This is a genomic window from Pseudoalteromonas sp. SD03, from assembly GCF_040937955.1.
Classification (GTDB): Bacteria; Pseudomonadota; Gammaproteobacteria; order Enterobacterales; family Alteromonadaceae; genus Pseudoalteromonas; species Pseudoalteromonas tetraodonis.
Window position 1 is genome coordinate 3,458,117 of the sequence record NZ_CP162514.1, and the last position, 57,671, is coordinate 3,515,787.

A 57,671-nucleotide genomic window follows, 5' to 3' on the forward strand; every position below is an offset into this window, starting at 1 on the left:
AAGACAACTGGACACTTGATTTAGGCTTTTTCAAAAATGATGAACTGGGTGGAGTTGATGGCTCAGCATCAGACAAAAATCATCGTTACTCTTATGATATTGTTGGTAGTCGTCCTGCAGATGAAGGCATCTATGCTGAACCAGCAAAACAGCTTGGTGAATACAACACCTTTGCTGGTCGCGCTACTTATCAGCTTGAGCATAGTAAAAATATCACCACTGACATCGGGGTATCGTTACTCAGTGGCGGACTTCACGACGGTGAAGACCGCGCTGGTAATTACAGTGCTTGGGCTGTTCACTTAAACAGCAACATTAATAACTGGAATATTCAATTGCAACACGGTGAATATGACTACGACTTAGACGATGGTAATAACCGCTTTGCGGTGGGTGCTTTTGACTATTATGACAGTGTATCGAGCCAAGCCACAATGACCAACTTTAATATTGCCTATGACTACGCACTAGAATGGGGCCCAGTTACCAACCTGCAGTTTTATAACGACTATGGGATCATCTACAACAAGTCAGATAATAGCGCCAATACTTGGATGAATGTAACCGGTATGAGCATTACTGCTGGCGGATTCTTTAGTTATGTTGATTTCGTACAAGCCCGCAATCAACCCTTTATTGGCGGTACCATTATTGGTGATGGCGATACCGAGCGCCGTTTTAATATTAATTTAGGCTATTACTTTTAATAGGTAGTGCAATCAGGAAATTCTTTTCCTTTGCTAACCCTAAATGGCTTAGTTAATAACATGCAACTAAGCCATTTTCTCTTCATTTTACCTTTTAATTAGCTTACCCTTTTACCGTTTAATTAATTAAAAAAGAGCTAAAGTGAGCATAAAAAACGTTTTTATTTATTATAAAAATTTCGGCTTTAAATTGCTGGGGCTACTGTGTGTATTACTGGGCATTATTGGTGTTGCCCTACCGGTTATGCCAACCACGCCGTTTTTAATTTTAGCCTTAGCCTGTTTTGCTCGCTCATCCGCAGCGCTTGAGTCTTGGCTATTAAACCACCCTCGCTTTGGCACAACATTACAACATTGGCGCGCCCATCAAGTGGTTCCTGTAAAGGCAAAGTATGCTGCGGGTATAGGTATGCTAATAGGCTTTATATTTTTATTATACAACAGCCCTCCAGCTTGGATTATTGCCCTAGTAGCGGTTGTTGAAGTGCTGGTTATGGCTTACTTAATTTCTAAGCCCTCAGCTCCTCCTAAAAAATAAAGTGTAAAGTTTGGTAAATAAATTTGTAACAGCTAATGCAAATCATTATCATCCGTATAAATTAAATAACCCAGCTCCTTTTATGCCCTTTGTTAATAAACGCACTTTATATAGTACAAGTCGTACTCTACATATCTATATTTCCACCGCTTTGTTTTTTTTACTTATTCTATTTTGTGTAAGCGGTATAGTGCTAAACCATGTTGACTGGTTAAAAAACGATAAAAACAATGGCCAAATTACGGTCCAAATCCCCCAAGATCTGCTTACTCAAGCAAATACACAATTAAATAGCCTGCCTGCTATTTATCCCCAAATAGAAGCTTATTTAGCCAAACACTATGGGCTTAATAAAGTGAAAAGCATTGAATGGGAAAAGCAAGATTCACTGGTTATGCTCGACTACCCATTACCAGCAGGCTATGCCTATGCAGAGTTTGATTTTATCAGTGGCGAAATGTTGCTCGATTATCAAACCGGTGGTTTTTTAAGTGTTATCAGCGATTTACACAAAGGTCGTCACTCAGGAGAAGTATGGAGCTGGGTTATTGATATATCAGCGGTGCTGATGATTCTATTTGCCATCACCGGCATGATTATTTTATTTCAAAACAGAAAAAAACGCTTAGCAGGAATATGGATAACCGTATTAGGAATCGCAACACCATTGGTTATTTATTTATGCTGGGTTCCACAAATTAAAGGAGTGTTTTAATGTTCAAGTTTAAATCTTTAATTAGCACCGTATTGCTGTTAATTGCCGTGTGTTTTCACACTTCGGTGGCAGCGCAATCACCCCAATTAGAAATCGAATTAACTTTACCTGAGTTAGATGTGCAGCCCTATCATCGACCTTATGTTGCTGTTTGGCTCGAAACACCAGAGCGTAAACATGTCACAACTTTAGCGCTTTGGGTACAAAAAGCGGAATGGTTTAAAGACCTACGCCAATGGTGGCGTAAAGCAGGTAAAAGTGATGCAAACTTCGATGGGGTTAGTAGCGCAACCAAACGCGCAGGCACTTATACCATTAATTGGGACGGAAACGATCTTAATGGCAAATCAGTTATCGCAGGAAAATACCTGTTAAATGTTGAAGTTGTTCGTGAAGAAGGCGGGCGTGATTACAGCCGTATTGAGCTTGATTTAACCCAATCAGGAAAAATAACCATTGATGGCAAAAACGAATTTTCAACCAGCTTTGTCACTGTATCCGCTAGGTAGTCCCTACTTATCATTCAAATTTAAAGGAAAAATAATGAACGTTAATTTATTAAAAACAGCACTCATTGGCGCACTGAGTTTATCAGCGCTGGTATCAACAGCTGCAAGTGCACATGGCCGCTGGTTACTACCTTCGCATACCTCGCTATCAGGGGATAAAGCCCATTATGTAATGATTGATGCGAGTATTTCTAACGAAATTTTTGCACCTGATAAAGCATTTCGTCCAAGCACAAAAGGCGCTGAATACGACGATACTCTGCTTATGGCACTTGCCCCAAATGGCGAGCAAGTTACCGATACCATTCGTGCCTATTACCTACAACGCAAAAGCTCTGCTGCAGTAAAACTTCAGCAACAAGGCACCTATCATATTGCGATGACGCAAAAACCTATGTACATGACATTCTACAAAAATACAGCAGGTGAGCGAAACCGTGTATTCGCCAAAAAAGCAGATGCCAATCTACCTAAAGACGCCAGCGACATCACTACAATTAAAACCATCTCTACTGTTGATACCTTTGTTAGTCATAATGGTACCTCTAAACCGGCACTATTAGGTCAAGGCTTAGAGCTAAGCGGCCCAACCCATCCAAACGATCTATTTGTTGGTGAGCAAGCACGCTTTCAACTACTAAGCGATGGAAAGCCGGTTGGCGAAGGGATTGAAATAAGTATTTTAAAAGGTGATACACGTTACCGTAACGAACGTGGTGAAATAAAAGTAACGACCGACAAAAACGGCATGTTTAGCACAACGTGGAAAGAGCCAGGCCTATACCTAATCGAAACCTCTCAAAAAGTGACAGTAAACGAAAAAGGTGTAGACGCCAGCCGCTATGTATTATTTACCACCCTTGAAATAGCACCTGAATAACTTTTTAATTCCCTACAGGCCACATTAATCGTTTGGCCTGTAGCTTCTTTATAATTAAACCCCTTTAGCAAAGCTTTAAACCAAGTTAGTCATTTTCGCTGCCTAAATAAGCATAATCCTATATTTTAGCCTCCTTGTCTGTTCCTATTTCAATCTATTATTCCGATCACTTATTTTTATGAAAATAGTTGAATAACTTAGTCAATTTAGATCTTTGCGATGCATTAGCCGCTTATATATGATGCGCCCTTTTCAAAATCTTCAAGGCACGCTCAATGACTTTTCAGCATTTATTAGCTAATAAAAAATTAGCACTTAGCTTGGCTATTACCACCGCACTTAGCGCCTCTTTTTCAGCTGCTAATGCGGCTGAGCAAACTAACCAAGTCGAAGAAAATATCGAAGTAATTTCAGTAACAGGCACGCGCCGCAGTTTGCGTAGTATTGCGCAAAGTACTGTGCCTGTAGATATTATTAGCAGTGACAATATGGCAAGTACGGGGCAACTTGAAATTAGCCAAGTGCTCGCTAACCAAGTCCCGAGCTTTAACTACCCAAGTGCCACACTCTCTGATGGCACCGATCATGCTCGCCCAGCGGTTTTAAGAGGCCTTGCACCCGATCACACCTTAGTCCTTATTAACGGTAAGCGTCGCCACTCTGGTGCGTTATTAAACTTAGGGGGCACGGTTGGTCGCGGCTCTACCGCGGTTGATTTAAACATGATCCCAACCTCTGCAATTAAGCGTGTTGAAGTACTGCGCGATGGGGCTGCAGCACAATATGGCTCTGACGCCATTGCGGGAGTAATCAATATTGTTTTAAAAGATGCCACCGAAGGCGGCAGTGTTAGCGTAACTTATGGCCAATACGACAGCCAAATGGCCGGTGTACCGCAACTAAATAGCACTTATGCGGATGATAACGGCAACCTTGCATTTAATTTAGGCGACGATCGTCACGTTAACGACGGTAGTACCCGCACAATTAGCGCAAACTCAGGTTTTTCATTAACAGACAATGGTTTTGTAAATGTATCAATTGAATACCGTGATAACGACTCAACTCAACGCTCTGGTTTTGATCCACGCGAACAATACAACCGCCTAGATGATGGCAGCCTAGACCCACGCGAATTTACAATTGATCGCTACAATCACCGTTTTGGTAAAGCAGCGTTGGAAGACTACGCTTTGTTTTACAATATGGGATACGATTTAGAGAATGGCTTTAATGTTTATTCGTTTGGTAGCTATTCAGAGCGTGAAGGTAACTCGGGCGGATTTTACCGTCGTGCAAAAGACAGCCGCAATGTTTTAGAGCTATACCCTAATGGCTTTTTGCCACAAATTGCTACCAACGTAAAAGATTACTCGCTGGCACTTGGTTTACAAGGCGATAGTGGCGACTGGACTTGGGATGTAAGCACCAACTACGGCCGAAATGACTTTGGTTTAGGGGTTGTAAATAGCCTCAATACTTCGTTAGGTACTAATAGCCAAACTGAGTTTGATAACGGCGCCATGGTTTACGATCAATTTTTAGTTAATTTTGATGCCAATACCAGCGTTGATTTTGGTCTACCCGATGATGTGTTTTTCACTATTGGTGCTGAATACCGCCGTGAAAGCTATAAAATAGAGCAAGGCGAAGAAGCCTCTTATATTACTGCGCTTGATAACAACGGTAACCCAATTGCTGCTGGCGGTGCGCAAGTGCTTCCTGGGTTTGGGCCGCAAAGCGCAACCAATGAAAGTCGTCATAATGTTGCTGTATTTGCTGAACTTGATACTTACTTAACTGATAAATGGAATGTTGTTTTAGCCAGTCGCTATGAAGATTACAGCGATTTTGGTAACACATTTACTTCAAAATTAGCCACGCGTTACAGTATTAACGACAACCTATCGTTACGTGGTGCGGCAAGTACTGGCTTTCGTGCGCCGTCACTTGCACAAAGCTCGTACCGTCAAATATCGACTATTCTCGAAAATAACCAGCCTTTTGAAGTTGGCCTATTTCCAAGCTCTGCTCCTGCAGCGCAAGCGTTAGGTGCAAAACAGCTCGATGCAGAAGACTCAGTTAACGTTACCGCTGGATTTGTTTACACTCAAGGTGGCTTTAGCTTAACAGTTGATGCGTACCGCATTGATATTGATGACCGGATTGTACTCTCTGAAAACTTAAGCGGTGACGCTGTGCAGCAAATTCTAGCGAATGCTGGCGAGCTAAATACCGAAAGTGTTCGTTACTTTACCAACGCCATCAATTCGCGCACGCAAGGTGTTGATATTGTGGCAACGTACACACTTGATTTAAATACATTGGGTGATGTGCGCTTAAATGCGGCGGCAAACATTAACGATACCGAAGTGACTCATGTAGATGCAAACCCAAGTGAGCTAAATTCTTTAGACGATGACTACGTGGTATTTGCCCGTCGTGAAGTAGGCCGTTTTGAGCAAGGCACACCCGATAACAAACTAAACCTCTCGGCTGTTTGGAGCTTTAACCAATGGCAAACAACCTTGCGTGCAACTCGCTATGGGGAAGTGGCAGATATTTCAACCACCAGCGAGGGTGATGAATATTTAGATGCTAAATGGATTGCTGATTTAGAAGTCGCTTATCGTCCTAACGAAGCGTGGAAGTTTGCAGTGGGTGCAAATAACTTGTTCGATCAGTACCCTCAAGCAACGGTAGATAATATTGGCTACTCTAACTTTGGCCAAATATTTCCGTACACGCCTTACACACCCTACAGTTTAGATGGGCGCTTTTTATACGGTAACATTACTTACAATTTTTAAGTAAAATGCTCATTAACAATAGAGTAATTACAAAAGGATGCAGTGTGCATCCTTTTTATTAACATTTAGTATTTTTAACCATATTTTGGCATTTTAACTTTTTAATTACTGCTGCCACCTCATATAAAACAACAACTTACATTTCGGCCTCAATTTTGCTCTATACTTTGTATATTAACTAAAATAATCAATATCAAAGGACTAAACATGAGCGCATCAACTCTATTCAACTTCACTAAGCCCGTTTCATTAATTAGTGGCATTTTATTACTCAGCGGTTGTGTATTTCACATATCGCCCAGTGTCGCATCAGTTAAACAAACCCAGCAGCTTTCACTACCAAGCAATAACCTTGAGTACTTAACGATATTAAGTGGTGCCGGTTCGCTCGATATTCAGGGCTCTAATACTGCAACCAATATTAGCGTTGATGCCATCATTTACACCGCCGACATTGACGATGAATACGAACTCACCCTTGAGAAAAGCGGTACACAAGCAAAACTTGTTGCACAAAATAAAAGTAATAATGGGATTAGCTTTTACAGCGGGCAATCACCAAGTATCAATTTAGTTGTTACCGTACCTAACACCCTAAATTTAGATATTAACGACGGCTCAGGCGATATTGTTATTAACGAGATGCAAAGCAATATTGATGTAAAAGATGGTTCTGGCAGCTTATCTATCAATAGTGCTAAAAACCTAAATATTGATGATGGCTCGGGCAGTATTTACGTAAAAAATGTGGTCGGCGACTTAGTATTAAATGACGGCTCAGGCAGCATTGATATTGATAATGTCAGTGGTAATGTCGCTATTGAAGATGGCTCGGGCGAAATGCAAGTGACTAACGTAACAGGCGTATTAAATGTTGAAGATGGCTCGGGCGGCATAACTATTAAACATATTAAAGGCGCAGTCACCGTAGACGATAACTCAGGAGATATGTTGATTGAACATATTGGCTCAAGCGTGACGATTGAAGATGGCTCTGGCGATATTCGCGTTAATTACGCTAAAGGGCTAACAATTACAGAAGCAGGCTCTGGCGATGTTAGTATCGATAATATCTCTGGTTCAGTAAAGCTAGACTAATAATCTAATCTTACTTTTAAATCATATAAAACGGTCAATTAATTGACCGTTTTTGGTTTTGTATAATCAATGGTGTGGTCACAACTGCCATCGTTTTCACAATCATTTATTCCATCGCCATCGCTATCCCAGCTTGGGTGCATAGTTTTTACAGGCACGGCTACACCTGCATGTTTAATGATGGTTAACTTATAATCACTTGTTTCACCACGTCTCGCTGCATTACGCATTAAATAAACTCGCACAATATAATCTCCATCTGTGCTGAGTTGATATTTAGCTTCATGCCCTTCTATTGAGCCAATAAATACGGCTTCATTACTGTCTAAGGGCAAAATATTAAAGTAGTTACTTAAATTTGAAGGAGTCAGAGTCACATTCAGGATATCACCTGCTTTTGCACTAACTAAATAGTCATTAAATTCATCACCAGTAATTTGCTGTTCAAGCTCAGCTCGCTGTGGTTCAAACTCAACCTTGTACTGTTGAGCTTGCACCGTTTGTGTAAATACCGCAGCAAACACAGTGGTCAGCATAATTTTTAAAAGCAGCTTAATACTCATTTTAGTTCCTATAAAAAACATATTATTAAATTTAATGGTACACAATAAAGTAATACCAATTCGCTTAATTAAGTGAGCTATTTTGAGGGAAGGCAATCGTGTCGATAGCAAGGTAAAACTTTGTTATTTAGTTGTTCTAAAAGAGAAGTTTTTAACGCAACTAACATCTGGTTTACCCGTTCAAAATGATTAAATAGTATTGCGGATTAGTATGCGTTAATAATGTTTCTTTCACAATTAACTCAAACTTAATTTATAGTAGTATCAAAATATAAATAACTCCTAACCTCAAGAGAGCACCCCATGCTAGAAATTGCTTTAATTTATTTAGCCGCCGCCATTGTGGCTGTTCCTATTGCCAAACGACTTGGCTTAGGATCAGTACTGGGTTATTTAATTGCTGGCATTTTGATAGGCCCATATGCATTAGGAGTCGTAGGGGATCAAACCGATGTAATGCATTTTGCCGAATTTGGCGTAGTGATGATGCTATTTTTGGTCGGACTTGAACTACAACCCTCACGACTATGGAAGCTTCGGCACTCTATTTTAGGGCTTGGTGGCTTACAGGTGGTGCTAACTGCGGCGGTTATTTTTGCCTTTTGTTATTGGTTTTTTACCATGCATTGGCAAACCGCATTGGCCATTGGTTTAATGCTGGCACTTTCTTCTACCGCGATTGTATTGCAAAGCCTCGAAGAAAAAGGCTGGTTAAAGCAAGAAGCTGGGCAAAATGCATTTTCGGTTTTATTATTTCAAGATATTGCCATTATTCCTATTTTAGCGCTACTCCCCTTACTCGCGTTTGCTGCACCAAGTAGCTCAAAACAAATTAGCGATTCAATCATTGCAGGCTGGCCTGTTTGGCAACAAGTAGGCGTTTCTGTAGCTGTTATTGCCGCTATTATTGCCGGCGGTAAATATGTTTCTGCGCCACTGTTTAGATACATCGCACAAACTCACATGCGTGAAATATTCACTATTTTTGCATTGTTTTTAGTCGTGGCTATTTCGCTTGTAATGCACAGTATTGGCCTATCACCTGCTTTAGGTACTTTTTTAGCCGGTGTAGTATTGGCCGAAAGTGAATTTAGACACGAATTAGAAGCCGACATAGAGCCCTTTAAAGGCCTATTGCTAGGACTATTTTTTATCACTGTAGGGGCTTCAATTAATTTTGAGCTATTATTTAATCAATTTAGTACCGTGGTTGCTTTAGTTGCCTTATTAATTGTCATTAAAGCCTGCATTTTGTTTGCCCTTGCTGTCACATTTAAAATTAGCTCAAAGCAAAAACTATTGTTTACATTGGCACTAGCACAAGGTGGTGAATTTGCTTTTGTACTTTTAAGCGTGACCACCACATTAAGTATTTTAACCCCAGAACAAACCAGTCTAGTGACCTTAGTGGTTGCGGTATCTATGTTGATAGCTCCTTTATTACTGATGCTGTATGAGCAAATACAAAAACGCAGTAGTAGCACTAAGCCTGAGTTTGATAAACCAGAACAAATAAATACCGCTAAACATGTAATTATTGCGGGCTATGGCCGCTTTGGGCAAATTATGGGACGTTTATTACATGCACAAGGCTACGAAATTACCGTACTTGATCACAGCCCAAGCCAAATAGAACTGCTGCGCCGCTTTGGTAACACCGTATTTTACGGTGATGCTGCTCGCCAGGAACTGCTTGAAGCCGCAGGCGCGCATACAGCACAAATGCTGGTTGTTGCAATTGATAACCCAGATAAAACCATTGAAATTATTAAGCTGGCACATAAAAACTACCCACAATTAAAAATAGTGGCGCGCGCAATCGATCGTCGCCATGCGTATCAACTACTGAATCTAAAAGTGGATGCGTTTAACCGCGAAACCGTCGACTCAGCCATTAACTTAGCCATAGAATCACTGCAGCTACTTGGCAATAGCAAAGAAGACGCTGAGCGTGCTGGTAAATTATTTAGGGATCATGACCGTGCATCTGTGTTACAACTTTCTGAGCTTTGGGGAGATGATGCCAGCTACGGCGTTGCAGTACGCCAACGTATGGAAGATTTAAAACAGGTATTACAGCAAGATAAGCAAGCACAGCAAAATTTAAATACCTGTGATGCCAACGATTATGAAAATGGCTTAACAGAAGACTCTGCTAAGCCCAAAAAACGACCTAATGATGATGTCCACCTTGAATAGCCTCACCATGAGGATTATAAAAACCGGTGGCGCCGTGCTCTATAAAACCTAGGTTAATCATTTTTGCTAAAAATGGGTCGCTTTCGTTATCGCCAATGTCGGCATAGTCGGTGGTTTGAAAGTTATCCCATTTTGCAAACTGAGCCTTAATAGCTGGTGTGTCATTTTGCACCGCGTCTAAGCTGAGTGACGTGCTTGCTTTATTCGCTAGGTTACTAATACTAAATGTTTTTACCAGTTTTGAATGGGTAAAAAATGCCAAGTTATACTGAGAGTTATTTTCTTCTAAGCTGTAATTTTTTATTTCGTTGCAGCCTTCGCCTTCGGTGCTCACTAATGTCATTTTTTCAATAAGATGATTATCTACCAGCTGTACTTTTGCACTCCAGTTTTGCACTCCTTGCACCTCTGAGGGCTGATATTCAATACCGCGCTGCTGCGCATTAAAATAACGAATAGGCCGTATTTGATTGTTGCTCGTATGCTGCCAAAGCTCTGTTATAACTTGGCTTTGGTGCGCCACTTGTTGCTCATTTCGCCAAAGGGTGAGAGTTTGGCTGTTTGCCTTATTATTTTTAAGCGTTTGTGGAGTCTTATTAATAATAGTGTAAGTGGCTTTTAATACCTGTGGATTTATATCGCACTGCTCAGCAAAGCTGCTTGCGCTAAACAATGCGCTCATTATTAAAAATACTTTTTTCATTGGGCTATCTCTTTAGTTAATCGCTTTTAGCTTAATTGCCTTTAACATAACCAAAAATAATGGCAGTTTAATGACATAAAAAAACCCGCACAGTGTGCGGGTTGTTTTATATCGCAAGGTTTATTGCGCTACTTTTTCATCCGCGGCTTTTACAAAGTCAGCGGCAAAGTCCATAACATGGAATAAAAAGCTTTGCTCATTAGTACCTGTTACTAAATGCGCCCCAGGGCCTATTGCATACACACCTACATCTTCGCCTGCGTGAGTTTCTGATGATAGTGGCACAAGTGCCTCTTGGTGAAAACCTGGCGTTGTAGTATCAACATTACTTAAATCAACACGCCCTGTAACGGGTGCTGCTAAGTAAGATGCATCAGCATCGGTTTCTGCACCTAGGTCTCTGTAGCCTAAACCATTAGTGTAACCAACTGTAGTATAAGGCATATCGTCGGCAGCAAGGCTGGGCTCTGTTTGCCCTACACCAACCACTTTACCTAAAATTGGGTTACCGCGTTTAGGGTAGCCCGCAATGGTAAATACGTGACTGTGATCGGCTGTTACTACAATTAGCGTCTCTTCTGGGTTGGTGTTTTCCATCGCTACTTTTACTGCTTTAGCCAGCTCTACAGTATCGTTCAGTGCGTTGTATGCATTACCCGCATGATGCGCGTGGTCAATACGTCCCGACTCAACCGTTAAGAAAAAGCCTTTATCGTTGTTATCAAGCACATCAATCGCTTTTTCGGTCATTTGTGATAATGAAGGCTCGCCTGCAATATCATTGCCACGGTCGGCTTCGTACTGCATGTGAGATTCATTAAATAAACCAAATACACGCTCAGTTGTGGTTGCATCAATAGCAGCAAAACCCGCTTGATCCATCACATAAACACCATTTGGATATTGCGTTTTCCACTCTGCGGTTAAGTCGCGATTATCTGTACGATCGCCCTCTACAGCACTAACAGCATCAGCTGAGTTAAACGCGGCATCTTTTGGTAAAAAATGACGACGCCCGCCACCCATAACCACTTCAATTCCGTCTACATCAATACCACTAAAACGTGCTTCTAGGTTCTTTTCAAAGTTAACCAGCTGTGAGGCAATATCTTCACAATTAGCTGACTCAGAAGCAGGCATATCTGAAATATCTTCCCAGTTACGGTCTGCCGATTTAGCGTAGGTTGCCGCAGGTGTTGCATGGGTAATACGTGCAGTAGAAACAATACCCGTAGACTTACCGGCAATCTCAGCCAGTTCTAATGATGTAACAAGCTCATGTCCTTTGCCTGATGCACAACTACCACGTTCAACCGCTTCGTCTATACCAATTACACCCACATCGGTTTTTACACCTGAGGCCATTGCCGTCATTGTACCGGCAGAATCTGGCGTTTGTGCATCCACGTTATAGGTTTTTACAAACCCAGAGTACGGCATGGTTTCAAAGCTTAATTGGTGATCTTCACCCATTTCACCCTGTAATTGCCCCGCTAAAATACGGGCAGCTGTCACAGTAGAAATACCCATTCCATCGCCAACAAACAAGATCACATTTTTAGCTTTACCCGATTCAGTTACCACTTTACTTGCAGCATCTTGCGCGCCGGCGAGCTTAGTTTGTGCATCACTAAACCATACGTTATTGCTAAGAGACGCCAGCTGCTCACTCGTTAATGAGGTGGCTGGGTCGTTACAGACTAAGTTAGTGTGCGTTACTTCGTTGCTCTCTAATTGCCCGTTTGTATTGGTATCAACACCGCTTTGTGTTTCTACGCCGCCATTGATACATTGCGCAGATCCCACTGCAATTGGGAGATCGACCGCTAAAATATTATTGCTGTTTTTGTCGTCATCACTCGAACACCCCGTTAATGCGACCATTACTGCTAAAGAAAGTACTGTTAATTTATTCATGTGAGCCGCCATTATTGCTGAGTTAGTTCAAGAGCTTGATTAATTAAATGAAATACAACGTTTTGCTCAATAACACCTTGAGCTAGGTGAGCACCCGGTCCGGTTGCATGCAGTGAAATATCTTCACCTGCGTGTGTTTCAGAGCTCAGTGGTACCGTGGTTTCTTGGTGAAAACCTGGCGTTGTTGTATCAACACCATTTAGCTCAACACGTCCTGCAACCGCAGCTGTTTCATAGCTTGCGTCTGCATCCGTTTCATCGATTAAGTTTCTAAAACCGAGGCCATTTGCATAACCTACTGTGGTGTATGGCATGTTATCAGCAGCTAGCGTTGGTGTAGTTTGCCCTACAGCAACCACCTTACCTAAAATTGGGTTACCACGTTTAGGGTAACCTGCAATAGTAAATACATGGCTGTGATCAGCTGTAACTAAAATAAGGGTTTCTTCTGGATTGGTGTTATCAACGGCAGCTTGTACTGCTTTTGCAAATTCAATGGTGTCATTAAGTGCATTATATGCGTTACCCGCATGGTGAGCATGGTCAATACGCCCCGACTCAACCGTTAAGAAAAACCCTTTTTCGTTTTTACCCAGTACATCAATGGCTTTGGTGGTCATCTCGGTAAGTGAAGGCTCGCCTGCTATATCGTTGGCACGGTCAGCTTCGTATTGCATGTGCGATTCATTAAATAAACCAAATACTTTAGTGGCGTCATCGGCAATGCTATTAAAACCGGCTTCATCCATCACATAAGTGCCATTTGGATACTGTGTTTGCCACTCAGTAACAAGGTTACGCTCATCGGTACGATCGCCTTCTACGGCGCTCATAGCGTCAGTAGAATTAGCCGCGGCCTCTTTTGGTAAAAAGTGACGACGGCCGCCACCCATCACAAAATCTAAGCCATCAACATCGGTTCCGACAAAGCGTGCTTCTAGGTTTTTTTCAAAATTAACCAGCTGTGAGGCAATATCTTCACAGCCAGCATTAACAGCCTCTTCGGGCATGTCTGAGATATCTTCCCAGTTGCGATCAGCCGATTTAGCATAGGTTGCCGCAGGCGTTGCATGGGTAATGCGGGCAGTAGAGATAATTCCTGTTGCTAGGCCTTTAATTTCAGCAAGCTCAGTGGCTGTAAGTAACTCATTACCAGCCACCGTTGAGCACTCACCGCGCTCAATATCTTCATCAACACCAATAACACCCACATCGGTTTTTACACCTGAGATCATGGCCGTCATGGTGCCTGCAGAGTCTGGCGTTTGTGCATCCACATTATAGGTTTTAACTTGCGCAGAGTAAGGGAACTGCTCAAAGCTTAAATAGCCTTCTTCGCCAAGCTGATTATTGCGTTGACCTTGTAAAATACGCGCTGCCGTTAAGGTAGAAATACCCATGCCATCGCCTACAAATAAAATAACATTTTTAGCTTTAGTGTTTTTAATTGCCTGCGCTTGCGTTGTTTTTGTTGTTAGTTTTGCTTGGGCAGCGCTGTACCAGCTGCTGTCTTTTTGACTTTGCGGTAAAACATTGGCATGACTAACGGCACTAAACGCACAGGTTAGTGCGATTGCCGCAGCAACTTTTTTAATTTTCATCCGTAATTCCCATTATGTAGTGGTTATTTTTAAAAGTGTGAACACAAAAAACATCAACCGCTGTACTCTAAAAAAGAGATATGACTAATAAAGGTAATTTTGATGAAGAAAAAATGACGGTGGCAATAAAACGCAGAAAAAGTGAAAGGGGATGGGATTTAAAAAAGCTTAAATCCCATTAAAAAGTTAATGGGTAATATTTATAGCCTTTGCATACGTTGCAGGAGCAAATCGGATTGTCATAAACAGCATTGCAATTAGCGTTATCACCAACATAAACCAAGATGCTTGATAGCGTGCAGTAACATCGAGTAAAACACCTGCTATATAAGGCACGATAGCGGTAATAATAAAGCCAACACCTTGGACAAACGCAGTGAGTACACCTGCCAATTTTGGATTAGACAAGTGATCGAGCGCCACGGTGAGTGTTAGCGAAAAACAAGCACCTAAACCACACCCTATCATCCCCACCCAAACGTTCATCATAGAATCGGGCATCAATATTAATCCTATAAAACCTATTAGCTGAATCGCAACAGCAAAAAATAACCAAGGTCGCCTGTCTAAGCGGTGTGCTGAAAGTACCGGTGCACCCAATGCACCAATTACCTGAAAAACAGTCATAACGCCAATAAGCTCCCCACTATTTTGTGCACTCCATCCTAAATCCTGAGCGTAACTAGGTAACCAAGCAATCATGCACGCGTAACCGCCATTAGCGAGTCCAAAATAGGCAGCAAGTAACCATGCTCGCTGGTTAAAAAATAAATTAAGCTTAATACTGTTATGCTTTGCGTCCATCGGCTCCTGCGGCCTTAACCACCAAAGCAACAGAGCAATAACAGGAATAATAAGCCACACTCCAAGCCCTGCTTGCCAACTGCCATAGTGCACCGCCACCCGCGGCGTTAATATTGCAGCTATACCACCGCCTGCCATAAGTGAGGCAGAATATACCCCCATAGCTAAAGGAACTCGCTGTGGATACCAACGTTTAACCACTCCTGGAGCCATCGCTTGCACTATTGCAATGCCTGTACCGCCTAATAGCGCACTGATTATTAACGCCCAACCACTGCCAAGCCACAAACGCCAAAAACCAGCTAATGCAATTGCAAACAATCCACCAGCAATCCACGCATTTTCACTTAAATAACGCCCAAGCCAAGGAAGTAATAATGGAAACACACCCATACAAAACATAGGGAGTACAGTTAACAAAGACGCCCCTTGTAAACCAAGCCCAGTGCTTAAACGAATTTCTTCAAGTAATGGGCCGGTAGAGGTAAGCGTGGGTCGTAAGGTCATTGCGAGCACAGCAATAATTAACATTGGCCAAAAAAGCGAAAGTGCCGATGCATAAGAAGAAGTAGAAGTGCTGTGATTACTCATCAATAAAAACCATCCTTAATAACCAAAAAAAGCCGGCGCTTAGCGCCGACTGTTTATTTACAAAATATTATAAAGCGTTTAGAAAGGCTTGTAAGGTAAGAACTTACCATCAAGCGTAATTACAGCACGTGAGCCACCTTCAGGATCTTCAACTTTTTTCATATCTACTTTAAAGTTAATTGCACTAATAATACCGTCGCCAAACTGCTCATGAACTAATGCCTTAAACGTTGTACCGTATACTTGCATCATTTCATAAAAACGGTAAATAGTCGGATCGGTTGGCATATTGTTTTCGACACTACCGCGTAGTGGAATAGCTTTAAGTAACTCAACCGCACTTGCATCAAGGCCCAGCGTTTGTGCCACTTTTTCAGCGACCTCTGCAGGCAATGGGTGCTGGCCTAATAAAGCCGCCGTCACGTAAACGTCGCTTAAACCTGTGCCCTCTGCAATTTGTTCAAACGACAGATTTTTTTCTGCTTTTGCAGCAATAATTATATCGGTTAATGCTAGGCGCGCCGTGTTGCTCACTTGAGATTGGATCATAATAGTACCTCTTACAATGGTTGGTTAAACAGCTACAGGAAGCTGAATTGGATATGCACGAACATCGGTATGTTCGGCAAGGGAAACAAACGTATTCGTTGCGCCATTTAAAGCTTCAATGCCGCCAGATTCGATATCATAAACCCAGCCATGTAATGCCAAGCGACCTTCGCCAAGCGCAAGACGCACCGATGGGTGAGTTTTAATGTTTTCTAGTTGTGCAATCACATTTTCGCGTACCATAGCTTCAATGCGATCACGTTCATTTGCGTGATTGCGCGCTTCATTAACAATACGAGCTGAGTCTGCATAGCGCAGCCAACTGCCAACAGCAGGCATGTGATCCATGCACTTACAGGTTGCTATTGCCGTCATTGCTCCGCAATCAGAATGGCCGCAAATAACCACATCGGTTACTTGCAGTGCAGTAACTGCATATTCAACTGATGCAGAAACCCCGCCAGGCTCAGGCCCATAAGATGGGACGATGTTTCCGGCATTGCGAATAACAAATAATCCACCAGGTTCACGTTGTGTTACGAGCTCAGGCACTAAACGACTGTCAGAACATGAAATAAACAAAGTCCGTGGATTTTGCTTAGTAGCCAAATTTTTAAATAAATCGGCACGCTCTGGGTATGCATCACTTTGAAACTTTAAAAAACCTTCAATGATATCTTTCATAACGGGTGTCTCTATATTGTCGATGAGATGAATATTACGCCCGCTTTTTAATAAGGTAAAAGACTGGTATATTATGATACCGATAAGAAATACTTATAGTTAGCTATGATACTTCGCCACATCAATTACTTTTTGGCCGTTGCCAAACACAAAAACTTTACCAAAGCAGCAGCATCCTTATATGTGTCTCAACCTGCGTTGTCGCAACAAATTAAACAGCTTGAAGAAACCCTCGGTGCACCTTTATTTGACCGCTCAGGGCGCAGCGTAAAATTAACTGATGCAGGTGAGGTATATGCTCGTTATGCACACAGAGCCTTGCAGGATTTAGAAGAAGGTAAGCGGGCGATTCATGATGTACAAAACCTCAGCCGGGGGTCATTGCGAGTGACTATTACGCCGACGTTTACTACTTATTTTATTGGGCCATTAGTCAACGCATTTCATCAGCACTACCCCAACATCACCTTAAGCATGGAAGAAATGTCGCAAGAACGCATGGAAAATCGTTTGTTAGATGATGAGTTTGATGTAGGTATAGCCTTTGAAGGCAACCATAGTGCAGACATACACGCCCAAACTTTATTACAAGAGACACTCGCTTTAGTAGTAAATAAACACCATGCTTTAGCTAGCAAACACCGTATTGACCTGAGCACTTTAAATGAACAATCACTGGTGCTGCTCAGTAATGAGTTTGCAACTCGCGAACAAATTGAACGTCATTGTCGCCAACACAAGGTGCAGCCTAATGTACTTATGGAAGCCAATTCACTCAGTGCCGTTATTGAAATAGTGCGCCATACACAACTAGCTACTTTGCTTCCCTCTAACATAGCGAGTAAACACGAAGAGTTAGTTGCCATTACTCTTGCACCTTCATTATTAAAACGTACCGCTGTGTTATTACAGCGACAAGATGCTTACCAAAGTGCCGCAACAGCCGCTTTTATAGAGCTGGCTCACAGCACCGCTGAGGCAATAAGCTCAAACATATAACGATAAAACTAAAAGCCGCTCAGTTTATGAATGTCGTGCTTGAGCATAAGCCAGCTATTGCCTACAATAGCGCATAATTAATTCAACGCAGATCACCAATATGACTGATACAAACAAACCAGAATTACCAAATCAACTGTCTATCAACCCACGTAGCAAATTTTATGTAGAAGAAGTATTTGAGCATGAAATCGGTATTACACTTAACGGTAAAGAGCGTTTTGACGTTGAAGAATACTGCATCAGCGAAGGTTGGATTAAAGTAGCAGCGCCTAAAGCGCTAGACCGTCGTGGTCAGCCATTACTTATGAAAGTAAAAGGCACTGTAGAAGCCTTTTATAAGTAAGCTAAGCCTTATTAAAACAAAGCGACACCTTTGGGTAGTCGCTTTTTTTGTGCCTTTTAAAAACAGCTTTAACATGTTGAACTTTTTTCATACTCAACCTGATGAAGTTTCATTATGAATTTTCAAAAAGTATGTTTGAATAGCTTTAATTATTTAGACGTATAGAAGTCCATTATGAGCAAGTTAATAATATTAGATGGCGGTATGGGGCGTGAACTTAAACGCATGGGCGCGCCATTTTCACAGCCACTTTGGAGTGCACAAGCTTTAATAGAAGCACCACAATGCGTAACTCAAGCGCATCAAGCTTTTATAAATGCGGGGGCTGAAATAATTACCGTTAACAGCTATGCCTGTGTACCTTTTCACTTAGGTGAAACGCTTTACCAAGCACAAGGTGCTGCGCTTGCTGAGCAGGCAGCGGTTATTGCAAAAAAGGTGGCTCAAAACGCAAAGCAAACGGTACTCGTTGCCGGCTCACTGCCTCCTGCCTTTAGCTCGTATCGTGCTGATTTTTTCCAAAGTGATCGCGCATTTACTATTTTAAATACCCTGTATAAAGCACAAGACGAATATGTCGATGTTTGGATTGGTGAAACCATATCAAACATTGAAGAAGCGCGGGTTATGGCAAGGGTGCTTAAGAATTCAAACAAACCATGTTATTACGCATTTACCTTAAATGATGAAGTAAGCGAACAAGCGACATTGCGCTCTGGTGAATTAGTATCCGACGCTATCTTAGCATTACTCGAACATAATATAGCGGGCATATTCTTTAACTGCTCTATCCCTGAGGTTATTGAACAAGCGCTACGCGACACTAATCGCGTACTAAAACAGCAGAATAAAAATGTTGATTTAGGAGCCTTTGCGAATGGCTTTACCCCTATTGCCAGCGATTATAAAGCCAATGAAGGCTCGCAAGGTTACCGCGACTTATCACCCGCTGAGTATGTAGCGTTTGCAAAGCAATGGCATAGCCTAGGCGCAACAATTATTGGCGGCTGCTGTGGTATTGGCCCCGAATTCATAGCAGCGCTGGTAAAGTGGAAAAGCGATATTGAAGCGCTTTAATATCATTTATTTAATTACAAAAGTATCGAGAATCCCTTTCGAGCTTATTGACTGGTTCCCAATACCCAATCGAGCCCTTGTATTGCTGTGGTTGGGAATGCGGTTGCATGCTGCGCTCCCTCAATAACAACACTTTTTAATTTTATATTATCACTATTAAGCGCGTTAATTTTTTGCACAAGTTGCGCTGCGCCTTCAACCATATTTTGCCCTTCACCAAAGGCTCGAGTTTCCTTTGCCCCAACAGATACATAAACCTTTATTGGCATTTGGGGCTTATTCACTTTTAACGCTAGCAGTGCATTGTTATCAAACCAAACTGACGGGCTGCCAATAATATAATTGCTAAATAAATCAGGTGCTATAAATAAAATAGTCGCGCCAAATAAGCCGCCTAGCGAGTTACCTATATACGTTCTTTGCGTATTGCTTGCTCGGTAATTTTTTTCGATAAAAGTAAATACTGTGCTTTGCAAAAACGTAACGTGCCCTTTGGCATTACCCGTTTGCTTCTTCCAATTTTGAGCCTGAGTCGGTGTGTAATCCCTAATTCGACTATTAGATCCTCTCGAGTCTTTTTCATAGCCAATCGCCACAATAATAGCCTGTTGCATTTTGCCGCTATTCATAGGAAACCGTGTAGCCCCTGCCACTATAGGAAACGTGTACGGCGCATCGGTTAAGTAAATAACTGGATATGTTTTATTAGGCTCCTTTGCATATGACTTAGGTAGCTGAATAAAAGTAGGGTACACCCGCTTGGTAGCAGGATCGGTGAGTTCAATAACACTGCTTCTAGGGATTTCGTAAGGGGTATTTGCGCTTAATTTAAAACAGATGAAAACACAAAGTAACAGCAAAAGCTTTAAAGCAGTATTCACTAAATTAGTTTACCTAAAAAACGATATTTATAATTACAATGCCACATAGTCGCTATGTTTAACACTGGCAGTGTTAAACAAGTTGGTCTGATTTATCACCTGAACAGCGGCATTTTTCGTTATTTTTTTTAAAACACTGTTGGTAGTTAAACCAATGGGCTAATGCGATAAAAGCGGAGCCAATTAAAGTGAGTGCTTTTTCGGCCTCTTCTTGACCTAGCAATACTGCAATTATCAAAAAAGCTAAACCAACAACTCCACACGCCATATAACGTGTACGTTTGTGCTTTTTACAGCCTAAGCTCAAAGCTAATAAGCTTGTTGGTAATACTGCAGCAAGAACCCATAAGTGAAACTGTTCACCATTTATTTGTAGTACAGCAAAGCTTGGCAACAGCGCTAAAATAACCGGTGTTGCAAAACAATGCACCGTGCACATTAACGAAAGCCCAATGGCAAACTTGTCTGCTGTCGTTTGAGTCAGCTTCATTATTTATCCTTCTTTTTAATTGTGTTAGCGGTACTTTGCTGGCACCCAAAACAAACACCTGAGATTTCTAATTGCGAAGTTGCTGGCGTAAACCCTTTCATTTTCAGTTCCCTAAACAAAGATTTAACCGAATTGTTAAGGTCATTCACCTCACTTGCTTTATTACAAGAGCTACAAATTAAAAACATCGATAGTTGATGCTCTCTATCAGCATTAACGTGACTGCACGGTATAAACTTATTTTCTAACTTTAATCTATGTACCAGACCTACCGACTCTAAAAAACCTAATATCCGATAAACGGACATTGCCAAAATCGGTGTATTTATTTGCTTATTAAATTGATCTGTTAACTCATAAGCAGACAAAGGTTTATTTGCTTTCAATAGAATTTCAAATACCTGCTGACGTTTTGGCGTTAATTTTTTTTCAAAGGCTTCACATCTTTTTATCGCAAAACCCATCATCTCTTTAAATTGCTGCTTATTCATATTACCCACTCTAATGTAGTGGGCTGATGTTTTAACTTTGCCATCCTTGTTGCTCAATGCCTCCGCTGTGGTTTTACCTAAAAATTTATTAACTAGAGCTAAATAAATGTAACAACTAACTTTTGCTTTACAGCAAACAGATCCCCCACGAACAACACCTAAACAATGACAGAAACACTTAAAGCACTGAATTTAAATAAATTTAATTTAAATTATGTAGATGAAGCAGCCAAATTATATATCCTGAGTGATTTTTAGTTAATTAACTATTGATACAATATAACATTTCAAGCACAATTGATACAATATAACATTCGCAAAGGAATTCAAATGACACGAAAATCTCAATTAGCTTTGTTTATAGCAGCCCTACTACCAACAAATGCGCTTGCAAATACCATCGAAGGTGTTGTTCTAAACAACCAAGGTAAAGTTGTGACCAACGCAACTGTAGAAGTTGAAGGCTCAGATATAACAGCAGTAACAGATGCAAGCGGTAAGTTCGTAATAACTGATTTAAAAAGTGGTTTAAAAGAACTTCATATTACCGCCCCTGGTTATGCCCATCTGCATCGAGATATCACATTTAGTGATGATAAAAGCCAATCAATTACCTTTAACTTAGAACGTTCACCCATTGAAGTAATTGATATTGAAGCGACGCCTATTCACATGTCGGCAATGGAATCCGCGTCTCCCGTTAGCGTGTTATCTGGCGAACAATTAAGACGGCAGCAAGCTGCAACCCTTGGCGATAGCCTTGAAAAACTCCCGGGGGTTAATACTAACTTTCATGCAAAAGTAGCCAGTACACCTATTATTCGTGGCTTAAGTGGGCCGCGTGTTCTAATTACTCAAAATGGTCTTGATGTCAGTGATGTTTCGCGCGTTGGCCCTGATCACTCCGTTGCATCAGAGGCATCAACCGCAAAACAAATCGAAGTATTACGTGGCCCTGCCACATTATTTTATGGCAGCGGCGCCATTGGTGGTGTGGTTAATGTAGTTGATAATCGGGTGCCTACCGACAGCACAACTCGCGGCGAATGGAACCTTGAGCACAACTCTGTTGATAATCAAAAAGTAGCCTCGTTTAACGCCACTACAGGAACTGATTCTTTTGCATTTTATGCCGACGCCTTTTGGCGTGAAGCCGATGACTATGAAATACCCGTGGCCGCTGAATTAGCCCATGATGACCATAACCATGAAGAACATAGTGGCGATTACACCGTTGCAAATAGTAATGAAGAGTCTGACGGCTTTACCTTAGGTACTAGCTATCTATTTGACCAAGGTTTTGTAGGTATAGCTATTGAGCAATTTAATCGTCAATACGGCATTCCAGGCCACACCCATGGTGGCGAAGATGTTAATAGCGCTGAGGAAAGCGTATATGCCGACTTAGAGCAAACTAAAGTGCAGTTGCTAGGTGAATATAACCTTGATAACAAATGGCTTAATAGAGTAAACCTGCGCGCAGGTTTTACAGATTACAAACATGCTGAAATTGAACATGGCGCAGTGGGTACCACGTTTGAAAATGAAACCAATGAGTTACGCGTAGACTTAATGCATAACCCGTTTGCGCAGTGGAATGGTGGTTTGAGCTTTCATTACAAACACAGTGATGTTGAAGCGCAAGGCTCTGAGGCCTTCACACCACCGTCACAAACACAAAGCTTTGCTATAGCACTGATGGAAGAAAAACACTTTGGTGACTTTTTAGTGCAATTAGGTGGCCGAGTTGAACGGGTAACCATCGATGCTGATAACGTGTTACTACCTAACATTGATGCACACGCACACAATGACACAGGTGTTCATGACGATCATGCTCATGAAGAACATGCCGGCAATACTCGCGTATTTGACGTAGAACAAGAATTCACTCCTGTAAGTTTATCAACAGGTGTCGTGTGGGATTTTGCACCTAGTTACAACTTGGGTTTATCGGTATCTCGTTCTGAGCGCGCTCCTTCGGTGTCTGAGCTATTATCATTCGGCCCTCACATTGGAACTGGTACTTATGAAGTAGGCGCACTATTTGATATTCATGAAGACGGACATTTTGGTTTATCTGAGCAAGCGCTTGACCTAGAAACAGCAAACAATATTGATTTAACGTTTCGTAAAACCCAAGGTGATATCGGTTTCATTCTTAATGCTTTCTACAACCAAGTCGACAATTATTATTACCAAATCGACACAGGCCTATACGCCGAAAGCGGCCACGACCATGGTGATGAGCATAATCATGACCACGGTGACGAGCATGATCACTCATCTGAACTCCCAGTTTATTTATTTAAAACAGATGACGTAATTTTGCATGGCTTTGAAGCCCAATTTGCATGGCAGTTAACCGATGAGTTTAAAGTTGATTTATTCTCAGATTACGTTCGCGCCCGCCTTAAAGACGGTGGCGATTTACCACGCACACCACCGCTACGTTTTGGTACTGAGTTTAGCTACCAAACAAATAAGCTGAGTGCGCACCTTCACGTAACTCGTTATCAAGAACAAGACCGTACCGCGCCAGAAGAAACAACCACAAACGGCTACACAATACTTGATGCCAGCGTTTCATATGACTTATCAGTGCTAAATCAAGATGTGTCTGTGTACCTACGAGGCACTAACTTAACAGACACAGAAGCGCGCGTGCATAGCTCATTTTTAAAGAATATAGCGCCACGTCCAGGTCGTAGCTTTGCACTAGGTATTCGCGGTTACTTTTAAGCACTAAAAAATTATAAATAAAGGAAATTATCATGACTAAACTATTCAAATTAAAATTAATTGCACTGGCAATAAGCAGCACATTAATCACCGCTTGTGGTGATGCAGAAACAAACATTGTTGAAAAAGACCCAATAGAAGTACCTGATGACGGCCACGATCATGGCGATGGTGGCGACCACGGTGATGAATACACTATTGATTCATTAGGTAGGCTTGCGATACTTGCTGGCGATAGCAACGAAGCGAACTTTTTCGACTTAGACGACAATGAGCTTCTTGATACATTTACTCTTACTAATGATTCAAACACGCTATCGTCGTCGCCTGACTTTCGTTATGCCGTGATTGCTAGCCGCGCTCAAGATTACCTCGGCTTTATAGACGGTGGCTTATGGCGTGAAGATCACGGCGCACACCTTCATGATTACGAACAAAGCCCTGAGTTTAGCAGTTATGAGCTAACTAGCGGCAGTCGCCCTACTCACTTGGTAAAGCACGATGGTAAATTAGCGGTATTTTACGATGGTGATGCAGCATCAGGCACAACTGCGTCTGTTAAAGTATTAACAGATAACGACATAACAAACGCAACAGCGACCTTACCTGGTATTAGTTACGACATTAATATGCATGGTGTAGCAGAACCTCGTGGAGAGCATTTATTAGCGACCATTCGTCGCGATGATGCACAGAGCTCATCAATCGCTAAAGTTCTACCGGATCAAGTGGGGGTTTATCACTTTCATGATGGCGAATACGAACTTGAACAAACGTTAGAGTTAACATGCCCTGATTTGCACGGCGCAGCACAAAATTATGATTACGTAGCGTTCGGCTGTAGTGACGGTGTGCTATTAGCCCACCAGCATGATGACGAATACCACGCTGAAAAAGTAGCAAATATTGATGCCGTCGGCGACTTACGCATTGGTAGTATATACGGCCATGAGGGCAGCGAAACCTTTATTGGTGTTGCATCTGGTCACGGCGGCGGCCCTGCTGTGATTGTGAGTATAAATCCTGCGAAAGCTGAAATGGAAGAATTTGAATGGCAACTAGCCGATGGCGCAAGCGCTGTTTCTTACTCTTTCTCAGCGAATGGCGAGCACTTTTTAGTTTTAGACAGCCTAGGCTTTTTAAATGTGCTTGAGGCGCATGCGCACGACGATCACATACACTGGGAGCTAGCAGGTCAAGTTGATATCACGCAAGAAGACGTAACAACTATGCCTGAAGGCATGAAGTTTAGTATGACAGTAGCGCAAAATGGTCAGTTTGCTTACGTAGCCGACCCAATAGCCCAACACGTTGTGCAAGTACACTTAGAAGACTTAGAGATTGAAGGCGAGTTAGAACTTACATTCCCACCAGCGGCTATCACTTGGTTAGGTATTGCAGAAAAAGAACACGAACATTAATTTCATATCCGTATTTACTTAAAGGTTGGCGCTTTTTGCCAACCTTTTTTATTCACATTTTGTAACAGACCTTTTATCGTAAGTGCATCGCTATTTTGCACCTTATTGTTATGATGGGATAGCTATTAATATAGGACGTAATTCCATGAAAAAACTAACAACATTGGCTCTTGCCTTGGCTGCAGCAATCGCGCCGGGTGTATCGGCCTATGAGACTAAAGACACTCGTTTACTCCGATTTCCTGATATCCATAACCAAACCGTTACCTTTGTCTACAGTGGCGATATTTATATTGCGAATACGCAAACAGGCGAAAGCAAACGCTTAACCGACCATATTGGCTTTGAAACATTTCCTAAGTTTTCCCCTGACGGTAAGCGCATTGCATTTTCAGCCGAGTATAACGGTAGCCGACAAATTTATGTGATCAACAGTGACGGTTCAAACCTAAAGCAACTTACTTATTATAATGACGTTGGCCCAATGCCACCGCGTGGAGGTTTTGATTACCGCGTTTTAGATTGGACCGCCGATGGTAAAAATGTGGTATTTAGAGCTAACCGCACACCATGGGGGAAACGTATGGGCCGCCCTTACATGGTTCCTGCAGATGGCGGACTTGAACAGCCATTAGCGATTCCAGAAACTGGTGGCGGCATGCTATCTCCAGATGGCAGCAAGTATGTTTATACGCCAATTGACCGAGAGTTTCGTACGTGGAAACGTACTCGTGGTGGTCGTGCGCAAGATGTATGGATTTATGATTTAGAAAAAAACACCTCAGAACAACTAACTACAAACCGTGCAACCGACCAGCAACCAACTTGGGTCGGTGACGATATTTACTTTGTGTCTGACCGTGATTACACGCTAAACCTTTACCAGTACCGTAAAGGCAGCGAACCAAAAAAACTTACCAACTATAAAAACTTTGACGTACTTTGGCCTTCAGCTGGCCCAAATGCGATTGTTTATGAAAACGGCGGTTATTTATATCGCTTTGACGCAAAAACACAAAAAAGCGCTAAGCTAAGCATTAACATTGCTGGCGTGCGCCAATACGCAATGCCGTATAGCAAAAATGTTAGCGATTTTATTGATTCTATGTCGCTCTCTCACGATGGTAAACGCGCTGTATTTACTGCCCGTGGTGAGCTGTTTAGTGTACCAATTAAACAAGGGCCTACACGCAACTTATCTTACACAGATAAAAGCCGCGAAATAGATGCAAGCTGGTCACCAAATGGGCGCTACATAGCCTACATGAGCGATGAAAGCGGCGAGTACGAAATTTACTTAAAAGATCGCAGTAAAAATAATGCTATTAAGCAACTCACTAGCAATGGCACTATTTGGCGCTTTACGCCCATTTGGTCACCAGATAGCTCTAAATTGTTGTTTTCAGATAAAAACAACACACTTTGGTGGTTAGATGCAAAATCGGGCAAGCAACACAAAATTGATACCGGTATTTACGACGAAGATGGCATTACTCAATATACTTGGTCGCCTAACAGCCAAGACATTGTATTTGTTAAAAATAACGAAAACCGTTATGCCTCGCTATGGCACTACAACCTTAAAAAGAAAAAGGTAACGCGCTTAACAGACGAAATGAGTAATGAGCAAAACCCTACTTTTTCGCCTGATGGTCAATACCTTTACTTTAGCTCAGAGCGCGACTTTAATCTGGCATTTAGTAGCTACGAGTTTGATTACATGTTTAATCGTGCAACTCGTATTTATGCAGCTGCAGTAAACGATAGTGTTAAACCGCTTATTGCCTTACAAAGTGACGAAGCCACGATTGTCCAAGATAAAGAAGATGAAAAAGAAGACGACAAAAAAGTTAAAAATGCACTGCAAAGCAATGACTTTATGCAACGTGTTACCGCACTTAATGCCCCAGCGGGCGATTACCGTAGCTTAACCGCAGTAAAAGACGGCGTACTGACTCTTGCTAATGGCGGTTTACAGCTAATAGGCACCGATCACAACAGTGAGCTAGAAACAGTCGCCAAAGGCGTTAGTAATTACACTATTTCAAGCAATAGCGAACACCTACTTGTACATACAGGTGGCGGTTACAGCTTAATTGAACCTAAGCCAAAACAAGACCTAGACGCAAATAAGCTCGATTTAAGCAAAATGACGCTTAAAATTAATCCGCAAGCAGAGTGGCAACAAATGTATGTTGAGGGTTGGCGTACACTGCGTGACTGGTTCTACGATGAAAACCACCACGGTCAAGATTGGGATGCTATTTTAGCAAAGTACCAACCTATGGCTGATGCCATTAGCCATCGTAGCGACCTTGATTATGTTCTTAGCGAAATTGCCGGTGAAATTAACTCTGGCCATATTTATGTGCAGTCGGGTGATATGCCTAAAGCAGAGCGTAAAAACCATGGTTTATTAGGCGCTAAGCTTGCAAGCGACCCATCTGGTTATGTAAAAATAGAACAAATCTTTAAAGGTGAAAACTGGCATGACGATTTCCGTTCACCGCTTGGCACTACAGGCGTAAAAGCACATAACGGCGATTACATTATTGCGGTAAATGGCCGCTCGGTAAAAGACGTTGCTAACTTTTACGAACTACTTGAAAACACCCAAGGTGAGCAAGTAGAGTTAGTGCTAAACAACAAGCCGCGTAGCAAAGGCGCATGGCAAATAACTGTAAAACCGATAGCAAGTGAGCAAGGCCTACGTTATTTAGACTGGGTTAATTCGCGTGCAGCCTACGTTGATAAGCTATCAAGTGGGCGTATTGGCTATGTGCACCTGCCAAATACAGCCTATGAGGGTAACCGCGCCATGTTTAAAAACTACATGCCGCAAACAACCAAAGACGCCATGATTATTGATGACCGTTACAATGGCGGCGGTTTTATTCCTGAGCATATGATCACCTGGCTTGCGCGTAAACCGCTTAACTATTGGAAACGCCGTGGTGTAGAGCCAACTAAAACACCGCAGTTTGCACACAATGGTCCTAAAGCCATGCTAATAAATGGCTATTCAAGTTCTGGTGGTGACGCAATTCCTTACTACTTCCGCCAAGCTGGTCTAGGTAAGCTAATTGGTACCCGTACATGGGGTGGTTTAATTGGTATTTCTGGTAACCCAAGCCTTGTAGACGGCGGGCAAGTAATTGCTGCTACATTCCGTATTTTAGATACAAAAGGTAACTGGATCATAGAAAACGAAGGTGTTGCACCAGATATTAAAGTAATCGATCGTCCTGAGCTTATTTATAAAGGCCAAGACCCATCAATAGAGCGTGCTGTACAAGAGTTATTAAAGGAGCTTAAAGAAAACCCTAAGCAACCTTTAGTGGTGCCACCAGCACCTTCTAAGTTTTAATTTGCTGCTTAGCAATATTAGCTAATAAAAAAACCCTGCAAATTTGCAGGGTTTTTAATAATTCGAGTTTAATGACTTATATGTATTAAGGCTTATCTTTTTCTCCAGCCGCTCCATACGTCATCTTCTTGGTTGGCTTTGTTTTTCTTCTTTTTCTTACCGGTACCTTCAGGCTTTGCCATTGGCTTATCATTTTTAAGTGCTTGTGCGGCATCAAGGTTGGCTTGATTTACTGCAAAGCCTGTAACCTCTTCGCGCTCTAAACGTAGTTTGTTTTTCTTTTCAATAATTCTAAAGTGATGAAAGTCTTCATAATCAATTAACGATAACGCTAGGCCTACTTCACCGGCACGGCCGCTTCGGCCAATACGATGCATGTAATCAGCAGGGCTACGCGGTAAGTTAAAGTTAATCACTACTGGCAGTTTGGCAATGTCTAAACCACGGGCGGCAATATCCGTGGCTATTAGTACTTCTATTTCGCCATTTTTAAACTTTTCTATTACGCGAGTACGCTCACTTTGGCCTTTATCACCATGGAATACTTGTGCATTCACGCCGCGCTTTTCAAGCTTGCTGGCTAAGTGCTCACAGTCTTTTTTAGCGTTGACAAAAATCAGCGCTTGGCGCCATTTATGCTGCTTAATTAAATGCGCCAAAACCGTGGTTTTTTCACCTTTATTAACCGTAAATACACGCTGTACTAAAGTGCTTTCGTCTTTGCTTTGAACTTGTATTTCAACAGGATTGGTTAACAGCTTTTGTGTTAATTGTGTGACTTGCTCTGGGAACGTCGCTGAAAACAACATGGTTTGCTTTTTAGCTGGCATTAATGCCAACAGCTCTGCAAGCTCTTCGGTAAAGCCAAGGCTTAACATGCGATCAGCTTCATCAAGCACTAAGGTTGAAACTTTATCAAGCTTAATAGCATTGCTTGATATTAAGTCGAGTAAACGCCCTGGGGTTGCCACGATAATATCGGCACCACCACGTAGTGCCTGCATTTGGGTATTAACCGACACACCACCAAATACCGCCACCGTTTTAATGGCGCCATTAAAGTTAGCAGAATACGATTTAACACTATCGGCTACCTGCACTGCCAGCTCGCGAGTAGGTACCAAAATAAGCCCTGTTACAAAGTTGCCTTTGCTCGGCGCTTTATTAGCACCTTGCGCTAAAAATAGCGTTTGTAGCATAGGCAAAGCAAAGGTTGCTGTTTTACCTGAGCCGGTATTTGCCCCCGCAATTAAGTCACTCCCCGCCAAGATACTTGGAATTGCTTTTGTCTGAATCGGCGTAGGTTGCGAGTATTCAAGATCAGACAAACGAGCTTGTAGCTCTGGAATAAGGCCAAGATCGTTAAAAGTACTAGGGCTTGCGGCTGAGGTCATATTTATTCGGGCTTATTGTTAAAAAGTAGCCTGTAATTTTAGCGTATTTAGCAGCTATTAAGTAGAGGTTAGTGATCTAAATAAAATGCATCTTGTTTTATTAAACGATGATTCACTGAATATCACTTTGCATTAATACTATTTTTCACATACATCAATCATTACAAATAATAGCTGAACACGCTGTATTATTGATTTCAACATTTCAAGTGTGTTATTTTTGCGGCCTGATGGATTAATTTTAGATACAAGGAAATGTCATGTCTCAATTTGATTTATGTTTCAATACGAAAAGTCGAGCAAGTTTACCTTTTAACAGTAATGACTTAGAGCAATTAAAGCGATTTAGAGAGGATAACCCTCATATTATAGGTAACTTTATACCTCAAGGAACCCCGTTCATTTTAAGAACTCCACAATCTGGGGATATGAGTGATTTCAGGCGCTCTCGTCCTGACATAGCTTGTGCACTTGATAATACGGTGTCTTGGCCTGAGCATACAAAGAGAAATGTCAGTACTATAGTAAACAACTTCGGTGATGAAGATGCTTTGGCTATTGCCGCGCTATACGATGCGGAAATATCTCCATATGTTGATAAAGTAAGAGGTTTAACGAGTCAACAAGTTCTTGGAAGAAATCTTGATACCTTGACTGCCACTGGCGCAGCACTTACTTCATTAGAGTCAAGCCAAGTGAGATTAAGTACATTTGGAAAAGCGATTCTAAAATACCAAACTAGCTTAATTGAAATTAGAAAAGCATCGCAGAACAAGCAACCTAAATTAGAATTAATCAAACTAGGTAACAAAGCTAAGCAAGCCCATCTAGAGTTAAACACTGAATTTAAAAGAGAAATGGTTAAATTCAAAGGCAAAGTGAAAGCATCTGCACGGGGTAATATCTGGTCTAATGCGCAACGAGGCATAGATACAGCAAGAAGCGCAAGAAGTTCAGCTCCCTTGCAATTAACTTCTTTAGCTAACATACAGCACTTACGTAAATTAGAGCAAGGATCCAACATTGCAGGAAAGTTTGTTATTGCGATTGATGCTGGTCTTCGAGCTGATAGCGTTTATGACGATTACAAAGCAGGTAAAGACTGGCAGCGCAGTGCAGTAAGGGAAGCTACAGGTTTTGGTTTAGGGACAGCTGCAGGAGCCTATGTTGGCGGTACGACTATAACCGCAGGGGTAGGAATAGCAATTGCAATGGGTCCAGTTGGCTGGGTAATTCTTATAGGTGTAGGCTTGGGGGCTGGTTATGCTGCAGGTAAAGTTGGTGATGCTGTTGGAAAGGGTTTCTCAGGTCTAGTTTATGACCTTAGCTCTAATATAAGCTGGTTTTAAGCTATGTATCTTATGCCTGAAACTTTTTACTGGATAATAACTGGGCCATTTATAATTGCTTTTCTTATTTCAGCTTTGTGCTTCACTCGTATTTCAATGAAACACATAGAGAAGAAAATGCGTGAGGAAGGGATACATGAGCCACTTTGGGATAAAGGACTGGGCATAAGAGTGAGCATGTATGGCAAAGTAATAAGGCGGCAAAAACCCGCAAAGGCGACGGTTGTTAATGACGAAGCAATTTTACGACACGCCAGACCTATCGATTTAATTTTAGCTCGCACAATGCATTACTCTTTCGTAATTATGATGACCCTAGCTGTATATGGTTATTTTGCATATGACTTAGGTGAGCGCGCTTATTAATTTTGTGCCTAAATTATAATCGTTAGGTGTTATGTTGATAAATCATCTTGCACCTTAATATATGCTTACTTCTCTGATATGAATTGGTTTTAATCATGTACATAATTCCCGAAATCATTTATTTTATAGTGTCGCTTCCAGCATTGATATTTTTCCTCATTTCAACCTTATGCTTTACGCGTATTTCAATGAAGCATATTGAGAAAAAAATGCGTGAGGAAGGGATACATGAACCACTTTGGGATAAAGGGCTGGGCATAAGAGTGAGCATGTATGGCAAAGTAATAAGGCGGCAAAAACCCGCAAAGGCGACGGTTGTTAATGACGAAGCAATTTTACGACACGCCAGACCTATCGATTTAATTTTAGCTCGCACAATGCATATATCATTTATTGGTTTGATGTTCGTAATTGCCTATAGCTACTTTGCCTATGATTTAGGTAATCGCGCAGACTAAAAAGGCGCACAAAGCGCCTTTTATATCAAACCTGTCGCCTATTGATTTTAAAATTTTTAGCCGACTTTGCCTAATTGCATGGTTCGTCAACATCTGTGCTTTAATTACCGCTTTATAGTGTGACAGTAACTGTAGTGGAATTGTATATACAATAGAGGCAATCACATGGTTTACACGCATGGTCATCTGACTCACAGTATGAGTATTTACCAGTAAACTCTTCTTAGTCTGCAATATCATCAGCAAGTAATATTGCTTCTTCTAATTTGTTTGGTAAAAAAAATCACCTTAAAAAGCACTCTTTGAATCTTAAGCCCTACTCTTGTAATTAATTTGACTGTCAGCGTAAGCACTCCAAAATTAAAGGGCTTTCATAAAAAGCCGACAACTAAGTTAGCAATATTATTAGTTCTTGCTAAGTTCTGCTTGTAACCTAGCTTTTGTTTCTCTTAAATAATTTATATAAGGATATGAGTCATCTGCAATGGCTAAAGCAGACTCCATCTGTTCAAGTGCTTGGCGAGTATCACCTTGCATTTCATAGCCATAAGATAGGGCAGAAAGCGCATCAACTGATTTTGGGTAGTTTTTTATATTGTACTTAAACACCTCTATAGCACGGGTAAACTGCTTGCTGCCCGTTAAGTTATAACCAAGTAATCTAACAGCGCGATCTGGTGGAGATATTTGCTCACCCCATTGCTGAGATAAGTTTTGATAATAAGTATCAATAGAGGCTACATCGTCAGTTAAAGCACTTATAGGCATTTGTTTAGGCAGAAATAGATTGTAATAGGCATTAAATACGCCAGCAGCAGCGGTTAAGTTATGCGAGATACCATCAAACGCATCACTAGAGAAGCGTAACCCTCGCACTTTATGCGATTGTATAGTTTGCTGCAATTCATCGTACCTTTCACGCATTATGCCGGCTTCTTCGCCAATATTAATGTAAACGTAATTGTTAAGTTCTTTCGTTTTAGTTATAAACGATTTTGTGCTTTTTACCGATGCGCCATAATTCCACCAAACCGCAGGGCTATATGCAATATGCGCTTGAAATAGTTCGGGCTTTGCCTGCAAAGCATATAGCGCAAATACACCGCCCGCAGAGGCGCCAGATATAACCTTATAGTCATGCGTGCGATAGTTCTTATTTACTAAAGGAATGAGCTCTTGCTCAAAGAACGCTAAAAACGTTGCAGCACCGCCCCCTTCACCAACTGGGCCCTGTGGCTCTTTATTCACTGTAGGGTAAAAATCTCTAAGTCGATTAGTGTTTTCAATAGCGACAATAATAACCTCAGGCGCACGATTATCATTTTGTAAACGCTCAATAACAGCACTAGCAAGCGGTATATTACCCGCGCCATCTAAGCGATATATAACAGGATATACCTTATTTGGCTCAGCTTGATAACTCTTTGGTAACTGCACAACAACTGTGCGTTCTTCATTTAAAACAGTAGATTTAATAGTGTGCGTGTGCACAGAGTAATCTGTACTTTGCTGTTTAATGCCAGCTTGTGCAAAGGCATTTTGTGAACTAAAAGCAAAAAAGCTAACAAAACAAATAACGGTTAATAAACGCATGACTAATCCCTTAGAGAATAATAAGTTACTTAAGCTAACAGAGTTTCAGGCACAAAAAAAGCGCCTTAAGCGCTTTTTTAACATTAATCAAAACCTATAACCTGTTGATTTTACTCAACTGTAACCGATTTTGCTAAGTTACGTGGCTGGTCAACGTCAGTGCCTTTAATGACCGCTACATAGTACGACAGCAACTGTAGTGGAATTGTATATACAACAGGGGCAATTACGTCATCTACGTGGTTTACGTTGATTACACGCATTGTGTCGTCTGACTCAAAGTGTGAGTCTTTATCAGCGAATACATAGATGATGCCACCACGTGCACGTACTTCTTCTACGTTTGATTTAAGCTTTTCAAGCAATTCGTTGTTTGGTGCTACAACAATAATTGGCATGTCTGCATCAATAAGTGCTAATGGACCGTGTTTAAGCTCACCTGCTGCATAGGCTTCAGCGTGGATGTATGAAATCTCTTTAAGCTTAAGCGCGCCTTCCATTGCGATTGGGTATTGTGAACCGCGACCTAAAAACAGTGAGTGGTGCTTATCAGCAAACTCTTCTGCAAGGTCTGCAATACCATCAGCCAACAATAGCGTTTCCTCTAATTTAGCTGGTAGCAGTTTAATAGCGTTAACAATCGTGCTTTGATCTAAGCCTTTTTCCTGCGCAATAGACGCAGTAAGCATTAACAAACCAACAAGCTGCGTAGTAAATGCTTTAGTAGAGGCTACACCAATTTCAGCACCAGCTTTGGTCATAAAGGCAAGGTCTGATTCTCGTACAAGCGATGAGCCTGGTACGTTACAAATAGTCATTGACCCCATATAGCCTTGCTCTTTAGCTAAACGCAGTGCAGCTAAAGTATCAGCCGTTTCACCTGACTGTGAAATCGTTACTAGCAGGCTATTTTCGTGTACAAACGATTGACGGTAACGGAACTCAGAGGCAATTTCTACGTTACAGCTAACACCTGCAAATTGCTCAAGCCAGTAACGAGCAACCATACCTGAGTGATATGACGTTCCACAGGCAATAATTTGTACGTGTTTTACGTCTTTAAATATTTGCTGTGCACTGTCGCCAAAGGCATCAATCGCTACGCGATCGTCGTTTAAACGTCCTTCAAGGGTGTTACGTACTGCAAGTGGCTGCTCATAAATTTCTTTTAGCATGTAGTGACGGTAATCACCTTTACCTGATGCATCTTGTGTGATGTTTGATTCAACAACTTCACGCTCAACCGCGTTGCCATCTGCATCAAAAATCTCTACCGTGTCGCGAGTAATACGCGCTACATCACCTTCTTCTAAGAAGATAAAGCTGCGAGTTACCGGTAATAATGCAAGCTGATCAGAAGCAATAAAGTTTTCACCAAGGCCTAAACCAATAACTAACGGGCTGCCTGAGCGCGCTACAATAATTTCGTTATCATTCGCTTTATCAAACACAACGGTACCAAATGCGCCTTCAAACTGTTTAACAGCTGCTTGAACTGACGCTAATAAAGTCGTGTGCTGCTGACGTAACTGATGAATTAAATGCACCATGACTTCAGTGTCGGTGTCTGATAAAAACTCGTAACCGTCGCCTTTAAGTGCTGCACGCAAGCTTGCGTGGTTTTCAATGATTCCATTATGTACAAGCGCTAATTGATTGCTTGAAACATGTGGGTGAGCATTGGCTTCAGTTACACCGCCATGAGTTGCCCAACGAGTGTGTGCAATACCTGTGTGACCGCTAACACCAGCTTGTTCAAGTGCTGACTCTAAGTTTACAACCTTACCTACTGCTTTAACTGTATTAAGAGTATTGCCTTCAAGTAAAGCTACACCTGCTGAGTCATAACCACGGTACTCAAGACGCTTAAGGCCTTCAACTAAGATTTTATTTACTGGACGTTCTGCAACAGCCCCAACGATTCCACACATAGTGTCTCCATTAATTTTTTAATTCTAGCAACTCACGATGTAGTTGCTATTCCATAATCTCTGCGCAAATTAGTTTTACACCACACGCCTCTATGGCTGCACGCTTATCACTTGCTAAGCCACTGTCGGTTATTAATGTGGTTACTGTTTGCCACGGTAATTCTAAATTTGGTATTTTTCGACCAATCTTTTCTGACTCAACCAGCACAATAACTTCGCGCGCCGCTTTAGCCATCACTTGGCTTAGCCCAACAAGTTCATTAAACGTGGTTGTTCCACGCGCTACATCAATGCCATCGGCACCTATAAATAGCTGATCAAAATCATATGAGCATAGAACATTTTCAGCTACTTGCCCTTGAAACGATTCTGAATGCGGATCCCACGTGCCACCTGTCATCAAAAGGGTAGGCTCGTTTTCAAGTGCTAATAAACGTGTTGCCACTTTAATTGCGTTAGTCATAACAACTAACCCCTGCTTGGTAGCCAACTCAGGGATCATCGCTGCAGTAGTGCGGCCGCTGTCAATAATAATGCGGTTATGATCTTTTATAAGCGCCGCTGCTGCCTTAGCAATTGCTACTTTGCGCTTAGAATCGATCTCATCGCTTACTATCTCTTTTGGTAGCGCAATAGCCCCACCATAACGGCGCAGCAACAAGCCACTTTTTTCAAGCGCGGTTAGGTCTTTTCGAATGGTTACTTCTGATGTTTGAAACTGTTCAGCAAGAGTCTCAACAGCCACTTCACCAAGCTCATTTACTTGGCTAAGGATCAGATGACGGCGTTGCTGGGTGTTTCGTTTGGTCATTAAGTAACTGCTATTAAGTTTCGTTTCGAAAGTTAGGGGATTTTAAACGAAACATAATAAATGGCAAGTGAATGCATAAAAAAAGCGCAGTTTTATTCAAATTATCATCATGCTCAAAGTAGGTTAAGCTAGACACCATTATTTAAGTTAAACAAAATTGATATGCAGTCATTTAATAATATTAGTAAAGAGAATCTAGCGCAGCGAAAAGCTGTGCACGAAATTTGCCGCTTATTTAATAAAAGCCCCAGTAAAGGTAATTTAAAGCGAATAAAAGAATTATGCTCACACTGTGGTGATGGAGTAATTATTAAAGCGGGCTTTCATTGTGACTATGGCAGTCAAATACAAATAGGTGATCGTACTTTTATAAACATTAACTGCACTATGTTGGATGCCCCTATTAGTGAGGGTGTAATTACCATTGGCAGTGATTGTTTAATTGGCCCGAACGTTCAACTATTAGCCGTATCTCATGCAGTTAATCCCATGGCGCGGCTCAATAAAGAAAACTTTGCAGCACCGATAACCATTGGCAATAACGTATGGATAGGCGCGGGGGTTATTGTGTTAGCTGGCGTTACCATTGGTGATAACGCTGTAGTAGGCGCAGGGTCGGTAGTAACCAAAGATGTGGCTGCGAACACTGTTGTTGCCGGTAACCCCGCGATAAAGCTCAAGGATATTTAACACGCTAAAGCCCGCCCTAAAGGTCGCCGTTTACGGCGATATTTAATTTATATTGAGCTAGCCTTTAATTCCTAATTCAACCCTTAATTGCTCAATATCTTTATGTTGCTCAAAATACTTCACAACAGCTTGAATCTGCTGTTGCTTTATGCCTTCAAAATTATCGGTTAGGTAATCTTTAATCTCACTAAAGTTCCACGTTAAGTCCGTCGCTGTTGGGATTTTGGTTAAGGCAGTAAACACCTCCTCAATCGTTTTATCGTTAAGTAAAAAACGAATAAACTGCATCACAGCTAAGTACTGTGGGTTATCTGAGTATTTTTCTGCTTGTGCAACACGAGTAAGAACCTGTTCTGGCGTTTCATAAAGTAAAGCCTGTTCAGCTATATTTGTTCTTGAGTTAGCTATAGTTTTTTGAATCTCTTCATTCGATGAGCCTTTGAACTGCTCAATCAAGGTTATAAAGCTGTTTAGTGCATCATCAAACTTCCCTTGCTGACCATAAGTAACGCCTTGGTTATACATCGCTCTAGCCACTTGAATTTGAAGCTCTTCATTCGATGAACCTTTGAACTGTTCAATCAAGGTTACGTAGCTGTTGAGCTCTTCATTTGGCTTACCTAGCCTCCCATAAGTAACGCCTTGGTTACCCATTGTAATGGCATAAAGCTTTGGCTCTTGTTCGCTGTCAACTAGCCCTAATACCTTATTCCAGGCATTGAGAGCCTCATTATATTCACTATTAGCGAACGCATTTATACCAGCTTTAAACCATTCTTGAGCTGTTTGATATACTTTCGGTTTATTATGTTTGGTAGCTGTATTGTCTTCTTTATTTCTTTTCGAGGTAACAACATCTTTGTTTTCTGCTAAGAGGGCGTCCCAAGCTTGTTGCTGTTCTTGCTTGACTTTTTCCAGCGCAGCCCTTGCCTCTGCTTCTAATTTCTCAGCTCGATCTTTTAGCTCAAGGCTCACCTCTTCAAGCTCAGTTTTGGTATTTGCGATTAATGTATCTTTATTCTCTAATAACCACTTTTCCATATGACTTTCTGAGGCTATATTAGCAGCCTGCTTGGCTTCGTATACCGCTCTGTTTTTTGCACTAAAACCGAGAGCGATTGCAGCAACCGTGATAATCAAACCAAAAATAGTCAATGCCAAGCCCCACATATTAGTATTACTTGCTATGTCAGAAATCCGCCCATCAACCCCATTCAACTGATTAGTTTGCAGCTTTTCTTGCGCTTCGAGTTTAGTTTGTAAGTTAGCAAGTTGAACTTTGAGTGTTTGCTGCGCCGCTTCTAAGGTCTTAATATCATTACCGAGTGATTTTTGTTGCTGTAGCTTTTCATCTAGTCGAACAAGCTGGCTTTGCATACTAAACAGTTGCTGATACATCAAATCTTGGCTATTGTGCGTATTAGCAATAATAGGAGCAGAATTTACAGGCGTTGAATTAGGTGTTGTTGTAGCAAAAGCTGCGTTAGTCAAACACCATAAAAATACAAATAGTAAGAAAAAACGCATCAATCATCCCTAAAATAAGTTTGCTTTGCCAAAGTTGTAGTTATAACCACATAGTAGCCTTTTAATCTAACCGAGTTTTGTAGCACATACCACTTAAAACCAAGTATTTATAAAATATTCTAAGCTATTTTTTTGATGCTAAATCAACCTAAATATCAGCGGGCTTACCAATATTAGTCCGCAACCAAAGCCCACTTTAACTTGCCATGCTTTATATTTACCTGTGACTTTAATCCCTAACATCGGGCTTAATAAGTCGATACGGCGCGCAGCAAGAAACACCAGCCAACAAATAATGAAAGTGAGGCTGAGTATAAGTAATGGCTCCACAAAACCACCTAATTGCAGCTTCGACAAATAAAAGGCAAGGCCAATAATCACACTTTGATGTAATAGATAAAAAGGGAATACTGCACAGTTTAATAAAGCCAGTTTAGGGTGATCGTGATTCAAAAAACGTTGTGCTAGTGCCAGCATTAACAACACGCCCATTAACCGTTGCGCAGTATACAGCATATCCATGTTGGTAATTTGCCATTGGCTAGCAGCAGGGTTTTGCCAAATCGTGTGATAACCCAGCACGACAACTAAATAACCTAAAATAAATACCACGAATAGCACTCGCCAATGGCGAAGTAGCTGGCTATAAAATGTAGGCTGCCAAGCAAATAAGTAACCATAAAGTAAGAACAGCGCGCCCATGGGGTATCTAAATGTGTCGCTCGGCCAGCTCAGTTTTAAAATACACAGCGGCAATAGCAATACAATAAAAATAGTAAATAACGAGCGCCCACATAAACGCGTGATTATTGTATGCACAGTAGCGTGATGAAGCAGCGGCATCGCTAGCACTAGCAATAAAGTAAATTGCCATAACGAACGCAAGTACCAAAGATGGTTTACATCGACATGAGGCCAAATCCCTGCTTGATAGTGATTAAATAAAGGGTTAGTTAAATTAAAGAACTGCTGGTAGAACTGCCAAAAGCTCATAGCTAAACCAACCTCTTGGCTCATTTGCGCATAAAGCTGAATAGGCACTATAAACCAAATGCCAAACAATAAAGGCAGTAATATTTTTACACTTCGCGTAGTTAAAAACATACCTAGACTAAAGCGCGCAACAATAAAGCGCAGCGCCACACCTGAAATAAACCAAATTAATCCCATCCGCCATGGCGACAATAAAAGCATGACGTTTTCAATACCGCTGGATAAGTACTGACTTTTAAAATGAAAGCCCCAATTTTCACTGTATAACATGCCGGCGTGGTAAAAAATTAATAAGCCAAAGGCAAGTACTCTCAGCCAATCTAAATCATAACGGCGAGATGGTAACTCTTCACCTTGATTAAATACATTTAACCATGGCTGCAATAGCTTACGTGTTGTGTTTTTAATTACTATTTTAAGTTTCATGATAGATTTAGCTTACGACTAATTAATAACAACTATGAACAACACTCTGCGTTAAGCAATCACAAAAGGCTGATAAAACAGTCAGTGGGGATAAGCGGTGGATATCAGGGATGATAAGTTTGGTGATCTATCACTATCTTGCTAGTCTAATGATGGTCTTTTAAGAGTTACAATAATAATGATCACTTTATCGCACTTTCAGCGCTACCAGAGATGGTATGCGGCATTATTTTTATCTAGTTATATTTTTATAAACAACACGATTAATGCCAGCTCAAATATTATGGAAGCCCAACGTGATGGCGCACTTCCTTTTATGATCTGGGAGCCCTTTGTGTGGGAATACTCGAGTGCTATTAGCACTTTATTATTGTTTCCGGCTTTAGTTTGGTTATTAAAAGCTAAGCCCTTTAATTGGCAAAAAATCTCTCATTCAATATTACTGTACTTAGTAGCGAGCATTGCTTTTTCGTTATTACATATTGGTATTATGGTCGCTATCCGCAAACTCATTTACACCGTGCAGGGTATGCAATATGACTTTGGGTTAGTATGGTTTGAGTTACTTTATGAATACCGCAAAGATTTGTGGGGATTCTTATTTTTGATTGTTGTTATTAAAACCTATCAATATGTCGTGAGCCAATTAACAGGTGAAGCAGCCCCGATCAGTCAAGGCGAAGATACTGCTGAACATGTAAACTTAGACAGGCTACTGGTAAAAAAGCTGGGAAAAGAATTTATTGTTCGCGTAGCAGAAGTAGATTGGCTTGAATCAAATGGCAATTATGTAAATCTACATATTGGCGCTCGAATTTACCCTTTTCGTGCAACCATGACACAACTTATAACTCAGTTAGAACCACAAGGATTTTGCCGCATTCACCGTTCTCATGCGGTTAGGTTAGACGCGGTTGAATCAATCACGCCATTAGCAAGTGGAGATAGTGAAGTAAAACTTACAACAGGAAAAATACTTAACTTATCGCGTCGCTATAAAGATCAATTTAAGGAACTGTTAAATTCAACTACAAGTCATTCTTAACTCACGCTATGTTAAGCTAACCTGCTTTAGGTTAGCCACATTCATTTTTTCGGAGTAGTTTAGTACGTGCCTTTAAATCGATTTATCCGCATTTTGCCATTAGTGTTAATTTTATCCGGTTGTGAAACCACACCCGAACAGCCATCTTCACAACCTGATATTAAAGCTAACCCGAATATTGTTGTTAAAGAACAAAACGAAAATATTGAGCAAATAGCTCCCTTAAGTCCTCAGAAACTCGATGATGTGTGGCAACGCATCCAAACGCAGCTTACATTTGCCAATTCTAGCCACCCAGATGTACAGCAACGTATTGCATGGTATTTATCGCACCCAAATTACATGGATGAAATTAGTCGCCGTGTTGAGCCTTATCTTTATTATATAGTCACAGAGGTTGAAAAGCGGAACTTACCCATAGAATTAGCATTAATGCCGCTAATTGAAAGTGACTTTGATGCCAGTGCCTATTCGCACAAGCATGCATCTGGACTTTGGCAATTAACGCCTGCCATTGCTAAATATTTTAAAGTGCAAATATCCTCTTGGTATGACGGACGTCAGGACGTAATAGACAGTACCCGAGCAGCGTTGGATTTTATGGAATATTTACACAGGCGCTTTGATGGTGATTGGTATCACGCTATAGCAGCCTATAACTTAGGTGAAGGTCGTGTACTTAGAGCAATTAGTAATAATAAAAAACAAGGCAAACCCACTGATTTTTTCAACTTAAAACTGCCCAAACAAACCAGTCAGTACGTGCCAAAATTACTAGCTGCGGCACAATTATTAAAAAGCCAAAAAATGGCTTTTCCTACAATTTCAAACAGCCCAACAATTGCAGTATTGCCTATTGATGACGCTGTTATTTTAGATAACCAAAAGCAATGGCAGCAACTTGAATTTTTAAACCATGGTGTGATCCGCTTTCCAGCAATTATTGATGCGCCCCACATTGTTGTTCCAGTTGCTGAACAAACACAATTTAAAGACATGCTCGCTAATCTTGATTCCAATGATTATAGTAAGTGGCAACACTACACAGTAAAACGTGGCGATAGCTTAAGTGTTATAGCGAAACGCTACAAAGTGGGTATTAGCCAACTCAAAGCGTTTAACGATCTAAAAAGTAACACCATTAGAATTGGCCAAAAGCTTGTGCTCCCTCAATTAGCCGATACCCAAATTGAACATCAGGTTAAATCGGGTGATAGCTTATGGAAAATTTCCAGTCACTACAAAGTCAGTATTACTAAACTAAAACAATGGAATAACCTTTCGAGCGACCATTTAAAAATAGGTAAAAAGCTTACTGTATTCTTATCTAATCGCTAACGACCTCGCTGATTATTAAATATATGGACTGATGAATTTATCAGCCCATATACCCTTCAAAAGACCTAATACCAACCCGCAATAATACTCAATCATTTTGCGGGGCTAAACGTGTCGCTATCTGTGTTAAAAAATTCTCATTTAGAACAACTAAATAGCGAATTTATTGCCTAGCTATCAACCCGTTTTTCCTGCCTCAAAATAGACCGCTTAATTAAGCGAATTGGTATAAATTTAGATTCGAGCTTGCACATATTTGGCGTCGGCGCGTTCCTTCGTAGTGACCACGCAGTAGAATATCGTAGTGCCCACAGCGGTAGAGAGCCACATAGCAAATACGACACTATCTTTGTGCCGATGCGGCCTTGTGTGAGGCTTGCCTTCGCGCTGTTTTGTTTGATGTATAGGAATACGAATGCCGTGAAGTACAGGATGTACGAGAGCGGCCACTAATGAGTTCGGCATGGGCTCTTGGTTTTTTTATTAAATCCCAAACAGCAAAAAACCCGCTACATCGCTGTAACGGGTTTCTCTTATTTGGAGCCTGGTAATGTCCTACTTTCACATAGCAAATGCTACACTATCATCGGCGCTGTTTCGTTTCACTACTGAGTTCGGCATGGGGTCAGGTGGGTCCAAAACGCTATTGTCACCAAGCAAATTTGGTGTAAGTTCGATTTAATCAAGCTTACTAAAATTTGGAATTCTGATAATAAAGAGTAATCAAGTAATCTACTTTAGTTATATTAACTTCTTCGCTTAAACTATCACATAAAACGCGTTTGGCGTTGTATGGTTAAGCCTCACGGGTAATTAGTACAAGTTAGCTTAATGGCTCACACCACTTCCACATCTTGCCTATCAACGTTGTAGTCTTCAACGGCCCTTCAGAGACTTTAAAAGTCTAGTGAGAACTCATCTCGAGGCCTGCTTCGCGCTTAGATGCTTTCAGCGCTTATCAGTTCCGAACGTAGCTACCGGGCAATGCCATTGGCATGACAACCCGAACACCAGCGGTTCGTTCACTCCGGTCCTCTCGTACTAGGAGCAACCCCTCTCAATTCTCAAACGCCCACGGCAGATAGGGACCGAACTGTCTCACGACGTTCTAAACCCAGCTCGCGTACCACTTTAAATGGCGAACAGCCATACCCTTGGGACCGACTTCAGCCCCAGGATGTGATGAGCCGACATCGAGGTGCCAAACACCGCCGTCGATATGAACTCTTGGGCGGTATCAGCCTGTTATCCCCGGAGTACCTTTTATCCGTTGAGCGATGGCCCTTCCATTCAGAACCACCGGATCACTATGACCTACTTTCGTACCTGCTCGACGTGTCTGTCTCGCAGTTAAGCTGGCTTCTACCATTACACTAACCGTACGATGTCCGACCGTACTTAGCCAACCTTCGTGCTCCTCCGTTACTCTTTGGGAGGAGACCGCCCCAGTCAAACTACCCACCAGGCACTGTCCGTAACCCCGATTCAGGGGCCAACGTTAGAACATCAAAACTACAAGGGTGGTATTTCAAGGACGACTCCACAAAAACTAGCGTCTCTGCTTCTAAGTCTCCCACCTATCCTACACATGTAGGTTCAATGTTCAGTGCCAAGCTGTAGTAAAGGTTCACGGGGTCTTTCCGTCTAGCCGCGGGTACACAGCATCTTCACTGCGATTTCAATTTCACTGAGTCTCGGGTGGAGACAGCGTGGCCATGGTTACACCATTCGTGCAGGTCGGAACTTACCCGACAAGGAATTTCGCTACCTTAGGACCGTTATAGTTACGGCCGCCGTTTACCGGGGCTTCGATCAAGAGCTTCTCCGAAGATAACCCCATCAATTAACCTTCCGGCACCGGGCAGGTGTCACACCGTATACGTCATCTTGCGATTTTGCACAGTGCTGTGTTTTTAATAAACAGTCCCAGCCACCTGGTCACTGCGGCTCCAATCAGCTTAAAGAGCAAGTCTCATCACCAATCGGAGCGTACCTTCTCCCGAAGTTACGGTACGATTTTGCCTAGTTCCTTCACCCGAGTTCTCTCAAGCGCCTTAGTATTCTCTACCTGACCACCTGTGTCGGTTTGGGGTACGATTCGGTATAATCTGAAGCTTAGAGGCTTTTCCTGGAAGTATGGCATCAGCAACTTCATCACCTTGGTGACTCGTCTCGTGTCTCAGCCTAACAGCAACCCGGATTTACCTAAGTCACTAGCCTACACACTTTCACATGGACTACCATCGCCATGCTTGCTTAGCCTGCTCCGTCCCCCCATCGCAATTATACCAAGTACGGAAATATTAATCCGTTTCCCATCGACTACGCCTTTCGGCCTCGCCTTAGGGGTCGACTTACCCTACCCTGATTAACATGGGATAGGAACCCTTGGTCTTCCGGCGTGCGGGTTTTTCACCCGCATTATCGTTACTCATGTCAGCATTCGCACTTCTGATACGTCCAGCATACCTCCCGGTACACCTTCAACCGCTTACAGAACGCTCCCCTACCACTCAAAATAAATTTTGAATCCGCAGCTTCGGTGCATAGTTTAGCCCCGTTACATCTTCCGCGCAGACCGACTCGACCAGTGAGCTATTACGCTTTCTTTAAAGGATGGCTGCTTCTAAGCCAACCTCCTGGCTGTCTGGGCCTTTCCACATCGTTTCCCACTTAACTATGACTTTGGGACCTTAGCTGGCGGTCTGGGTTGTTTCCCTCTTCACGACGGACGTTAGCACCCGCCGTGTGTCTCCCGGATATTACTTTACGGTATTCGGAGTTTGCAAAGGGTTGGTAAGTCGGGATGACCCCCTAGCCTTAACAGTGCTCTACCCCCGTAAGTATTCGTCCGAGGCTCTACCTAAATAGATTTCGGGGAGAACCAGCTATCTCCCGGTTTGATTAGCCTTTCACTCCTAACCACAGGTCATCCCCTAACTTTTCAACGTTAGTGGGTTCGGTCCTCCAGTTGATGTTACTCAACCTTCAACCTGCCCATGGCTAGATCACCGGGTTTCGGGTCTATACCTTGCAACTATTCGCCCAGTTAAGACTCGGTTTCCCTACGGCTACCCTAATCGGTTAACCTCGCTACAAAATATAAGTCGCTGACCCATTATACAAAAGGTACGCAGTCACCCAACAAGTGGGCTCCTACTGCTTGTACGTACACGGTTTCAGGTTCTATTTCACTCCCCTCACAGGGGTTCTTTTCGCCTTTCCCTCACGGTACTGGTTCACTATCGGTCAGTTGGGAGTATTTAGCCTTAGATGATGGTCCACCTATATTCAGTCAAAGTTTCACGTGCTCCGACCTACTCGATTTCACTTAAAATGCGTTTTCATGTACGGGACTATCACCCTGTATCGTGGCACTTTCCAGAGCCTTCCATTAACACATAATAAGCTTAAGGGCTGTTCCGATTTCGCTCGCCGCTACTATCGGAATCTCGGTTGATTTCTTTTCCTACGGGTACTTAGATGTTTCAGTTCTCCGCGTTCGCCTCGTTAACCTATGTATTCAGTTAACGATACCTGCAAGCAGGTGGGTTTCCCCATTCGGAAATCCTAGTCTCAAGTGCTTTTTACTAGCTTGACTAGGCTTATCGCAAGTTAATACGTCCTTCATCGCCTCCAACTGCCAAGGCATCCACCGTGTACGCTTAGTCACTTAACCATACAACCCAAACGGGTCTTTGTTTTGTGACAGTTTAACTTCGCCAGAAGTTAATATTGAATACTAAAGTAGATACCAATCAACAAACGTTAAACGTTTATTAAATGGCACTGAATGATACTGCTATCATTCTTTTTTACTTTTGAAAACTCTGTACAAATACAATGTATTCATACGAATTTTATTATCAGCTTTTCCAAATTTTTAAAGAGCATATTAATTAGTAAACCCAAAGGGTAAAACTAACTAACAATCATCTGTGTGGACACTACGAACAAATAAGTTCTAAATCGTATAAGGAGGTGATCCAGCCCCAGGTTCCCCTAGGGCTACCTTGTTACGACTTCACCCCAGTCATGAATCACTCCGTGGTAAACGTCCTCCCGAGGGTTAGACTATCTACTTCTGGAGCAACCCACTCCCATGGTGTGACGGGCGGTGTGTACAAGGCCCGGGAACGTATTCACCGCGTCATTCTGATACGCGATTACTAGCGATTCCGACTTCATGGAGTCGAGTTGCAGACTCCAATCCGGACTACGACGCACTTTAAGTGATTCGCTTACTCTCGCGAGTTCGCAGCACTCTGTATGCGCCATTGTAGCACGTGTGTAGCCCTACACGTAAGGGCCATGATGACTTGACGTCGTCCCCACCTTCCTCCGGTTTATCACCGGCAGTCTCCTTAGAGTTCTCAGCATTACCTGCTAGCAACTAAGGATAGGGGTTGCGCTCGTTGCGGGACTTAACCCAACATCTCACAACACGAGCTGACGACAGCCATGCAGCACCTGTATCAGAGTTCCCGAAGGCACCAAACTATCTCTAGTAAGTTCTCTGTATGTCAAGTGTAGGTAAGGTTCTTCGCGTTGCATCGAATTAAACCACATGCTCCACCGCTTGTGCGGGCCCCCGTCAATTCATTTGAGTTTTAACCTTGCGGCCGTACTCCCCAGGCGGTCTACTTAATGCGTTAGCTTTGAAAAACAGAACCGAGGTTCCGAGCTTCTAGTAGACATCGTTTACGGCGTGGACTACCAGGGTATCTAATCCTGTTTGCTCCCCACGCTTTCGTACATGAGCGTCAGTGTTGACCCAGGTGGCTGCCTTCGCCATCGGTATTCCTTCAGATCTCTACGCATTTCACCGCTACACCTGAAATTCTACCACCCTCTATCACACTCTAGTTTGCCAGTTCGAAATGCAGTTCCCAGGTTGAGCCCGGGGCTTTCACATCTCGCTTAACAAACCGCCTGCGTACGCTTTACGCCCAGTAATTCCGATTAACGCTCGCACCCTCCGTATTACCGCGGCTGCTGGCACGGAGTTAGCCGGTGCTTCTTCTGTCAGTAACGTCACAGCTAGCAGGTATTAACTACTAACCTTTCCTCCTGACTGAAAGTGCTTTACAACCCGAAGGCCTTCTTCACACACGCGGCATGGCTGCATCAGGCTTGCGCCCATTGTGCAATATTCCCCACTGCTGCCTCCCGTAGGAGTCTGGGCCGTGTCTCAGTCCCAGTGTGGCTGATCATCCTCTCAAACCAGCTAGGGATCGTCGCCTTGGTGAGCCATTACCTCACCAACTAGCTAATCCCACTTGGGCCAATCTAAAGGCGAGAGCCGAAGCCCCCTTTGGTCCGTAGACATTATGCGGTATTAGCAGTCGTTTCCAACTGTTGTCCCCCACCTCAAGGCATGTTCCCAAGCATTACTCACCCGTCCGCCGCTCGTCATCTTCTAGCAAGCTAGAAATGTTACCGCTCGACTTGCATGTGTTAGGCCTGCCGCCAGCGTTCAATCTGAGCCATGATCAAACTCTTCAATTAAAAAGTTTTATGTCTTTCGACAGCTCAATGAATTCTGAATTTATTTAATATCTTTCGATATTGAATTGACTGTGCTGAATAACTACCTAAGTAATTATTCTGTTGGTCACTCAGTTTCGATTGAGACTCTAAATTTGTTTGCCTCACTACCTAAGTAGCTTGGCTGTTAGAACTCAATCTGTACGAGTGCCCACACAGATGATTGCTTTATATTGTTAAAGAACGTTGCGATTAAAGCGTTTAACTTTATCTCGCCAGGGCTGCGCATATTACGCCTTCCTATTTTTTTGTCAACACTTAATTTTTAGTTTCTTTTAAAAGATTTAAAAGCTAAGTTTTACTCGACTCACTTACCGTTTGTTCAGCGCTTTTCATTGCTGCCTGCCGGGTCAGTGGATGCGCATTATAGGGATATTCTGGAGAGGGTCAATGCTTTATTTCAGTTTTATTAAATTAATTTCAATTTAGTACAATAACCATACAAAAAAAGGGCTACAGGGCTGTTTTTGATTAAAAAGCATTCACATAAGGCATGATTATTGAGAGGGGAGGAAGTAAAAGCGATTTATAGATAACCGCTACATCGCTTTTACTTAAAACTTTACTAATTACTGAGTTGTTATTTCCCATACGGCAATTGAGCCTGAGATTTCATTACCGACTATAAGCAGTGCTTCGTTTGTTGCACTTTGCGCTGCAGGAACAAATGTAATTCCTTCAGGAGCAAGGTCGCCACTTATATCTGCACTTGGTTCTAAACCACGATTATAGAAGTAATCTTGAAATTTCACATTGTAAGGTTGGTTATATCAAACACCATTATTGCGCCCATACGCTCTAAGCCAACAAAAGCAAACAACCTATCGCCAACCTTACCTAATGTTAGCGCTTCGGGTTCCGCCCCTTTATCATCTGAGCGAGTATCGCCTTTGTTTTCATCTTCGTTATTATTGAATGCATTGCCATGAGCAGAAGCGGTTACTCGTGCAATTTGATCGCCTGAGTCAAACACCACCAGCCCATTGCTATCCCAAATGGTAAATGAGCGTGCGCCATAGACATAAAGCGATTCGTATTGGCCGTCGTTATTCGAGTTGTAGCTAGGCAATAAAAAAGCGAGTTATAAAACTCGCTTTAATAGGGCTTGGCCTGTTACTCATTAAAACGGACTGGCCGCTACATATTATTTATATAATCATCGCGCATTTTTCGAGTTATTTTTATAAACTCTTTTAACTCATCAACGGAAGGTTCAATACCTTGTTGGTTTTTCTGTTCAAACCAATCGGTAACATCACTGATTATGACGGAACCACCCTGTAGGCATAATTCATCATTTTTTAGCCAAACATCGGGACCTCTTAATGATGGACTGGTATACCAATTACAAAAGCTATATCCCTCGAGTGTTAATTTAGACTCAATATAAAAACTATTAGCAATAGATAAAATTATATATAAAGGTATTGCGCGCAGCATAAGCTTTACCATTAACCTTATTGTTTTTTCATTGCGGAAGTTCAATACTTTTTGTAAACCTGCAATTGTCATTAAAACAGGAAATGGAGCCATTACTATTATCGGAGCCAACAAGCCGCTTTCTCGAATATAATAAAGCGACTCATCAAAATAAACATTTTCAACAAACCCATAATAAGAGAAATAAAATAAAGCAATTGTAAATAATATAAAAGCAAACAGGCCTATCACAACAGTTAATTTATGCTCGAAGCTTTGTTCTGTAAAACGTTCCTCGGATTTTTCCCATTCTAAAATAGGCATTGTTTATAGCTCATTTTTATTAGGGTGAAATTTACCTCTGGAAGCCAGAAGAATCCTTTTATAAAATTATTTAGCTTATCTGGTTATTTTAAATAAAAATGACAGCAGCAATTTTGAGTTAATTTTAACGATTATACTCTGCTCTAGTTTCTTGTATAAAAACTTCAAGTTCATTAAGTGTTGGCTCAATTCTTTTTTCATTATGCATTTCAAACCAATCATAAATATCACTAGTGATTACAGAACCATCTTGTAAGCATAACTCATCGTTTTTCAACCAAACATCAGGGGCACGAACTGAAGGTTGTGTATACCAATTACAATAAGTATAGCCATTGCTTTTTATATATGACTCTACATACAAGTTAAAGGGGATTACTAGCAAAAAAAATAAAGATAATGCAATAAACAACCCTTTAACAAAACCTGCCATTAAGTATTCAGATTTATAATTTAATAACTTCTGAATAGAAGCTAAAAAAAATAAAGAAAAAGGGAAAAAGAAAAAAAGTAAAAGAACCTTTCCACTTTTTTCTTTAATAAAAGAACTAGACCCAACATCTTCCAGTAAACTAATTTCTGATATGACGGTATAAATTAGAGCAAAGCAAAGAATGCAAATTACGATAGGCCCTAACAAATTTATACATAATTCTTTAAAAGCGAAGTTTCTATCACTCTCACTTACTTTTTCCCATTTAAATATTTTCATAATATTTTTATGCTCGGAACCCCAAATAATGTACCGAATACTCCATAAGAATCTTCACTCAGTGCTTTATTAAAATCTTCTCTTTTACTATTAATAAAAATAGACTTTTCTTTTAATTTGTTTTCAATCTTAACAAGCTGGAGAGCTAAAAACTCCGAGTACTCAGATGTATCTGAAAAAAGTACGTAAAAAGAAGTCCAACCGTCACAACTATAGCTAAAGGTAAAATAGTTGAGTTTATTTGAATTAAAATAAGACTATTACTGATAGAACACTTCTTAACTGGCTTTCGAGTTGTCTTTCAACAATTGCCCGGCGAGCATAAGCTGACATGTAGCACCCTCCTTGAGTTATATTTTAATCCGTCATTGAATAATCTAATTAATTAAGAATATTTAGGCAATAAAAAAGCGAGTTATAAAACTCGCTTTAAATATTTAATAAGTAATGGTCATTACTATTTTTTAACTGGGCGTTTCCAACCATCTAAATTGCGTTGCTTGCCACGTGCTACGGCTAACTGATCATCCGCGACGGTATTGGTAATAACAGAACCTGCACCTACAGTTGCTGTAGCACCAATATTTACAGGAGCAACCAGTGATGAGTTAGAGCCAATAAAGGCATTATCGCCAATAATGGTTTTCGCTTTATTCACACCATCGTAGTTACAGGTAATCGTGCCTGCGCCAATATTCACTTTCTCGCCAATTTCAGCATCACCTAAGTAACTTAAGTGGTTTGCTTTAGAGCCTTTACCTAAACGGGTTTTTTTCATTTCGACAAAGTTGCCAATGTGAGAGTCTTCTTCCATTATTGCACCTGGGCGAAGGCGGGCGTATGGACCGAGTGTACATTTAGCCGCAACTGATGCATCTTCAATCAATGTATTGGCTTTAATAACAACATTATCGCCGATGCTACAGTTTTTAAGTACGCAGTTAGGGCCAATTTGTACGTTATTACCTAAGGTTACTGTACCTTCAAAAATAACGTTGATATCTATGAGGACATCTTCACCTGTTTTAACGTCGCCACGTACATCTATGCGAGCAGGGTCGGCAAGAGTTGCACCATTTAGCATCAGCTCTTCTGCTTGCCATGCTTGATAAGCACGCTCTAATCCTGCAAGTTGTACGCGGTTATTTGCACCTTCAACTTCCATTGGGTGATCTGGTTGTGCTGATGTAATTTCTACACCTTCACTGTGCGCCATAGCGACTATATCTGTTAGGTAGTATTCGCCTTGGGCATTATTGTTAGACAAATTACCTAACCATGTTTTTAAAAGCTTACCATTTACCGCCATAATGCCGGTGTTTACTTCGTTAATAAGTAACTGCTCTGCATTGGCATCTTTTTGTTCAACAATACCCACTAGCTTGCCATCAACACGTAGCATACGCCCATAACCATTTGGGTTTGCTAGATTAACGGTTAATACTGCTAAGCCATTTTTAGGTGTTGCTGCTAATAAACGTTCAAGTGTCGATTGCTTAGTTAAAGGTACGTCACCGTATAAAACCAGTACGGTATCGTCGTCGTTAATATGAGGGTTTGCTTGTGCCACTGCGTGGCCTGTACCTAGCTGCTCAGCTTGCAGTACCCAATTTACGTTATTATCGGCTAATTGTTGTTGTAATAGTTCGCCGCCATGACCATAAACTAAGTTAGTCGATGTAGCACCTAGCGCGTTGGCATTATCGATAACGTGTTGCACCATAGGTTTACCTGCCACTTTATGCAGTACCTTAGGAAGAGCAGAGCGCATACGAGTACCTTTACCCGCTGCAAGAATAACCGTTGTTAAAGACATTAAAACAATTTCCTTTTTCCGTTGTTTTAGCTTAATAGAATAAGTGTGCTGCATAGTAGATTACGTAAGTCACATCATGTGCAAATACTCAGTAGGCTAAGCAATGACTACTGAATCTTAACTTAAGCAAAGTAACACCTAATAGAATAGGGTTATTGTAGCGAGGATCGCGTGCAGATATAAGTAATAATGATGAGATATTAGCCATAACGATCAATTTATTTACAGATAGGCTGAAGTAGTTAGTTAGTGGCACAAAAAAGCCCACATAAAGTGGGCTTTTAAAAACCAGATAGGCTTACTTTTTACGTAATTGCTGAATAATGCGTAGCTGAGCAATTGCTTCAGCTAGTTGCATTGCTGCTTGATTGTAATCAAGTTCAGCAGATGCGCCTTTTGCCATTTGGGCTTCAGCGTCACGCTTAGCTTGCTCTGCAGCTTTCTCGTCCAGGTCTTCACCACGAACAGCTGTATCAGCAAGTACGGTCACTATGTTCGGTTGAACTTCTAGTGTACCGCCAGCAATATAGATGAGTTCTTCTTCACCAAATTGCTTAACTAAACGTACCATACCAGGTTTAAGGGCAGTTAGTAGTGGGGCGTGACCGGCGTTAACACCTAACTCACCTTCACTACCAGATACTTGAATAGATTCTACTAAACCAGAAAATAATTTCTCTTCAGCACTTACTACATCAAGATGTACAGTCATAGCTGCCATACTACCCTCCTAATTACATGCTTTTGGCTTTTTCTTGAGCTTCTTCGATAGAGCCAACCATGTAGAACGCTTGCTCTGGCATATCATCAAACTCACCGTTTAAGATACCTTTGAAGCCTGCAATTGTGTCTTTAAGTGAAACGTATTTACCTGGCGCACCTGTAAATACCTCTGCCACGAAGAATGGCTGAGATAGGAAACGCTGGATTTTACGTGCACGAGATACAAGTTGCTTATCTTCGTCAGAAAGCTCGTCCATACCTAGAATCGCGATGATGTCTTTAAGCTCTTTGTAACGCTGAAGAACTGTTTGAACGCCGCGCGCTATACCGTAGTGCTCTTCACCGATTACTTGTGGATCAAGCTGACGTGAAGATGAATCAAGAGGGTCTACCGCTGGGTAGATACCTAGTGATGCGATATCACGTGAAAGTACCACTGTTGCATCTAAGTGAGCAAACGTTGTTGCTGGAGATGGATCCGTTAAATCATCCGCAGGTACGTATACCGCTTGGATTGAAGTAATTGAACCCGTCTTAGTAGATGCGATACGCTCTTGAAGTACACCCATTTCTTCAGCAAGTGTAGGCTGGTAACCTACCGCTGATGGCATACGACCAAGAAGTGCTGATACTTCTGTACCCGCAAGTGTGTAACGGTAGATGTTATCTACGAAGAAAAGTACGTCACGACCTTCGTCACGGAACTTCTCAGCCATAGTAAGACCTGTTAACGCTACGCGTAAACGGTTACCCGGTGGCTCGTTCATCTGACCGTATACAAGCGATACTTTATCAAGTACGTTTGAATCGTTCATTTCATGGTAGAAATCGTTACCCTCACGAGTACGCTCACCAACACCTGCGAATACTGAGTAACCGCTGTGCTCGATTGCGATGTTACGGATAAGTTCCATCATGTTTACGGTTTTACCAACACCGGCACCACCGAATAAACCAACTTTACCACCTTTAGCGAATGGACATACAAGGTCGATTACCTTGATACCCGTTTCTAAAAGTTCTACTGAGCTTGATTGCTCTTCGTAAGTAGGTGCTGCACGGTGGATAGACATACGCTCGTCTTCACCGATTGGACCTGCTTCATCAATTGGCTCACCAAGTACGTTCATGATACGACCTAGGGTCTTAGTACCAACTGGAACTTGAATTGCTTCGCCTGTGTTTGCTACTGCAGCACCACGACGTAAACCGTCTGTAGTACCTAGTGCGATAGTACGTACCACACCGCCACCTAGCTGCTGTTGAACTTCTAAAGTCAAACCAGCTAAATCGCCATCTGTTACTTTTAGCGCGTCATATACGGCTGGCACGCTGTCTTGTGGAAATTCGATATCCACAACGGCGCCGATAATTTGGACGACCTTACCTAAACTCATGTCTATTCCTCTCGTTAATCTTTGCCTGAAGCATTAAACTGCTGCTGAACCAGAACAAATCTCACTAATTTCTTGTGTGATTGCTGCTTGGCGAGCTTTGTTATATACAAGCTGTAACTCATCCATAAGGTCACCGGCATTATCAGTTGCAGCTTTCATTGCAACCATGCGGGCAGCCTGTTCAGAGGCAGCGTTTTCAACTACACCTTGGTATACTTGAGACTCAATGAAACGTACTAACAAAGACTCTAAAATAGCCTCTGGGTTTGGTTCATATAAGTAATCCCACGCATGTGTAGATACTTCTTCTTCAGCTTTTGGCAAAGGGAGTAACTGATCTACTATTGGCTCTTGCTTCATGGTATTAACAAAGTTGTTATATACCAGGAATAAACGGTCAATTTTACCTTCAGAGAATGCATCTAGCATTATTTTTACTGGACCAATTACGTCCTGTACTGAAGGCTTATCTCCAAGACCTGCTTTTTTAGCAAGTACTTGACCACCAAAACGTTGAAAGAAGCCAGCTGCTTTACTACCTAAAGTAGCAAAATCAGCATCTACGCCTTTTTCTTTCCACGCTTTAATCTCTAATGCGACTTTTTTAAACTCGTTTGAGTTTAAACCGCCACACAGACCACGGTCAGTAGAGATAACAATATAACCAACTCGTTTTACTTCACGTTCTTCTAAGAACGGGTGAGTAAAATCAAGATTTGCTTGAGCAACACGACCAATCACTTTACGTAATTTTTCAGCGTATGGACGGCTTGAAGCCACTCGTTCTTGCGCCTTTTTCATTTTAGACGCAGCAACCATTTCCATTGCGCTAGTGATCTTTTGAGTATTTTTAATACTGCCGATCTTGCTTTTAATCTCTTTTCCGCTGGCCATGACTCTCTCTCCGAATCAAGGTGTGCTTTAAGATATAAAGCACACCATTAATAACTAAATTACCAAGTTTGCGTAGACTTGAACTTCTCTAGAAGTTCTTTAAGCTGCGCTTCGATCTCGGCGTTGTAGTTACCAGTTTCATTGATTTGAGCCATAAGCTCTGCGTATGTGCTATTTGCGTAAGAAAGTAAAGCCGCTTCGAAATCCATAATTTTAGCGATTTCGATGTCTTTTAAGTAACCTTTCTCAGCTGCGAATAACGACAAAGACATTTCAGCAACAGACATTGGCGCGTACTGTTTCTGCTTCATTAGCTCTGTTACACGCTCACCATGCTCAAGTTGAGCACGAGTAGCATCATCAAGGTCAGACGCGAACTGCGAGAACGCAGCTAATTCACGGTACTGAGCTAGGGCTAGACGGATACCGCCACCTAGTTTCTTAACGATTTTAGTTTGTGCAGCACCACCAACACGCGATACCGAGATACCAGCATTTACTGCCGGACGGATACCTGAGTTGAATAAGTCAGTTTCTAAGAAGATCTGACCATCGGTGATAGAGATAACGTTTGTCGGTACGAACGCAGAAACGTCGCCGCCTTGAGTTTCAATGATAGGCAATGCCGTCAATGAACCTGTTTTACCTTTCACTTCACCGTTAGTGAATTTTTCAACGTAATCAGTGTTTACACGTGATGCACGCTCTAAAAGACGCGAGTGAAGGTAGAATACGTCACCTGGGTATGCTTCACGGCCTGGTGGACGCTTAAGTAGCAATGAGATTTGACGGTAAGCAACAGCTTGCTTAGATAAATCATCATATACGATTAATGCGTTTTCACCACGGTCACGGAAGTATTCACCCATAGTACAGCCCGAGAACGGTGCTAAGTACTGAAGTGCCGCAGATTCAGAAGCAGATGCTACAACTACGATAGTATTTGCAAGTGCACCGTGCTCTTCTAATTTACGTACTACGTTAGCAATAGTAGATGCTTTTTGACCAACCGCTACGTACACACACTTAACGCCTGTGTCTTTTTGGTTGATGATTGCATCGATTGCTAGTGCAGTTTTACCTGTTTGGCGGTCACCGATAACAAGCTCACGCTGACCACGACCAACTGGGATCATAGCATCGATAGATTTGTAACCAGTTTGCACTGGCTCATCTACTGATTGACGCTCGATTACACCTGGTGCAATTTTTTCTACAGGTTCATAACCGTCGTTATCTAAAGCGCCTTTACCATCGATAGGAGCACCTAGTGTGTTAACAACACGACCAAGTAGACCCGCACCAACAGGCACTTCTAAAATACGACCAGTTGTGTATACTTTTACGCCTTCTGTAAGGTCAGCGTAAGGACCCATTACTACTGCACCAATTGAGTCGCGCTCAAGGTTTAGTGCGATAGCATAACGGTTGCCAGGAAGCTCAATCATCTCACCTTGCATACAGTCAGCTAGACCGTGGATGCGAATGATACCGTCAGTAACAGATACAATTGTACCTTCGTTACGAGCTTCACTTACAACTTCGAACTTCTCAATACGTTGTTTGATCAGATCTGAAATTTCAGTGGAATTAAGTTGCATGCTCTTTTTCCCAATTACGATTGTAGTGTTGTGGCTAAGCGATTTAATTTACCGCGTAAAGAGCCGTCAATTACAGTGTCGCCTGCCTTGATAATAAGGCCGCCAACAACTGTAGCGTCTTCACTACAATTCAGCTTAACTTTGCGTGCGAAACGTTTTTCAAGTGCCGCTACCAATGATTCTTGCTGCGCTGCAGCAAGAGGCGTTGCCGAAATCACGTCAATATCGATTTCTTTGTCATAGTCTGCTTTTAAAGCATAAAATAAATGAGCAACTTCAGGTAGTGCAATCAAACGTCCATTTTCAGCCATCACCTTAACTAGGTTCTGACCTTGTTCGTTGAGCTGCTCACCACATAAGTTAATAAATAACTCAGCTTGTGCAGTAGCAGTAGGCAATCCAGCTAAAATGGTTGATGCCTGTTCATTGCTGGCAACGTGGCCAGCAAAGAACAACATGTCATTCCAACTTTCAATGGTGCCTTTTTCAACGGCAAGTTCAAAAGCCGCTTTAGCGTATGGGCGAGCGATAGTAGTCAATTCAGACATGCTCATACCCTCCTAATTACAGCTCAGCGACAAGTTTTTCAACGATGTCACTATGTGCGGCTTGATTGATTTCGCGCTCTAAAATTC

Annotated in this window: 45 protein-coding genes, 3 rRNA genes and 1 pseudogene (2 of these 49 running past the window's edge); 20 read left to right on the forward strand and 29 right to left on the reverse strand. The window is 41.8% G+C overall.

Annotated features, from left to right (window positions below):
* From ABZP26_RS16130 to ABZP26_RS16160, 7 genes are all read left to right on the forward strand, one after another.
* Positions 1-707, forward strand: partial view of a porin gene (locus ABZP26_RS16130; protein ID WP_368485161.1) — the 3' portion only. Its footprint begins 580 nt before the window's first position; the window shows 707 of its 1,287 coding nt (coding positions 581-1,287); its start codon lies off the left edge, out of view; it ends in the stop codon at positions 705-707.
* A gap of 142 nt (positions 708-849) precedes the next feature.
* Complete coding sequence (locus ABZP26_RS16135; protein ID WP_033103568.1) at positions 850-1,245, forward strand: YbaN family protein; 396 nt, start codon at positions 850-852, stop codon at positions 1,243-1,245.
* 82 nt (positions 1,246-1,327) lie between these two features.
* Positions 1,328-1,960 carry a PepSY-associated TM helix domain-containing protein gene (locus ABZP26_RS16140; protein WP_368485625.1) on the forward strand — a complete coding sequence of 211 codons (633 nt, stop codon included), beginning with the start codon at positions 1,328-1,330 and terminating at the stop codon, positions 1,958-1,960.
* Positions 1,960-2,469: a DUF2271 domain-containing protein gene (locus ABZP26_RS16145; RefSeq protein ID WP_016899010.1), complete on the forward strand. Its 510-nt coding sequence runs from the start codon at positions 1,960-1,962 to the stop codon at positions 2,467-2,469. Before ABZP26_RS16140 ends, ABZP26_RS16145 begins: the two co-directional genes overlap by 1 nt.
* A gap of 34 nt (positions 2,470-2,503) precedes the next feature.
* The gene (locus ABZP26_RS16150) at positions 2,504-3,349 is read left to right on the forward strand and encodes a DUF4198 domain-containing protein (RefSeq protein WP_368485162.1); all 846 of its coding nucleotides are present in this window, start codon (positions 2,504-2,506) and stop codon (positions 3,347-3,349) included.
* A 275-nt stretch (positions 3,350-3,624) separates the two neighbouring features.
* Entirely contained in the window at positions 3,625-6,159 is a 2,535-nt protein-coding gene (locus ABZP26_RS16155; protein ID WP_368485163.1) for a TonB-dependent receptor plug domain-containing protein, read from the forward strand.
* A 207-nt stretch (positions 6,160-6,366) separates the two neighbouring features.
* Positions 6,367-7,257, forward strand: a complete 891-nt coding sequence (locus ABZP26_RS16160) for a hypothetical protein (protein ID WP_024602271.1) — start codon at positions 6,367-6,369, stop codon at positions 7,255-7,257.
* A 38-nt stretch (positions 7,258-7,295) separates the two neighbouring features.
* On the opposite strand, the gene ABZP26_RS16165 is transcribed toward ABZP26_RS16160, so the two are convergent.
* Positions 7,296-7,820, reverse strand: coding sequence for a hypothetical protein (locus ABZP26_RS16165; RefSeq protein WP_016899006.1), 525 nt, complete (start codon positions 7,818-7,820; stop codon positions 7,296-7,298).
* Positions 7,821-8,123: 303 nt separating this feature from the next.
* Between ABZP26_RS16165 and ABZP26_RS16170 the strand changes: the two genes are divergently transcribed.
* Positions 8,124-10,019, forward strand: a complete 1,896-nt coding sequence (locus tag ABZP26_RS16170; RefSeq protein WP_290172136.1) for a monovalent cation:proton antiporter-2 (CPA2) family protein — start codon at positions 8,124-8,126, stop codon at positions 10,017-10,019.
* On the opposite strand, the gene ABZP26_RS16175 is transcribed toward ABZP26_RS16170, so the two are convergent.
* The 6 genes from ABZP26_RS16175 to ABZP26_RS16200 all read right to left on the reverse strand — a co-directional run bounded on the left by ABZP26_RS16175 (position 9,994) and on the right by ABZP26_RS16200 (position 16,868).
* Positions 9,994-10,722 (reverse strand): hypothetical protein, encoded by a 729-nt coding sequence (locus ABZP26_RS16175; RefSeq protein WP_368485164.1) that lies wholly within the window; start codon positions 10,720-10,722, stop codon positions 9,994-9,996. The genes ABZP26_RS16170 and ABZP26_RS16175 overlap by 26 nt on opposite strands.
* A 120-nt stretch (positions 10,723-10,842) precedes the next feature.
* A complete protein-coding gene (locus ABZP26_RS16180; RefSeq protein WP_368485165.1) occupies positions 10,843-12,639 on the reverse strand; it encodes an alkaline phosphatase in 1,797 nt (598 codons plus the stop codon).
* A gap of 11 nt (positions 12,640-12,650) precedes the next feature.
* A complete protein-coding gene (locus tag ABZP26_RS16185) occupies positions 12,651-14,240 on the reverse strand; it encodes an alkaline phosphatase (RefSeq protein WP_368485166.1) in 1,590 nt (529 codons plus the stop codon).
* A gap of 186 nt (positions 14,241-14,426) precedes the next feature.
* A complete protein-coding gene (locus ABZP26_RS16190; RefSeq protein WP_058155406.1) occupies positions 14,427-15,635 on the reverse strand; it encodes a CynX/NimT family MFS transporter in 1,209 nt (402 codons plus the stop codon).
* Positions 15,636-15,713: 78 nt separating this feature from the next.
* On the reverse strand, positions 15,714-16,184 hold the full coding sequence (gene cynS / locus ABZP26_RS16195; protein WP_016898998.1) for a cyanase: 471 nt from the start codon (positions 16,182-16,184) through the stop codon (positions 15,714-15,716).
* Positions 16,185-16,208: 24 nt separating this feature from the next.
* Complete coding sequence (locus ABZP26_RS16200) at positions 16,209-16,868, reverse strand: carbonic anhydrase (protein ID WP_033103575.1); 660 nt, start codon at positions 16,866-16,868, stop codon at positions 16,209-16,211.
* A 105-nt stretch (positions 16,869-16,973) separates the two neighbouring features.
* On the opposite strand from ABZP26_RS16200, the gene cynR reads away from it, so the two are divergent.
* The 3 genes from cynR to ABZP26_RS16215 all read left to right on the forward strand — a co-directional run bounded on the left by cynR (position 16,974) and on the right by ABZP26_RS16215 (position 19,290).
* Entirely contained in the window at positions 16,974-17,867 is an 894-nt protein-coding gene (cynR, locus tag ABZP26_RS16205) for a transcriptional regulator CynR (protein WP_368485167.1), read from the forward strand.
* Positions 17,868-17,967: 100 nt separating this feature from the next.
* A complete protein-coding gene (locus tag ABZP26_RS16210; protein ID WP_008112798.1) occupies positions 17,968-18,213 on the forward strand; it encodes a DUF3297 family protein in 246 nt (81 codons plus the stop codon).
* A 174-nt stretch (positions 18,214-18,387) separates the two neighbouring features.
* On the forward strand, positions 18,388-19,290 hold the full coding sequence (locus ABZP26_RS16215; protein ID WP_368485168.1) for a homocysteine S-methyltransferase family protein: 903 nt from the start codon (positions 18,388-18,390) through the stop codon (positions 19,288-19,290).
* 44 nt (positions 19,291-19,334) lie between these two features.
* On the opposite strand, the gene ABZP26_RS16220 is transcribed toward ABZP26_RS16215, so the two are convergent.
* The 3 genes from ABZP26_RS16220 to ABZP26_RS16230 all read right to left on the reverse strand — a co-directional run bounded on the left by ABZP26_RS16220 (position 19,335) and on the right by ABZP26_RS16230 (position 21,152).
* A complete protein-coding gene (locus ABZP26_RS16220; protein WP_368485169.1) occupies positions 19,335-20,171 on the reverse strand; it encodes an alpha/beta hydrolase in 837 nt (278 codons plus the stop codon).
* A gap of 73 nt (positions 20,172-20,244) precedes the next feature.
* Positions 20,245-20,661 carry a MerC domain-containing protein gene (locus tag ABZP26_RS16225; RefSeq protein WP_033103579.1) on the reverse strand — a complete coding sequence of 139 codons (417 nt, stop codon included), beginning with the start codon at positions 20,659-20,661 and terminating at the stop codon, positions 20,245-20,247.
* A complete protein-coding gene (locus ABZP26_RS16230) occupies positions 20,661-21,152 on the reverse strand; it encodes a Fur family transcriptional regulator (protein WP_368485170.1) in 492 nt (163 codons plus the stop codon). Before ABZP26_RS16230 ends, ABZP26_RS16225 begins: the two co-directional genes overlap by 1 nt.
* Before the next feature lie 330 nt (positions 21,153-21,482).
* Here ABZP26_RS16230 and ABZP26_RS16235 point away from each other — a divergent pair, with 330 nt between their 5' ends.
* The 3 genes from ABZP26_RS16235 (at position 21,483) to ABZP26_RS16245 (ending at position 28,682) form a co-directional block, all read left to right on the forward strand.
* Positions 21,483-23,894 carry a TonB-dependent receptor gene (locus tag ABZP26_RS16235; RefSeq protein WP_368485171.1) on the forward strand — a complete coding sequence of 804 codons (2,412 nt, stop codon included), beginning with the start codon at positions 21,483-21,485 and terminating at the stop codon, positions 23,892-23,894.
* A gap of 32 nt (positions 23,895-23,926) precedes the next feature.
* On the forward strand, positions 23,927-25,315 hold the full coding sequence (locus ABZP26_RS16240) for a 5-methyltetrahydrofolate--homocysteine methyltransferase (RefSeq protein ID WP_368485172.1): 1,389 nt from the start codon (positions 23,927-23,929) through the stop codon (positions 25,313-25,315).
* Between the two features lie 145 nt (positions 25,316-25,460).
* Positions 25,461-28,682: a S41 family peptidase gene (locus ABZP26_RS16245; RefSeq protein WP_368485173.1), complete on the forward strand. Its 3,222-nt coding sequence runs from the start codon at positions 25,461-25,463 to the stop codon at positions 28,680-28,682.
* A gap of 92 nt (positions 28,683-28,774) precedes the next feature.
* Here the strand turns inward: ABZP26_RS16245 and ABZP26_RS16250 are convergent, their stop codons facing one another.
* Positions 28,775-30,076, reverse strand: coding sequence for a DEAD/DEAH box helicase (locus ABZP26_RS16250; protein WP_368485174.1), 1,302 nt, complete (start codon positions 30,074-30,076; stop codon positions 28,775-28,777).
* A gap of 260 nt (positions 30,077-30,336) precedes the next feature.
* On the opposite strand from ABZP26_RS16250, the gene ABZP26_RS16255 reads away from it, so the two are divergent.
* The 3 genes from ABZP26_RS16255 to ABZP26_RS16265 all read left to right on the forward strand — a co-directional run bounded on the left by ABZP26_RS16255 (position 30,337) and on the right by ABZP26_RS16265 (position 32,249).
* A complete protein-coding gene (locus tag ABZP26_RS16255) occupies positions 30,337-31,425 on the forward strand; it encodes a hypothetical protein (protein ID WP_096038860.1) in 1,089 nt (362 codons plus the stop codon).
* Between the two features lie 12 nt (positions 31,426-31,437).
* On the forward strand, positions 31,438-31,791 hold the full coding sequence (locus ABZP26_RS16260; protein ID WP_147154738.1) for a hypothetical protein: 354 nt from the start codon (positions 31,438-31,440) through the stop codon (positions 31,789-31,791).
* Between the two features lie 188 nt (positions 31,792-31,979).
* Complete coding sequence (locus ABZP26_RS16265; RefSeq protein ID WP_368485175.1) at positions 31,980-32,249, forward strand: hypothetical protein; 270 nt, start codon at positions 31,980-31,982, stop codon at positions 32,247-32,249.
* A gap of 405 nt (positions 32,250-32,654) precedes the next feature.
* Here the strand turns inward: ABZP26_RS16265 and ABZP26_RS16270 are convergent, their stop codons facing one another.
* The 3 genes from ABZP26_RS16270 to ABZP26_RS16280 all read right to left on the reverse strand — a co-directional run bounded on the left by ABZP26_RS16270 (position 32,655) and on the right by ABZP26_RS16280 (position 36,584).
* On the reverse strand, positions 32,655-33,842 hold the full coding sequence (locus ABZP26_RS16270) for an alpha/beta hydrolase-fold protein (protein WP_368485176.1): 1,188 nt from the start codon (positions 33,840-33,842) through the stop codon (positions 32,655-32,657).
* Positions 33,843-33,952: 110 nt separating this feature from the next.
* Complete coding sequence (gene glmS, locus ABZP26_RS16275) at positions 33,953-35,773, reverse strand: glutamine--fructose-6-phosphate transaminase (isomerizing) (protein ID WP_008112790.1); 1,821 nt, start codon at positions 35,771-35,773, stop codon at positions 33,953-33,955.
* 46 nt (positions 35,774-35,819) lie between these two features.
* The gene (locus tag ABZP26_RS16280; RefSeq protein ID WP_016898983.1) at positions 35,820-36,584 is read right to left on the reverse strand and encodes a DeoR/GlpR family DNA-binding transcription regulator; all 765 of its coding nucleotides are present in this window, start codon (positions 36,582-36,584) and stop codon (positions 35,820-35,822) included.
* Positions 36,585-36,746: 162 nt separating this feature from the next.
* Here ABZP26_RS16280 and ABZP26_RS16285 point away from each other — a divergent pair, with 162 nt between their 5' ends.
* Positions 36,747-37,274, forward strand: coding sequence for a sugar O-acetyltransferase (locus ABZP26_RS16285; protein ID WP_368485177.1), 528 nt, complete (start codon positions 36,747-36,749; stop codon positions 37,272-37,274).
* Between the two features lie 57 nt (positions 37,275-37,331).
* Here the strand turns inward: ABZP26_RS16285 and ABZP26_RS16290 are convergent, their stop codons facing one another.
* Positions 37,332-38,801, reverse strand: coding sequence for a tetratricopeptide repeat protein (locus tag ABZP26_RS16290; RefSeq protein WP_096038886.1), 1,470 nt, complete (start codon positions 38,799-38,801; stop codon positions 37,332-37,334).
* 138 nt (positions 38,802-38,939) lie between these two features.
* Positions 38,940-40,220 (reverse strand): acyltransferase family protein, encoded by a 1,281-nt coding sequence (locus tag ABZP26_RS16295; protein ID WP_368485178.1) that lies wholly within the window; start codon positions 40,218-40,220, stop codon positions 38,940-38,942.
* Between the two features lie 181 nt (positions 40,221-40,401).
* Here ABZP26_RS16295 and ABZP26_RS16300 point away from each other — a divergent pair, with 181 nt between their 5' ends.
* On the forward strand, positions 40,402-41,265 hold the full coding sequence (locus ABZP26_RS16300; protein WP_368485626.1) for a LytR/AlgR family response regulator transcription factor: 864 nt from the start codon (positions 40,402-40,404) through the stop codon (positions 41,263-41,265).
* A 66-nt stretch (positions 41,266-41,331) separates the two neighbouring features.
* A complete protein-coding gene (locus tag ABZP26_RS16305) occupies positions 41,332-42,603 on the forward strand; it encodes a LysM peptidoglycan-binding domain-containing protein (RefSeq protein WP_096038888.1) in 1,272 nt (423 codons plus the stop codon).
* 542 nt (positions 42,604-43,145) lie between these two features.
* Here ABZP26_RS16305 and rrf read toward each other — a convergent pair.
* From rrf to atpF, 13 genes and pseudogenes are all read right to left on the reverse strand, one after another.
* A 5S ribosomal RNA gene (gene rrf, locus ABZP26_RS16310) occupies positions 43,146-43,260 on the reverse strand.
* Between the two features lie 135 nt (positions 43,261-43,395).
* Positions 43,396-46,282: ribosomal RNA gene (locus tag ABZP26_RS16315) — 23S ribosomal RNA — on the reverse strand.
* 295 nt (positions 46,283-46,577) lie between these two features.
* Positions 46,578-48,111: ribosomal RNA gene (locus tag ABZP26_RS16320) — 16S ribosomal RNA — on the reverse strand.
* Together the 16S, 23S and 5S rRNA genes form the textbook arrangement of a ribosomal RNA operon.
* Positions 48,112-48,719: 608 nt before the next feature.
* A pseudogene (locus tag ABZP26_RS16325) lies at positions 48,720-49,207 on the reverse strand (collagen-like protein); the annotation flags it as partial.
* An 80-nt stretch (positions 49,208-49,287) separates the two neighbouring features.
* Entirely contained in the window at positions 49,288-49,893 is a 606-nt protein-coding gene (locus tag ABZP26_RS16330; RefSeq protein ID WP_096038890.1) for a DUF1240 domain-containing protein, read from the reverse strand.
* A gap of 124 nt (positions 49,894-50,017) precedes the next feature.
* Positions 50,018-50,605 carry a DUF1240 domain-containing protein gene (locus ABZP26_RS16335; RefSeq protein ID WP_244186365.1) on the reverse strand — a complete coding sequence of 196 codons (588 nt, stop codon included), beginning with the start codon at positions 50,603-50,605 and terminating at the stop codon, positions 50,018-50,020.
* Positions 50,606-51,062: 457 nt separating this feature from the next.
* A complete protein-coding gene (glmU, locus tag ABZP26_RS16340; RefSeq protein WP_096038891.1) occupies positions 51,063-52,421 on the reverse strand; it encodes a bifunctional UDP-N-acetylglucosamine diphosphorylase/glucosamine-1-phosphate N-acetyltransferase GlmU in 1,359 nt (452 codons plus the stop codon).
* A 298-nt stretch (positions 52,422-52,719) separates the two neighbouring features.
* On the reverse strand, positions 52,720-53,142 hold the full coding sequence (locus ABZP26_RS16345; protein WP_008464176.1) for a F0F1 ATP synthase subunit epsilon: 423 nt from the start codon (positions 53,140-53,142) through the stop codon (positions 52,720-52,722).
* Positions 53,143-53,155: 13 nt separating this feature from the next.
* Positions 53,156-54,541 carry a F0F1 ATP synthase subunit beta gene (gene atpD, locus ABZP26_RS16350; RefSeq protein WP_008464175.1) on the reverse strand — a complete coding sequence of 462 codons (1,386 nt, stop codon included), beginning with the start codon at positions 54,539-54,541 and terminating at the stop codon, positions 53,156-53,158.
* A gap of 33 nt (positions 54,542-54,574) precedes the next feature.
* Positions 54,575-55,435, reverse strand: coding sequence for a F0F1 ATP synthase subunit gamma (gene atpG, locus ABZP26_RS16355; protein WP_008464174.1), 861 nt, complete (start codon positions 55,433-55,435; stop codon positions 54,575-54,577).
* Positions 55,436-55,494: 59 nt separating this feature from the next.
* Entirely contained in the window at positions 55,495-57,036 is a 1,542-nt protein-coding gene (atpA, locus tag ABZP26_RS16360) for a F0F1 ATP synthase subunit alpha (RefSeq protein ID WP_368485179.1), read from the reverse strand.
* A 14-nt stretch (positions 57,037-57,050) separates the two neighbouring features.
* Entirely contained in the window at positions 57,051-57,584 is a 534-nt protein-coding gene (gene atpH, locus ABZP26_RS16365; RefSeq protein WP_368485180.1) for a F0F1 ATP synthase subunit delta, read from the reverse strand.
* Positions 57,585-57,600: 16 nt separating this feature from the next.
* A protein-coding gene (gene atpF / locus ABZP26_RS16370; protein WP_013466265.1) for a F0F1 ATP synthase subunit B crosses the window boundary here: on the reverse strand, positions 57,601-57,671 show its 3' portion. It continues 400 nt past the right edge of the window; 71 of the gene's 471 nt are visible here — the last part of the coding sequence; the start codon falls outside the window, past its right edge; the stop codon is at positions 57,601-57,603.

Bases quoted from the DNA above. Each gene is read 5' to 3' on its own strand.
- ABZP26_RS16140 (WP_368485625.1), top strand. From the start codon at position 1,328: ATGCCCTTTGTTAATAAACGCACTTTATATAGTACAAGTCGTACTCTA.
- ABZP26_RS16145 (WP_016899010.1), top strand. From the start codon at position 1,960: ATGTTCAAGTTTAAATCTTTAATTAGCACCGTATTGCTGTTAATTGCC.
- ABZP26_RS16150 (WP_368485162.1), top strand. From the start codon at position 2,504: ATGAACGTTAATTTATTAAAAACAGCACTCATTGGCGCACTGAGTTTA.
- ABZP26_RS16155 (WP_368485163.1), top strand. From the start codon at position 3,625: ATGACTTTTCAGCATTTATTAGCTAATAAAAAATTAGCACTTAGCTTG.
- ABZP26_RS16160 (WP_024602271.1), top strand. From the start codon at position 6,367: ATGAGCGCATCAACTCTATTCAACTTCACTAAGCCCGTTTCATTAATT.
- ABZP26_RS16165 (WP_016899006.1), bottom strand. From the start codon at position 7,820: ATGAGTATTAAGCTGCTTTTAAAAATTATGCTGACCACTGTGTTTGCT.
- ABZP26_RS16170 (WP_290172136.1), top strand. From the start codon at position 8,124: ATGCTAGAAATTGCTTTAATTTATTTAGCCGCCGCCATTGTGGCTGTT.
- ABZP26_RS16175 (WP_368485164.1), bottom strand. From the start codon at position 10,722: ATGAAAAAAGTATTTTTAATAATGAGCGCATTGTTTAGCGCAAGCAGC.
- ABZP26_RS16180 (WP_368485165.1), bottom strand. From the start codon at position 12,639: ATGAATAAATTAACAGTACTTTCTTTAGCAGTAATGGTCGCATTAACG.
- ABZP26_RS16185 (WP_368485166.1), bottom strand. From the start codon at position 14,240: ATGAAAATTAAAAAAGTTGCTGCGGCAATCGCACTAACCTGTGCGTTT.
- ABZP26_RS16190 (WP_058155406.1), bottom strand. From the start codon at position 15,635: ATGAGTAATCACAGCACTTCTACTTCTTCTTATGCATCGGCACTTTCG.
- cynS (WP_016898998.1), bottom strand. From the start codon at position 16,184: ATGATCCAATCTCAAGTGAGCAACACGGCGCGCCTAGCATTAACCGAT.
- ABZP26_RS16200 (WP_033103575.1), bottom strand. From the start codon at position 16,868: ATGAAAGATATCATTGAAGGTTTTTTAAAGTTTCAAAGTGATGCATAC.
- cynR (WP_368485167.1), top strand. From the start codon at position 16,974: ATGATACTTCGCCACATCAATTACTTTTTGGCCGTTGCCAAACACAAA.
- ABZP26_RS16210 (WP_008112798.1), top strand. From the start codon at position 17,968: ATGACTGATACAAACAAACCAGAATTACCAAATCAACTGTCTATCAAC.
- ABZP26_RS16215 (WP_368485168.1), top strand. From the start codon at position 18,388: ATGAGCAAGTTAATAATATTAGATGGCGGTATGGGGCGTGAACTTAAA.
- ABZP26_RS16225 (WP_033103579.1), bottom strand. From the start codon at position 20,661: ATGAAGCTGACTCAAACGACAGCAGACAAGTTTGCCATTGGGCTTTCG.
- ABZP26_RS16230 (WP_368485170.1), bottom strand. From the start codon at position 21,152: ATGAATAAGCAGCAATTTAAAGAGATGATGGGTTTTGCGATAAAAAGA.
- ABZP26_RS16235 (WP_368485171.1), top strand. From the start codon at position 21,483: ATGACACGAAAATCTCAATTAGCTTTGTTTATAGCAGCCCTACTACCA.
- ABZP26_RS16240 (WP_368485172.1), top strand. From the start codon at position 23,927: ATGACTAAACTATTCAAATTAAAATTAATTGCACTGGCAATAAGCAGC.
- ABZP26_RS16245 (WP_368485173.1), top strand. From the start codon at position 25,461: ATGAAAAAACTAACAACATTGGCTCTTGCCTTGGCTGCAGCAATCGCG.
- ABZP26_RS16250 (WP_368485174.1), bottom strand. From the start codon at position 30,076: ATGACCTCAGCCGCAAGCCCTAGTACTTTTAACGATCTTGGCCTTATT.
- ABZP26_RS16255 (WP_096038860.1), top strand. From the start codon at position 30,337: ATGTCTCAATTTGATTTATGTTTCAATACGAAAAGTCGAGCAAGTTTA.
- ABZP26_RS16260 (WP_147154738.1), top strand. From the start codon at position 31,438: ATGCCTGAAACTTTTTACTGGATAATAACTGGGCCATTTATAATTGCT.
- ABZP26_RS16265 (WP_368485175.1), top strand. From the start codon at position 31,980: ATGAAGCATATTGAGAAAAAAATGCGTGAGGAAGGGATACATGAACCA.
- ABZP26_RS16270 (WP_368485176.1), bottom strand. From the start codon at position 33,842: ATGCGTTTATTAACCGTTATTTGTTTTGTTAGCTTTTTTGCTTTTAGT.
- glmS (WP_008112790.1), bottom strand. From the start codon at position 35,773: ATGTGTGGAATCGTTGGGGCTGTTGCAGAACGTCCAGTAAATAAAATC.
- ABZP26_RS16280 (WP_016898983.1), bottom strand. From the start codon at position 36,584: ATGACCAAACGAAACACCCAGCAACGCCGTCATCTGATCCTTAGCCAA.
- ABZP26_RS16285 (WP_368485177.1), top strand. From the start codon at position 36,747: ATGCAGTCATTTAATAATATTAGTAAAGAGAATCTAGCGCAGCGAAAA.
- ABZP26_RS16290 (WP_096038886.1), bottom strand. From the start codon at position 38,801: ATGCGTTTTTTCTTACTATTTGTATTTTTATGGTGTTTGACTAACGCA.
- ABZP26_RS16295 (WP_368485178.1), bottom strand. From the start codon at position 40,220: ATGAAACTTAAAATAGTAATTAAAAACACAACACGTAAGCTATTGCAG.
- ABZP26_RS16330 (WP_096038890.1), bottom strand. From the start codon at position 49,893: ATGCCTATTTTAGAATGGGAAAAATCCGAGGAACGTTTTACAGAACAA.
- ABZP26_RS16335 (WP_244186365.1), bottom strand. From the start codon at position 50,605: ATGAAAATATTTAAATGGGAAAAAGTAAGTGAGAGTGATAGAAACTTC.
- glmU (WP_096038891.1), bottom strand. From the start codon at position 52,421: ATGTCTTTAACAACGGTTATTCTTGCAGCGGGTAAAGGTACTCGTATG.
- ABZP26_RS16345 (WP_008464176.1), bottom strand. From the start codon at position 53,142: ATGGCAGCTATGACTGTACATCTTGATGTAGTAAGTGCTGAAGAGAAA.
- atpD (WP_008464175.1), bottom strand. From the start codon at position 54,541: ATGAGTTTAGGTAAGGTCGTCCAAATTATCGGCGCCGTTGTGGATATC.
- atpG (WP_008464174.1), bottom strand. From the start codon at position 55,435: ATGGCCAGCGGAAAAGAGATTAAAAGCAAGATCGGCAGTATTAAAAAT.
- atpA (WP_368485179.1), bottom strand. From the start codon at position 57,036: ATGCAACTTAATTCCACTGAAATTTCAGATCTGATCAAACAACGTATT.
- atpH (WP_368485180.1), bottom strand. From the start codon at position 57,584: ATGTCTGAATTGACTACTATCGCTCGCCCATACGCTAAAGCGGCTTTT.